The sequence below is a fragment of the Micromonospora sp. DT31 genome, assembly GCF_049841795.1.
GTDB lineage: Bacteria > Actinomycetota > Actinomycetes > Mycobacteriales > Micromonosporaceae > Micromonospora.
In genome coordinates this window covers 1-55871 of record NZ_JBNCKZ010000016.1, presented here as the reverse complement: position 1 = coordinate 55871, position 55871 = coordinate 1, and the positions used below count along the sequence as shown (strand labels likewise).

56 protein-coding genes (1 of these 56 running past the window's edge) are annotated in these 55871 nt (G+C 73.1%); 28 read left to right on the top strand and 28 right to left on the bottom strand.

The window, feature by feature from the left end; translation table 11 throughout:
• The 6 genes from ACLQ2X_RS22700 to ACLQ2X_RS22675 all read left to right on the top strand — a co-directional run.
• Positions 1-144, top strand: partial view of a fluoride efflux transporter FluC gene (locus ACLQ2X_RS22700; protein ID WP_425683098.1) — the 3' portion only. Its footprint begins 255 nt before the window's first position; the window shows 144 of its 399 coding nt (coding positions 256-399); its start codon lies off the left edge, out of view; it ends in the stop codon at positions 142-144.
• Positions 144-539: a fluoride efflux transporter FluC gene (locus ACLQ2X_RS22695; RefSeq protein WP_425683097.1), complete on the top strand. Its 396-nt coding sequence runs from the start codon at positions 144-146 to the stop codon at positions 537-539. The genes ACLQ2X_RS22700 and ACLQ2X_RS22695 overlap by 1 nt, the downstream gene beginning before the upstream one ends.
• A gap of 30 nt (positions 540-569) precedes the next feature.
• Positions 570-965, top strand: coding sequence for a hypothetical protein (locus ACLQ2X_RS22690; protein WP_425683096.1), 396 nt, complete (start codon positions 570-572; stop codon positions 963-965).
• A 17-nt stretch (positions 966-982) separates the two neighbouring features.
• Positions 983-1552, top strand: a complete 570-nt coding sequence (locus tag ACLQ2X_RS22685) for a YciI family protein (RefSeq protein ID WP_425683095.1) — start codon at positions 983-985, stop codon at positions 1550-1552.
• A 35-nt stretch (positions 1553-1587) separates the two neighbouring features.
• Positions 1588-1953 carry a hypothetical protein gene (locus tag ACLQ2X_RS22680; RefSeq protein WP_425683094.1) on the top strand — a complete coding sequence of 122 codons (366 nt, stop codon included), beginning with the start codon at positions 1588-1590 and terminating at the stop codon, positions 1951-1953.
• Between the two features lie 99 nt (positions 1954-2052).
• Positions 2053-2322, top strand: a complete 270-nt coding sequence (locus tag ACLQ2X_RS22675; RefSeq protein WP_425683093.1) for a hypothetical protein — start codon at positions 2053-2055, stop codon at positions 2320-2322.
• Positions 2323-2381: 59 nt separating this feature from the next.
• Here the strand turns inward: ACLQ2X_RS22675 and ACLQ2X_RS22670 are convergent, their stop codons facing one another.
• The 3 genes from ACLQ2X_RS22670 to ACLQ2X_RS22660 all read right to left on the bottom strand — a co-directional run bounded on the left by ACLQ2X_RS22670 (position 2382) and on the right by ACLQ2X_RS22660 (position 3943).
• Positions 2382-2636, bottom strand: coding sequence for a Smr/MutS family protein (locus tag ACLQ2X_RS22670; RefSeq protein ID WP_091666418.1), 255 nt, complete (start codon positions 2634-2636; stop codon positions 2382-2384).
• Between the two features lie 55 nt (positions 2637-2691).
• Positions 2692-3054, bottom strand: coding sequence for a tetratricopeptide repeat protein (locus ACLQ2X_RS22665; RefSeq protein WP_425683092.1), 363 nt, complete (start codon positions 3052-3054; stop codon positions 2692-2694).
• 118 nt (positions 3055-3172) lie between these two features.
• A complete protein-coding gene (locus ACLQ2X_RS22660) occupies positions 3173-3943 on the bottom strand; it encodes an ROK family protein (protein ID WP_425683091.1) in 771 nt (256 codons plus the stop codon).
• An 85-nt stretch (positions 3944-4028) separates the two neighbouring features.
• Here ACLQ2X_RS22660 and ACLQ2X_RS22655 point away from each other — a divergent pair, with 85 nt between their 5' ends.
• The 3 genes from ACLQ2X_RS22655 to ACLQ2X_RS22645 all read left to right on the top strand — a co-directional run bounded on the left by ACLQ2X_RS22655 (position 4029) and on the right by ACLQ2X_RS22645 (position 6893).
• Entirely contained in the window at positions 4029-5666 is a 1638-nt protein-coding gene (locus ACLQ2X_RS22655; RefSeq protein ID WP_425683090.1) for an ABC-F family ATP-binding cassette domain-containing protein, read from the top strand.
• A 38-nt stretch (positions 5667-5704) separates the two neighbouring features.
• Positions 5705-6022 (top strand): hypothetical protein, encoded by a 318-nt coding sequence (locus ACLQ2X_RS22650; protein ID WP_425683089.1) that lies wholly within the window; start codon positions 5705-5707, stop codon positions 6020-6022.
• Positions 6023-6167: 145 nt separating this feature from the next.
• Complete coding sequence (locus tag ACLQ2X_RS22645; RefSeq protein ID WP_425683088.1) at positions 6168-6893, top strand: methyltransferase domain-containing protein; 726 nt, start codon at positions 6168-6170, stop codon at positions 6891-6893.
• Here ACLQ2X_RS22645 and ACLQ2X_RS22640 read toward each other — a convergent pair.
• Positions 6890-7948: a LacI family DNA-binding transcriptional regulator gene (locus ACLQ2X_RS22640; protein ID WP_425683087.1), complete on the bottom strand. Its 1059-nt coding sequence runs from the start codon at positions 7946-7948 to the stop codon at positions 6890-6892. The genes ACLQ2X_RS22645 and ACLQ2X_RS22640 overlap by 4 nt on opposite strands.
• A 151-nt stretch (positions 7949-8099) precedes the next feature.
• On the opposite strand from ACLQ2X_RS22640, the gene ACLQ2X_RS22635 reads away from it, so the two are divergent.
• Genes ACLQ2X_RS22635 through ACLQ2X_RS22620 form a run of 4 tightly spaced genes read left to right on the top strand, consistent with a single transcriptional unit; the run spans position 8100 to position 12783 of the window.
• On the top strand, positions 8100-9611 hold the full coding sequence (locus tag ACLQ2X_RS22635) for an alpha-N-arabinofuranosidase (protein WP_425683086.1): 1512 nt from the start codon (positions 8100-8102) through the stop codon (positions 9609-9611).
• 36 nt (positions 9612-9647) lie between these two features.
• Positions 9648-10979, top strand: coding sequence for an ABC transporter substrate-binding protein (locus ACLQ2X_RS22630; protein WP_425683085.1), 1332 nt, complete (start codon positions 9648-9650; stop codon positions 10977-10979).
• Between the two features lie 6 nt (positions 10980-10985).
• On the top strand, positions 10986-11948 hold the full coding sequence (locus ACLQ2X_RS22625) for a carbohydrate ABC transporter permease (protein ID WP_425683084.1): 963 nt from the start codon (positions 10986-10988) through the stop codon (positions 11946-11948).
• 10 nt (positions 11949-11958) lie between these two features.
• On the top strand, positions 11959-12783 hold the full coding sequence (locus tag ACLQ2X_RS22620; RefSeq protein WP_425683083.1) for a carbohydrate ABC transporter permease: 825 nt from the start codon (positions 11959-11961) through the stop codon (positions 12781-12783).
• Between the two features lie 92 nt (positions 12784-12875).
• Here ACLQ2X_RS22620 and ACLQ2X_RS22615 read toward each other — a convergent pair whose 3' ends face one another.
• On the bottom strand, positions 12876-14354 hold the full coding sequence (locus tag ACLQ2X_RS22615) for an amino acid permease (protein WP_425683082.1): 1479 nt from the start codon (positions 14352-14354) through the stop codon (positions 12876-12878).
• A 209-nt stretch (positions 14355-14563) separates the two neighbouring features.
• Between ACLQ2X_RS22615 and ACLQ2X_RS22610 the strand changes: the two genes are divergently transcribed.
• Together ACLQ2X_RS22610 and ACLQ2X_RS22605 are read left to right on the top strand one after the other, a co-directional pair.
• Positions 14564-16228, top strand: a complete 1665-nt coding sequence (locus tag ACLQ2X_RS22610) for a glycoside hydrolase family 10 protein (protein WP_425683081.1) — start codon at positions 14564-14566, stop codon at positions 16226-16228.
• Positions 16229-16387: 159 nt separating this feature from the next.
• The gene (locus ACLQ2X_RS22605; protein ID WP_425683080.1) at positions 16388-16930 is read left to right on the top strand and encodes a phospholipase; all 543 of its coding nucleotides are present in this window, start codon (positions 16388-16390) and stop codon (positions 16928-16930) included.
• 59 nt (positions 16931-16989) lie between these two features.
• On the opposite strand, the gene ACLQ2X_RS22600 is transcribed toward ACLQ2X_RS22605, so the two are convergent.
• Positions 16990-19794 (bottom strand): ATP-binding protein, encoded by a 2805-nt coding sequence (locus tag ACLQ2X_RS22600; protein WP_425683079.1) that lies wholly within the window; start codon positions 19792-19794, stop codon positions 16990-16992.
• Between the two features lie 155 nt (positions 19795-19949).
• Positions 19950-20165, bottom strand: a complete 216-nt coding sequence (locus tag ACLQ2X_RS22595; RefSeq protein ID WP_425683078.1) for an FmdB family zinc ribbon protein — start codon at positions 20163-20165, stop codon at positions 19950-19952.
• A gap of 55 nt (positions 20166-20220) precedes the next feature.
• On the opposite strand from ACLQ2X_RS22595, the gene ACLQ2X_RS22590 reads away from it, so the two are divergent.
• From ACLQ2X_RS22590 to ACLQ2X_RS22580, 3 genes are all read left to right on the top strand, one after another.
• Positions 20221-21465, top strand: coding sequence for a lytic murein transglycosylase (locus ACLQ2X_RS22590; RefSeq protein WP_425683077.1), 1245 nt, complete (start codon positions 20221-20223; stop codon positions 21463-21465).
• A gap of 67 nt (positions 21466-21532) precedes the next feature.
• Positions 21533-22549: a GNAT family N-acetyltransferase gene (locus tag ACLQ2X_RS22585; RefSeq protein WP_425683145.1), complete on the top strand. Its 1017-nt coding sequence runs from the start codon at positions 21533-21535 to the stop codon at positions 22547-22549.
• Positions 22550-22639: 90 nt separating this feature from the next.
• Positions 22640-25909: a lamin tail domain-containing protein gene (locus ACLQ2X_RS22580; protein ID WP_425683076.1), complete on the top strand. Its 3270-nt coding sequence runs from the start codon at positions 22640-22642 to the stop codon at positions 25907-25909.
• A 32-nt stretch (positions 25910-25941) separates the two neighbouring features.
• On the opposite strand, the gene ACLQ2X_RS22575 is transcribed toward ACLQ2X_RS22580, so the two are convergent.
• From ACLQ2X_RS22575 to ACLQ2X_RS22550, 6 genes are all read right to left on the bottom strand, one after another.
• The gene (locus ACLQ2X_RS22575; RefSeq protein ID WP_425683075.1) at positions 25942-26529 is read right to left on the bottom strand and encodes a helix-turn-helix domain-containing protein; all 588 of its coding nucleotides are present in this window, start codon (positions 26527-26529) and stop codon (positions 25942-25944) included.
• A 440-nt stretch (positions 26530-26969) separates the two neighbouring features.
• Entirely contained in the window at positions 26970-27953 is a 984-nt protein-coding gene (hemB, locus tag ACLQ2X_RS22570) for a porphobilinogen synthase (RefSeq protein ID WP_425683074.1), read from the bottom strand.
• 14 nt (positions 27954-27967) lie between these two features.
• On the bottom strand, positions 27968-29548 hold the full coding sequence (locus ACLQ2X_RS22565) for a uroporphyrinogen-III synthase (protein WP_425683073.1): 1581 nt from the start codon (positions 29546-29548) through the stop codon (positions 27968-27970).
• Positions 29545-30531 (bottom strand): hydroxymethylbilane synthase, encoded by a 987-nt coding sequence (gene hemC, locus ACLQ2X_RS22560; protein ID WP_425683072.1) that lies wholly within the window; start codon positions 30529-30531, stop codon positions 29545-29547. The genes ACLQ2X_RS22565 and hemC overlap by 4 nt, the downstream gene beginning before the upstream one ends.
• Positions 30528-31901, bottom strand: a complete 1374-nt coding sequence (locus ACLQ2X_RS22555; RefSeq protein WP_425683071.1) for a glutamyl-tRNA reductase — start codon at positions 31899-31901, stop codon at positions 30528-30530. The genes hemC and ACLQ2X_RS22555 overlap by 4 nt, the downstream gene beginning before the upstream one ends.
• Complete coding sequence (locus tag ACLQ2X_RS22550) at positions 31898-32668, bottom strand: redox-sensing transcriptional repressor Rex (RefSeq protein WP_425683070.1); 771 nt, start codon at positions 32666-32668, stop codon at positions 31898-31900. Before ACLQ2X_RS22550 ends, ACLQ2X_RS22555 begins: the two co-directional genes overlap by 4 nt.
• Before the next feature lie 388 nt (positions 32669-33056).
• On the opposite strand from ACLQ2X_RS22550, the gene ACLQ2X_RS22545 reads away from it, so the two are divergent.
• Both ACLQ2X_RS22545 and ACLQ2X_RS22540 read left to right on the top strand, forming a co-directional pair.
• The gene (locus ACLQ2X_RS22545; protein WP_425683069.1) at positions 33057-34361 is read left to right on the top strand and encodes a sensor histidine kinase; all 1305 of its coding nucleotides are present in this window, start codon (positions 33057-33059) and stop codon (positions 34359-34361) included.
• 110 nt (positions 34362-34471) lie between these two features.
• On the top strand, positions 34472-35128 hold the full coding sequence (locus ACLQ2X_RS22540) for a response regulator (RefSeq protein ID WP_425683144.1): 657 nt from the start codon (positions 34472-34474) through the stop codon (positions 35126-35128).
• A 39-nt stretch (positions 35129-35167) separates the two neighbouring features.
• On the opposite strand, the gene ACLQ2X_RS22535 is transcribed toward ACLQ2X_RS22540, so the two are convergent.
• Positions 35168-35818, bottom strand: coding sequence for an HAD family hydrolase (locus ACLQ2X_RS22535; protein ID WP_425683068.1), 651 nt, complete (start codon positions 35816-35818; stop codon positions 35168-35170).
• A gap of 14 nt (positions 35819-35832) precedes the next feature.
• Positions 35833-36087 (bottom strand): glutaredoxin family protein, encoded by a 255-nt coding sequence (locus tag ACLQ2X_RS22530; protein ID WP_425683067.1) that lies wholly within the window; start codon positions 36085-36087, stop codon positions 35833-35835.
• Positions 36088-36707: 620 nt separating this feature from the next.
• Here ACLQ2X_RS22530 and ACLQ2X_RS22525 point away from each other — a divergent pair.
• From ACLQ2X_RS22525 to ACLQ2X_RS22515, 3 genes are all read left to right on the top strand, one after another.
• On the top strand, positions 36708-37688 hold the full coding sequence (locus tag ACLQ2X_RS22525; protein WP_425683066.1) for an ECF subfamily RNA polymerase sigma factor, BldN family: 981 nt from the start codon (positions 36708-36710) through the stop codon (positions 37686-37688).
• Positions 37689-37985: 297 nt separating this feature from the next.
• A complete protein-coding gene (locus ACLQ2X_RS22520) occupies positions 37986-38837 on the top strand; it encodes a DUF5667 domain-containing protein (protein WP_425683065.1) in 852 nt (283 codons plus the stop codon).
• Between the two features lie 114 nt (positions 38838-38951).
• Positions 38952-39830, top strand: a complete 879-nt coding sequence (locus ACLQ2X_RS22515; protein WP_425683064.1) for an HAD family hydrolase — start codon at positions 38952-38954, stop codon at positions 39828-39830.
• A gap of 12 nt (positions 39831-39842) precedes the next feature.
• Here ACLQ2X_RS22515 and ACLQ2X_RS22510 read toward each other — a convergent pair whose 3' ends face one another.
• The 10 genes from ACLQ2X_RS22510 to ACLQ2X_RS22465 all read right to left on the bottom strand — a co-directional run bounded on the left by ACLQ2X_RS22510 (position 39843) and on the right by ACLQ2X_RS22465 (position 49510).
• Complete coding sequence (locus ACLQ2X_RS22510) at positions 39843-40736, bottom strand: lysophospholipid acyltransferase family protein (RefSeq protein ID WP_425683143.1); 894 nt, start codon at positions 40734-40736, stop codon at positions 39843-39845.
• Between the two features lie 383 nt (positions 40737-41119).
• Positions 41120-42193 (bottom strand): NAD-dependent epimerase/dehydratase family protein, encoded by a 1074-nt coding sequence (locus ACLQ2X_RS22505; protein WP_425683063.1) that lies wholly within the window; start codon positions 42191-42193, stop codon positions 41120-41122.
• Positions 42194-42313: 120 nt separating this feature from the next.
• Complete coding sequence (locus ACLQ2X_RS22500; RefSeq protein WP_007465623.1) at positions 42314-42415, bottom strand: 30S ribosomal protein bS22; 102 nt, start codon at positions 42413-42415, stop codon at positions 42314-42316.
• 221 nt (positions 42416-42636) lie between these two features.
• Positions 42637-42846, bottom strand: a complete 210-nt coding sequence (locus tag ACLQ2X_RS22495) for a helix-turn-helix domain-containing protein (RefSeq protein ID WP_425683062.1) — start codon at positions 42844-42846, stop codon at positions 42637-42639.
• A gap of 202 nt (positions 42847-43048) precedes the next feature.
• Complete coding sequence (locus ACLQ2X_RS22490; protein WP_425683061.1) at positions 43049-44233, bottom strand: ABC transporter permease; 1185 nt, start codon at positions 44231-44233, stop codon at positions 43049-43051.
• Positions 44230-45084 carry an ABC transporter ATP-binding protein gene (locus ACLQ2X_RS22485; protein WP_425683060.1) on the bottom strand — a complete coding sequence of 285 codons (855 nt, stop codon included), beginning with the start codon at positions 45082-45084 and terminating at the stop codon, positions 44230-44232. Before ACLQ2X_RS22485 ends, ACLQ2X_RS22490 begins: the two co-directional genes overlap by 4 nt.
• Positions 45081-46463 carry an efflux RND transporter periplasmic adaptor subunit gene (locus ACLQ2X_RS22480; protein WP_425683059.1) on the bottom strand — a complete coding sequence of 461 codons (1383 nt, stop codon included), beginning with the start codon at positions 46461-46463 and terminating at the stop codon, positions 45081-45083. The genes ACLQ2X_RS22485 and ACLQ2X_RS22480 overlap by 4 nt, the downstream gene beginning before the upstream one ends.
• Positions 46464-46492: 29 nt before the next feature.
• Positions 46493-48106 carry a hypothetical protein gene (locus tag ACLQ2X_RS22475; RefSeq protein WP_425683058.1) on the bottom strand — a complete coding sequence of 538 codons (1614 nt, stop codon included), beginning with the start codon at positions 48104-48106 and terminating at the stop codon, positions 46493-46495.
• Positions 48103-48723, bottom strand: a complete 621-nt coding sequence (locus ACLQ2X_RS22470) for a TetR-like C-terminal domain-containing protein (RefSeq protein WP_425683057.1) — start codon at positions 48721-48723, stop codon at positions 48103-48105. The genes ACLQ2X_RS22475 and ACLQ2X_RS22470 overlap by 4 nt, the downstream gene beginning before the upstream one ends.
• Entirely contained in the window at positions 48716-49510 is a 795-nt protein-coding gene (locus tag ACLQ2X_RS22465; protein ID WP_425683056.1) for an alpha/beta fold hydrolase, read from the bottom strand. The genes ACLQ2X_RS22470 and ACLQ2X_RS22465 overlap by 8 nt, the downstream gene beginning before the upstream one ends.
• A gap of 79 nt (positions 49511-49589) precedes the next feature.
• Here ACLQ2X_RS22465 and ACLQ2X_RS22460 point away from each other — a divergent pair, with 79 nt between their 5' ends.
• The gene (locus tag ACLQ2X_RS22460; RefSeq protein WP_425683055.1) at positions 49590-49994 is read left to right on the top strand and encodes a VOC family protein; all 405 of its coding nucleotides are present in this window, start codon (positions 49590-49592) and stop codon (positions 49992-49994) included.
• Position 49995: 1 nt separating this feature from the next.
• On the opposite strand, the gene ACLQ2X_RS22455 is transcribed toward ACLQ2X_RS22460, so the two are convergent.
• Positions 49996-50916, bottom strand: coding sequence for a proline dehydrogenase family protein (locus ACLQ2X_RS22455; RefSeq protein ID WP_425683054.1), 921 nt, complete (start codon positions 50914-50916; stop codon positions 49996-49998).
• Between the two features lie 99 nt (positions 50917-51015).
• Between ACLQ2X_RS22455 and ACLQ2X_RS22450 the strand changes: the two genes are divergently transcribed.
• Genes ACLQ2X_RS22450 through ACLQ2X_RS22440 form a run of 3 tightly spaced genes read left to right on the top strand, consistent with a single transcriptional unit; the run spans position 51016 to position 53045 of the window.
• Positions 51016-51291, top strand: a complete 276-nt coding sequence (locus ACLQ2X_RS22450; protein ID WP_425683053.1) for a hypothetical protein — start codon at positions 51016-51018, stop codon at positions 51289-51291.
• Position 51292: 1 nt separating this feature from the next.
• The gene (locus tag ACLQ2X_RS22445) at positions 51293-52459 is read left to right on the top strand and encodes a glutathionylspermidine synthase family protein (protein ID WP_425683052.1); all 1167 of its coding nucleotides are present in this window, start codon (positions 51293-51295) and stop codon (positions 52457-52459) included.
• 19 nt (positions 52460-52478) lie between these two features.
• Positions 52479-53045, top strand: a complete 567-nt coding sequence (locus tag ACLQ2X_RS22440; protein ID WP_425683051.1) for a CGNR zinc finger domain-containing protein — start codon at positions 52479-52481, stop codon at positions 53043-53045.
• A gap of 44 nt (positions 53046-53089) precedes the next feature.
• Here the strand turns inward: ACLQ2X_RS22440 and ACLQ2X_RS22435 are convergent, their stop codons facing one another.
• Together ACLQ2X_RS22435 and ACLQ2X_RS22430 are read right to left on the bottom strand one after the other, a co-directional pair.
• Positions 53090-53896 (bottom strand): sugar phosphate isomerase/epimerase family protein, encoded by an 807-nt coding sequence (locus ACLQ2X_RS22435; protein WP_425683050.1) that lies wholly within the window; start codon positions 53894-53896, stop codon positions 53090-53092.
• Positions 53897-53970: 74 nt separating this feature from the next.
• On the bottom strand, positions 53971-54915 hold the full coding sequence (locus ACLQ2X_RS22430) for a Ppx/GppA phosphatase family protein (RefSeq protein ID WP_425683049.1): 945 nt from the start codon (positions 54913-54915) through the stop codon (positions 53971-53973).
• A gap of 74 nt (positions 54916-54989) precedes the next feature.
• Between ACLQ2X_RS22430 and ACLQ2X_RS22425 the strand changes: the two genes are divergently transcribed.
• The gene (locus ACLQ2X_RS22425; protein WP_425683048.1) at positions 54990-55796 is read left to right on the top strand and encodes a hypothetical protein; all 807 of its coding nucleotides are present in this window, start codon (positions 54990-54992) and stop codon (positions 55794-55796) included.
• The last annotated feature ends 75 nt before the right edge of the window (positions 55797-55871 follow it).

Sequence of the window (55871 nt, the reverse complement as noted above, 5' to 3'; positions counted from 1 at the left end):
TCCGACCAGCTGATCGGTGCGGGCCGCACCGGCCCGGCCGTCATCTACCTCGTCGCGAGCATCGTCGGCGGGGTCGTCGCCGCCGCGCTCGGCGCCCGCCTCGCCGAATCCGCGACGGGCCGCCGCCGGGCCGGGCGTGCGTGATGTGGGTCGGTATCGGGGTGTTCCTGGCCGGCGGGCTCGGCGCGCTGGCCCGCGCCGGGGTCGACGCGGCGGTCAAGCCCTGGTGGGCGGCGCGGGTCTCCGGTTCGAGCAGGGCGTTCCCGGCCAGCACCTTCCTCATCAACGTGTCCGGCGCGTTCGCGCTCGGCATCGTCACCGGCTACGCCGCGAAGAACGTCGGGGCGGGGGCGCAGGACTTCGCCACGGTCGTCGGCGTCGGCTTCATCGCCGCGTACACCACCTTTTCCACCGAGGAGTGGCACACGCTGGGGCTGCTGCGTAAGAGCGCCGCCGTCGAGGCGTTCAACGTGCTCGGCAGCCTCGGCGCGAGCCTGGTCCTGGCCGCGTTCGGCCTCTGGCTCGGCGAGCAGATCTGACCCGTCGCCGGTCTCCCTATCATCGGCGTCGTGGGATACAACGTGGAGCCGTCCGGCCGTCTGCATCTTCCCGAGGGGGACGAGGCAGCCACCCTCGCCGCCGTCCGGGCCGCCTGCGCCGGACGCGACGGCTGGTTCGACCCGGACCAGCCGCCCACACCCGCGACGTTGGCCGACATGGCGTGGGTGGGTGCGGCCACGTTCGTCCGCGACGGAGACTGGATCGAGGTCGGCCAGAGCCGTGACGACTTCAAGTGGTCGGGCCAGGCCACCGCCTTCTACGTCGCGCTGGCCCCGTTCGTGCGCGCGGGAACCGTCCGGTTCGAGGGTGAGACGGGCGAACAGTGGGCCTACACCTACGCCGACGGGCAGATCAGTCAGCGGGGCTACAACGGTGGGGACGGCTCCACGGAACTGCCCGGCTGAAAGGCGACACTGGGATCATGGACTTCTTCTGCTACCACCGGGACCGGCTCGGCTCGGCGGCTCTGCGCCAGGAACTGGTGGAGCACCACTGGTCCTACATGGACCGCTACGCGGAACAGATGACCGCGCGCGGCCCGACCCTCGCCGACGACGGTTCCCCGACCGGCAGCGTGCACATCCTGAGCCTGCCCGACCCCGCCGCCGCGCGGGCGTTCGCCTTCGACGAACCCAACTACCAGGCCGGCGCGTACCGGGACGTCATGCTGCGCCGGTGGGGGAACATGCTGGGCGGCACCATGTGGGACTTCCCCGGCGGTCGCACCGGCGGCAACCGCTACCTGGTGCTCGGCCTCGGCCCGGCGTCGGGCGCGGGCCCGGTGCTGTCGCAGCGGCAGGACGAGCTGGTCGCGTACGGGCCGCTGCTGTCCGACGACGGCGCGACGTGGTTGGGGACGGCGGCGCTGGTGCGGGCGGTCGGGCCGGACGAGGCTCGTGCCGTGCTGGCCGCTGACCGGTACGCCGAGGTGGAGGTGCACAAGTGGGTGTTCGGCGGACGCCCGGAACCGGGTGCCGCCGTCTCGGCGTAGCGGAGCGGGTGAACACCGTTTGTAGGATCGCGAAAGTGATCGACGCGATCCTGTCCGCCGTGGTGCGGCACCGCCGGCCCGTCCTGGCCGCAGGCCTGCTGGTGGCGGGTGCGAATGCCGCCGCCATGGGCTACGCGCCGGACGTGGCGCGGGCGTCGTTCCTCCCCATCCTTCTCCTTGCTCTGACCTTTCTGCTCCTGGCGATCATCAGCATGGGGAGACGGTCCCCCACTCTGGTGGTGCTGCCGCGGAGCACGGCCTTCGCCTCACCGGCCCCGGCGTGGCGGGTTCTCCTCACCCTGGGTCTCCTCGGCCAGTCCTCCGTGACCGTGGGCGCATACCTGCGTTCCACGGAGGCGGGCGTCGCCACCACGTTCGACGTCGTCGTGAGCCTGGCCTGACTCGCGCTGATCGCGCTGCTGACAGCCACGGCCTGGCGCGGGCACAGCGTGTGGCTCAGCCCGGACGGCGTACGCACCACGGGCCTCCTCGGATCGCGCATGATTCCCTGGGAGGCCCGGCCACAGGTCGAGGCGCCGAGCAACGACATGCGGCTGACGATGCGGCTTCCGCTGACGGTCGCGAACCCCACGCTGATGCGGCGACGTGGCCTCGTGGGCCGCCCCGCGCTACCCGCCGACGGCGTCGAGCCCCGATTCCTCGCCTCCGTGATCGACCACTACCTCGCCCACCCGGACCATCGGGCCGCCATCGGCACACCTGACGAATATCGTCGATTGATCGCCCACCTGCGCGAAACGGCTGGCTGAGCCGACTGCCGGCTTCACCTCGACGTCGAGGTCTCCTTCCACCACCAGCTCGGCCGTCGCTACTTCCAGCGGAAGTGCACGAACAGGCGGCCGAAGTTCTTCGAGTCCTTCTCGACCCGGTGGTAGATCGCCTTCACGTCCTTCTGGTCGAGGAAGCGCAGCACCTTCTTCTTGAGCGCGCCCGACCCCTTGCCGGGGATGATCTCCACGAGCGTGGCCTTCTTCGCCACCGCCTCGTCCATGATCCCGCGTAACGCCCGGTCGATGTCGTGGCCCTTGTTGTAGATGTCGTGGAGGTCGAGCTTGAGCTTCACCAGTCCATCCTAGGTATGTCGAGGGGCAGCCCGCCCGGGCTGCCCCTCGAAGCACTCACCGACCGATCCGGCTCTCCACCCGCTTCAGGGCGGTGGCGTAGTCGGTGTTGGTGGAGTGCATCGCCGCCGCGATGCGCAGGTGCCGCAGCGCGTCGGCGGGCCGGTTCATCCGCTCCAGCGTGCGGCCCAGCACGTGGTGCGCGTAGTGGTCGCTCGGGTCCCGGTCGACCAGCTCGCGCAACTGCTCCTCGGCCCGGGTGAGCTGGGCCGACTGGAAGTAGGCGCGGGCCAGCAACTGCCGGACCGAGGAGTTGCCCGGCTCCGCCTCGATGATCGGTTCGAGCAGCCGGGCCGCCCCGGTCGGGTCACCCGCTTCGAAGAACATGGTCGCCCGCCGGTAGTCCGCCAGAAGATCCACTCGACCCACCTCCTCGTGTCGCGCCAGCCTCTCGGGTCCGACGCTGGCACAACACCGGCGCGACCGCGAGTGTTCCTGCGGAGCAGTGACGGCGACGGAGACCCGGGCGCGCCGAAGATCAGGTGGTCGGGTCGTACCTGTCGCCGACCAGGTCCCAGGCGCGGACCCCGCCGATGATTCCCGCCGTGTTCGGGACGACCACGACGTCGTCGCCCATCCGGGCCACCTGGTCGGCACGGATCAGCCGGGAGTTGCCGCCGCCGAGGTAGATCCGGTCCCAGCGGAACACCGGCCGCAGGCCGTCCACCACCTGCCGGATCCGCCGGGACCAGAACGCGTCACCGAGGCGCCGCCGTTCCGGCTCGCCGACGTACGTGTCGTAGGTGGTGTTCCAGCGCACCGGCGCGTGCGACAGCTCCAGGTGCGGGGCGAGCACCCCGCCGTCGAACAGCGCGCTGCCCAGCCCGGTGCCGAGCGTCAGCACCAGCTCGCAACCGGTCCCGGCGACCACGCCCGCGCCGTGCACCTCGGCGTCGTTGAGCACCAGCGCGGGCATGCCGAACGCCTCGGCCAACGAGGTGCGCGCGTCGTACCCGGCCCATTCGGCCACCAGGTCCGGGTCGACGCGGCTGCGCGGCCCGGAGCGGGTCACGTAGTGCGGGGTGGCCACCACCACGCCGTGCCGGATCATGCCGGGCATGCCGACGGTGAGCCGGTCGGCCGCGGGCAGCCGGGCGCCGAGATCCAGCAGCGTCTTGAGGAACAGGGTCGGCGGCAGCGGGTACGGCGTGGGCACGCGCAACGGCCGCGCGCGCATGGTCCCGGCGGCGTCCAGCACGGATGCCTTGATCCCGCCACCGCCGCAGTCGATCGCCAGTGTGGTCACCACGGCTGTGAGTCTCCCTCAGACCGGCGACGCCGGGAGCCCCGCTCACGGTAATCCGGATGCGCGCGCCGGTAGGCTCGGCTACCTGATGAGCGCCACACTGATCGCCAAGGGTCTCACCGCCGGCCACGGTGACCGTCTCCTCTTCGAGGACCTGGAGTTGGTCGTCGCGCCCGGCGACGTGGTCGGCCTGGTCGGGCCGAACGGCGCGGGCAAGTCCACGCTGCTGCGCACGCTCGCCGGCCTGGCGCCGGTGGAGCAGGGGTCGGTGGCGTTGAACCCGCCCACCGCCACGGTCGGCTACCTGCCGCAGGAGCCGGAACGCCGCCCGGGTGAGACGGTCCGCGACTTCCTGGCCCGGCGTACCGGCGTCACCGCCGCGCAAGCCGCGCTGGACGCCGCCACCGAGGCGCTGACCGCCGGGGCGGCCGGTGCCGACGACGCGTACGCGAACGCCCTGGAACGCTGGCTCGACCTCGGCGGCGCGGACCTGGACGAACGGGCCGGGCAGGTCGCCGCCGAGCTGGGTCTCGACGTCGACCTGGACCATCCGACCACCGGCCTGTCCGGCGGTCAGGCCGCCCGCGCCGGGCTCGCGTCGCTGCTGCTCAGCCGGTACGACATCTTCCTGCTCGACGAGCCCACGAACGACCTGGACCTGGCCGGGCTGGACCGGCTGGAACGCTTCGTCACCGGGCTGCGCGCCGGCACCGTGCTGGTCAGCCACGACCGGGAGTTCCTCACGCGCACGGTCAACCGGATCGTCGAGTTGGACCTGCACCAGCAGCAGGTCAACCACTACGGCGGCGGCTACGCGGCCTACCTGGAGGAACGCGCGGTGGCGCGCCGGCACGCCCGCGAGGAGTACGAGGAGTACGCCGACACGAAGGCCGGCCTGGAGCTGCGCGCCCGCACCCAACGGGCCTGGATGGAGAAGGGCGTCAAGAACGCCCGGCGCAAGGCCCCCGACAACGACAAGAACGCCCGCAAGTTCCGCGTCGAGTCGACCGAGAAGCAGGCCGCGAAGGCGAAGCAGACCGCCCGGCTGATCGAACGGCTGGACGTGGTCGAGGAGCCGCGCAAGGAGTGGGAGCTGCGGATGGAGATCGCCGCCGCGCCCCGCGCCGGCGCCGTCGTGGCCTCGCTCCGAGGCGCCGTGGTACGCCGTGGCGGCTTCACCCTCGGCCCGGTGGACCTGCAGATCGACTGGGCCGACCGGGTGGCGATCACCGGGGCGAACGGCTCCGGCAAGAGCACCCTGCTCGCCGCGCTGCTCGGCCGGCTGCCCCTGGACGAGGGCCACGCCGCGCTCGGCCCGGGTGTGGTGGTCGGCGAGGTCGACCAGGCCCGGGGACTGTTCCTCGACGACCAGCCGCTGCTGGACGCGTTCGGCGCCGCCGTACCCGATCTCGCCCCGGCGGACGCACGGACCCTGCTGGCCAAGTTCGGCCTGCGCGCCGACCACGTCCTGCGGCGGGCGGCGACGCTGTCCCCCGGCGAACGGACCCGCGCCGCGTTGGCCCTGTTGCAGGGGCGCGGGGTCAACCTGCTGGTCCTCGACGAGCCGACGAACCACCTCGACCTGACCGCGATCGAGCAGCTGGAGACGGCGTTGGCGAGCTACCCGGGCACGCTGCTGCTGGTTACCCATGATCGGCGGATGCTGGACGCGGTGAGTGTGAACCGGCGGCTGCGCGTCGCGGACGGACGGATCGCCGAGCACTGATCCGTGCTGACCCGCCCGGGCGGGTCCACAATGAGCGCATGCTCAAGTGGGAGTACGCGCTGCTGGTCCGCCGCCGCCAGGCCGCCGCCACCGATGCCGGGTGGGAGGTCGTCTTCATCTGGTACGGCCCGGACGGCTCCATGATCGACGTGACGCCGTACGGCGACACCGCGCTGGCCCACCTGAACCGGGCCGGCGACCAGGGTTGGGAGTTGGTGTCGATGAGCGAGGACCCGTCGCTGCCCGGCAACAACGAGCTGCACCGCTACCACCTGAAGCGCCCGAAGACGGCCGCCGCCCAGCCACGCCAGCGCATGCGCGGCTCCCGCACCACTCGCCGAACCCTCTCCGGTTGACCCTCCCGTCCCCGCGGTGATCAAGGAGTTTGTGTCGGGCCGGTCCGCATTCCTGCCACGAACGCCTTGATCACCCCGGCGGGCGGGGTGGGGTGGACAGGCATATCGGGTCGAAATGGGGGTAACGCGCCGCCGGAGGTGGCGCATGGTGGCGACGGGGCAGGCCGCGCTCTCGGGTGAGCGGCTTCGACAGGCCGACGACTTCCTCGCCGAGGCCTGGGCCGATGTGGCCCGGCACGACGAGCGGCTGCGCGGGGCGACCGTCGAGGTGCGCTTCGACCGGGGCGTGGCGCACCTGACCGGCGAGGTCGCCGACCCGGCGCAGTTACGGCTGGTACGCGACCTGATCGGCCGGTTGTCCGGCGTACTCGGCATCTGGTGCCGGGTGGCGGTGGCCGGGCGCGCGCCGGTGGTGGTGGACCTGGGCTGCGGGGCGACCAAGCAGTGGGCGGGCAACCTGGGGTTGGACATCTATCCGGCGCCGGGGGTGGACGCGGTCGCCAACCTCTCCGGTTCGCTGCCGCTGCGCGACGACTCGGTGGACGTGTTCTTCGCGGTGCACATCGTCGAGCACCTGATCGACTTCCTGCCGCTGTTCGACGAGTGTCACCGGGCGTTGCGGCCGGGCGGGGTGCTGCACGTGATGAGCCCGTGGTGGCGGCACGTCAACGCGGTGGCCGACCCGACCCACGTGCGGCTGCTCGACGTGCAGACGTTCAAGGGCATCTGCGGCCAGCGCCCACCCGGCACCCCGCGCTGGTATCCGCTGCACGTCGGCTGCGACGGCGCGTCCGTCTTCGCCGACCTCACCCCGCTCCCGGCGGACGCCCCACCACCTCCGCCCTCCCACCTGGCCCGCTTCTTCGACTAGCCCCGCCCAGCCCTGGGAGGAACCCCGCCGGGTGACGACGGGGTGGGGGTCAGGGGTGGGGCGGATTCGCGTAGGGCCAGGGAGTGGGGGGCCATCAGCTCGCGGGGTGGGGAGTCGCGGTCGGGACCGAGGCGGGCGGCGAGCAGTTCGACGGCCAGCTGGGCGATGTGTTGCTTGTCCGGCGCGACGGTGCTCAGGGTGGGGATCGAGAAACGCCCGTCCTCGATGTCGTCGAAGCCGGCCACCGCGACGTCCTCGGGCACGCGCAGGCCCATCTCGTGCAGGGCGCGCAGCGCGCCGAGCGCGAGCGTGTCGTTGAAGCAGAAGACGGCGTCGGGGCGTACCCCGGAGGTGAACAGGTGCCGGACGGCGGCGGCGCCGTCGGCGCGGTGCCAGGCCGGCGCGGGCGCCACGAGCCGTTCGTCGTAGGCGATGCCGGCCGCGGCCAGTGCGGCGGTGTAGCCAGCGAGGCGGAGCCGGGCGCTGGCCCCCTCGGGGGTCCGCTGGGAGCCGATGGCGGCGATCCGGCGGCGGCCGAGGCCGGCCAGGTGGGCGGTGATCTCGCGGGCCGCAGCCACGTTGTCGATCATGACGTGGTCGGCGGGGGCGTGGTCGACGCGTTCGCCGAGCAGCACCATGGGCAGGCCGGCCAGGGCGGCGAGATCGTCGGCGGTGAGGGCGAGCGGGCTGAGGATCAGGCCGTCGATCATGTGGTCGCCGATGCCGCCGGCGGCCTTGCGTTCCTGCTCGGGGCCGCCGCCGGTCTGGTCGATCAGCACCGTCCAGTCGTGTTCGGCGGCGGCGGTCACCACGTGCCGGGCCAGTTCGGCGAAGTAGGGGATGTCTAGTTCCGGCACGGCCAGGGCGATCACCCCCGTGCGGCCCTTGCGCAGGTTGCGGGCGGACAGGTTGGGCCGGTAGTTGAGCGCGGCGATGGCCTCCTCGACGCGGGCCCGGGTGTCCGCGCGGACGTGCTGGTAGCCGTTCACGACGTTGGAGACCGTCTTCACCGACACGCCGGCCCGCTCCGCGACGTCCTTGAGCCTGTGCCGCACTGAACTTCCTCCCGGGGTTAACGCTGGCCGCACTGTACCCCGCGGCCGCGGCGCGACGACCTCTTTACAGGGCTGCTTACAACGTTGTAGAAAGCAGGGACAACGGGGTGACCCCGGTCACCGCACCACACGCGAGGAAGAGGTTGGCAACGTGCCGAACGCGCAGCTCACGATCGACCCGGCGTTCCGGGTCGCGCCCGCGGACCGGCGGATCTTCGGTTCCTTCGTCGAACACATGGGACGCTGCGTCTACGGCGGGATCTACGAACCGGGGCACCCGAACGCCGACCCGCGGGGCCTGCGGCGCGACGTGCTGGAGCTGACCCGCGAACTGGGCGTGTCCCTGGTCCGCTACCCGGGCGGCAACTTCGTCTCCAGCTACCGGTGGGAGGACGGCGTCGGCCCCGTCGGCGACCGCCCGCGCCGGCTCGACCTGGCCTGGAAGACGATCGAGACGAACGAGTTCGGGCTGGACGAGTTCATGACCTGGGCCGCCGAGGCCGGCGTCGAGCCGATGATGGCGGTCAACCTCGGCACGCGCGGCGTCACCGAGGCCCTCGACCTGCTGGAGTACACCAACCACCCCGGCGGCACCCAACTGTCCGACCTGCGCCGCAAGCACGGCGCCGAACAGCCGTACGGGGTGCGGCTGTGGTGCCTCGGCAACGAGATGGACGGGCCGTGGCAGGTCGGGCACAAGACCGCCGACGAGTACGGCCGGCTCGCCGCCGAGACCGCGCGCGCCATGAAGATGATCGACCCGTCGATCAGCCTGGTCGCCTGCGGCAGCTCCGGGCGGGGAATGTCCACCTTCGGCGCCTGGGAGGCGACAGTCCTGGCGCACACCTACGAACACGTCGACTACATCTCCGCCCACGCCTACTACGACCCGTCCGACGGCGACCGGGCCAGCATCCTCGCCTCCGCCGTCGACATGGACGCCTTCATCACCGAGGTCGTCGCCACCGCCGACCACGTCGCGGCCCGGCTGCGCCAGACCCGCAAGCTGAAGATCTCCTTCGACGAGTGGAACGTCTGGTACCAGTCGCGCCTGCAGGCCGACCTGGACCGGCGCGGCTGGATGGAGGCGCCGGCGCTGATCGAGGACGACTACACCGCCGTCGACGCGGTGGTTGTCGGCGACCTGCTGATCACCCTGCTCCGGCACGCCGACCGGATCGGCGTGGCCTGCCAGGCGCAACTGGCCAACGTCATCGCCCCGATCCGCACCCGCACCGGCGGCCCCGCCTGGCGGCAGGCCATCTTCCACCCGTTCGCGCTGACCGCCCGGTACGCGCGCGGCACCGTGCTGCGGACCGAACCAACCGGCCCGACCTACCCGACCGCCCGGTACGGCGACGTACCGGCCCTGGACACCGTGGCCGTGCACGACGAGGAGACCGGCGAGCTGGCCGTCTTCGCGGTCAACCGGGGTCCGGACGACCTCCCCCTCGACCTGGACCTGCGCGGCCTGCCCGGTCTGCGCGCCGAAGCGCACACCACCCTGGCGGCCGGCGACGACCCGGACGCCACGAACACCGAGACAGACCCGCAGCGGGTCGCGTCCCGGGACCTCACCACCCCCGCCCTCGACGGCGGCCGCGCCTCGGTGCTGCTGCCCGCCACCTCCTGGAACCTGCTGCGCTTCGTACCCCAGCGGTGACCAGGTCCCATCGCACCCGTCCCCCAAGGAGTACGCATGATCCAGAACGAGATGAGCCGGCGACGCCTGCTCGGCCTCGGCATCGGCCTCGGCGCGGCGGCCACGCTGACCCTGGCCGGCTGCGGCGGCGGCAGCAGCTCGGACAGCTCCGGCGCGTCCGGCAACGGCGGCAAGGACTACACCGGCCCGAAGGTGGACCTGAAGCTGTGGAACGGCTTCACCGGCGGTGACGGCGAGATATTCAAGACGCTGGTCCAGCAGTTCAACGGCGAGCACCAGAACATCGCGGTCAGCGTGGTCACGTACCAGTGGGAGGACTACTACAGCAAGCTCCCCGGCGCGGTCTCCAGCGGCAACGGCCCGGACATCGCCGTCATGCACATGGACCAGCTCGCCACGTTCGCCGCCCGCGGCGTCATCACCGAGCTGGACGACGTGGCCAAGGCCCTGGAGCTGAGCGAGGGCGACTTCGCGCCGACGGTCTGGAAGGGCGGCCTCTACAACGACAAGCGGTACGGCATCCCGCTGGACATGCACCCGCTGGGCTTCTACTACAACAAGGCGGTCATGCGGAAGGCCGGCCTCGACCCGGACAAGCCTCCGACCAACCGGGACGAGTACACCGCCGCGCTGACCGAGCTGAAGAAGTCGGGCGTGCAGGGCTTCTGGGTCAGCCCGTTCCAGTTCACCGGCGGCATGACCTTCTACAGCCTGCTGCACCAGTGGGGCGGCACGCTGTTCGACGCCGAGGTGGCGAAGGCGACGTTCAACTCCGACCCGGCGGTCGAGGCGTGCACCTGGCTGGTCGACCTGATCAAGCAGGGCCACTCCCCGAAGAACGTCGGCCAGGACGCCGACTACCTGGCGTTCAAGAGCGGACGCAACGCCTTCAACTGGAACGGCATCTGGCAGATCAACGACCTGAAGAAGAGCCCGGACGTGCAGTGGGGCGTCGCGCCGCTGCCGCAGATCGGCAGCCAGAAGGCCGCCTGGGCGAACTCGCACAACTTCACCATCGTCAAGCAGCGCACGGCGAACGCGAACAAGGTCGCCGGGGCCAAGGTGTTCATCAACTGGCTGAGCCAGCACTCGCTGGACTGGGCCAAGGGCGGCCAGGTGCCGGCCCGCAAGGCGGTCCGGGAGAGCGGTGAGTTCACCGCGCTGACCGAGGTCAACGCGCTCGCCCCCGAACTGGAGTACGCGGCCTTCCCGCCGTCCGTGCCGGGGCTCAACGAGGCCATCCTCACCTTCTACAGCGCGTTCAACGAGGCGGCGCTGGGCAAGAAGCCGCCGAAGCAGGCGCTCGACGACGGCGTGGCCAAGGCGACCAAGCAGCTTGCGGACAACCGCAAGAAGTACGGGAACTGATCCGCCGTGGCGGACGTGATCGAGGCCGGGGCGGCGCGTGCGGACGCGCCGCCACCGGCGGCGCCCACCCGCCGCCGGGGCGTGACGGAACGCGGCAACCGGGCGACGCCGTACCTGTTCCTCGCGCCGTACCTGATCCTGTTCGGCGTCTTCGGGCTGGCGCCGATCCTGTTCGGAGTCTGGATCAGCCTGCACCAGTGGGACCTGCAACTGCCCAACCGACCGTTCGTCGGGCTGGGCAACTACCGGGACCTGTTCTCCCGCGACTCGGCCATCTACGGCGACTGGTGGTCGAGCGTCCGGGCCACCGGCACCTTCACGCTGCTGTCGGTGCCGTTGCTCGTGGTCATCCCGCTGGGGCTGGCGTTGCTGCTCAACCGCTCGTTCCCCGGCCGGACGTTCTTCCGGGCCGCCTTCTTCGCGCCGTACGTGCTCGGCGTGGCGGTGATCGGCCTGCTCTGGCGCTTCCTGCTGGACGCCAACCTGGGCCTGGTCAACCGGCTGCTCGGCCTGGTCGGGCTCCCCTCGGACACGCCGTGGGTCACCGACGTGCCGTGGGCCTGGGTGTCGCTTGTCGGGGTGACGGTCTGGTGGACCTGCGGCTTCAACGCGGTGATCTACCTGGCCGGTCTGCAGGACATCCCGGCGGAGCTGTACGAGGCGGCGAAGGTCGACGGGGCCGGTGCCCGGGACCGGTTCCGCCACGTCACCGTCCCCGGGCTGCGCCCGGTCATGCTGTTCGTCCTCACCACCACGATCCTCGCCTCGGCGAACGTCTTCGGGCAGGCGTTCCTGATCACCCAGGGGGCGCCCGGCGAGCAGACCCGGACGGTGGTCTGGCGGATCGTCGACGAGGGGCTGCGGGACTACGACGCCGGGCGGGCCGCCGCGATGAGCGTGTTCTTCGCACTGATGCTGGCGGTGGTGAGCGTCGCCAACTTCCGGCTGTTCCGCTACCGGGAAGACTGAGGGGACGACCATGACGCGTACGCGTGCGGTGGTGCGGTACGGACTGCTGCTCCTGCTCACCGCGATCTTCGTGACCCCGCTGGTCTGGATGTTGCTGACGTCGGCGAAGACGTACGACGACGCGCAGCGGGACCCGCCCGGCTGGTTGCCGGACCCGTTCTCCACCTACGGCTACCAGCAGATCGTCGACAACGCGGCGAACCCGGTGCTGCGCTGGTTCGTCAACAGCATGTTGGCGGCCAGCCTGCACACGCTGCTGGTGCTGGTCACCGCGTCGATGGCCGGGTACGCCCTGGCCCGGATGCGGTTCCGCGGCCGCCGGTCGCTGTTCGCGCTGATCGTGGGCACGCTCTTCCTGCCGCCCACCTCGCTGATCATCCCGAACTTCGTCATCGCCGAGCGGCTGAACTGGATCGACACGCTGACGGTGGTGATCGTGCCCGGCGCGGCCAGCGCGTTCGGGGTGTTCTTCCTGCGCCAGTTCTTCCTGTCCATACCCGCCGAGTTGGAGGAGGCGGCGGTGCTGGACGGGGCGAACCACTGGCAGGTCTTCCGGCAGGTGTTGCTGCCGTTGTCGAAGCCGGCGTTGGCCACGCTCGCGGTGCTGTCGTTCCTGACCAACTGGAACGACTTCCTCTGGCCGGTGTACGTGCTGTTCAGCCCGGAGCGGCTGACCCTGCCGGCAGGGCTGGGCCTGCTCCAAGGCACGTACGTGACCGACTATCCGGTGATCATGGCGGGGGCGGTGCTGGCCAGCGTGCCGGCGCTGATCCTTTTCGTGCTCGCCCAGCGGCACGTCATCCAGGGCGTCTCCCGCAGCGGCCTGAAGGGTTGAGAGAAGGAAGGGCCCCCTGTTAACGCCTCCGGTAGAGGAAGGGCCCCTTGTTAACACCGGAGTGTTAACAAGGGGCCCTTCCTTCAACCCCCTCAGGGGGTGGGCGTGGCGGAGTGCTCCTGGTGGGCGAGCCGGTTCTTGCGGTGCCCGTAGCCGAAGTAGATGACCGCGCCGATCGCCATCCAGGCCAGGAACCGCAGCCAGGTCTCCACCGACAGGTTCAGGCTCAGGTAGAGGCAGGCCAGCGCCGTGACGACCGGCAGCACCGGCGAGAACGGCACCTTGAACGGCCGTTCCAGGTCGGGCCGCCGCTTGCGCAGGATCGGCACCGCGAGGGCCACGAGCATGAACGCGCAGAGCGCGCCGATGCTGACCAGGTCGGCCAGCGCGGACAGCGGGAGGAAGCCGGCCAGCAGCGCCACCCCGATGGTCATGATCCCGGCGATCCGGTACGGGGTGCCCCAGCGGGGGTGGACCTTGGCGATGGCGGGTGGGATGAGGCCGTCGCGGGCGATGGCGAAGCCGATCCGGCCCATGGCCACCAAGTCGACCAGGATCACGCTGGTGAGGCCGGCGACGGCGGCGATGGAGACGAGCACGGCGGCCCAGCCGGCGCCGACCGCCCGGAACGCGGAGGCGATCGGGGCGCCCTCGTCGATCTCGGTGTACTTGACCATGCCGACCACGACGAGCGAGACGCCGATGTAGAGCACGGTGGAGATCAGAAGCGTGCCGAGCAGGCCGAGGGGCAGGTCCCGCTTGGGCTTGCGGGTCTCCTCACCGAGGTTCGCCACGGCCTCGAACCCGGTGTACGCGAAGAACACCACGGCGGCGGTGAGCACCCCGGCGAAGCCGAAGACGGAGGGCTCCAGCCCGAACAGGGCCTGGGTCACCGGCTGCTTGATGCCGTCGTCGTCGGCTCCGGCCGGTTCGCTGGCCGGGATGAACGGGCTGAGGTTGGCGGCCTTCACGAAGAACAGCCCGGCGATGACGACGAACGCGCAGATCGCGACCTTCACCAGCACCAGCACGTTGGTGACGCGGGCGGACTCGCGGATGCCGACGACGCCGACCGCGCCGAGCACCAGCACGATGGCGATGGCGCCGAGGTTGACGATGCTGCCTTCCTCGGCGAACCAGGCGCTGGGCAGGCCGAGCAGGTCGGCGAGGTAGCCGGACCAGCCGCGCGCCACCACGGCCGCGCCGAGCGCGAACTCCAGCAGCAGGTCCCAGCCGATGATCCAGGCGACGATCTCCCCCATGGTGGCGTACGCGTAGGTGTAGGCGCTGCCGGCGGTCGGCACGCTGGCGGCCATTTCGGCGTAGCAGAGCGCGGCGAGCAGCGCGACCAGCCCGGCGATGCCGAAGGAGATCACCACGCCGGGGCCGGCGCTGTTCCTCGCCTCGACGCCGGTCAGGGTGAAGATGCCGGTGCCGATCACGATGCCGATGCCGAAACCCATCAGGTCGACGGCGCCGAGCCGACGGCGCAGTCCGGGCCGGCCGTCCTCGCCGTCGCTCTCCCCCTGGGCCAGCACGTCCCGGATCGGTTTGGTCCGCAGGACCGACATGGGATCACCTCCCCACCGGTGCGTCCGCCACGGTGGCGGTCCGCGGCGGGGCTGCTACCCAGTGCTTTGCCGGCCCAATCCCGCCCGGGGTCTTGCGCGGGGAACGGATTGATGAAAGTTTTCTACCGGCGGCATAGGCGACGCGGCGGATGTTGCCGAGCGCCCGCCGCCGACCGTTCCCCCCGGACCCGACGAAGGGACCGCACCGCATGAAGGCAACTCGGCTCGGAGCCGCCGCGCTGGCCGCGACGCTGCTCGGCACGCTGGTCGCCGGCACCCCGGCGCAGGCCGCACCCACCGACACCAGCACCGCCACTTCCCCCACCACCGAATGCGTCACCGACCCGGCCACCCCCAAGCGGCAGTTCCGGGCCATGTGGATCGCGTCGGTGACGAACATCGACTGGCCCAGCAAGGACTCCTGGACCGCCCCGGACCAGGTCGCCAAGCAGAAGGCCGAATACCTGAGCTGGCTCGACCTGGCCCAGCGGCTCAACCACAACGCCGTCGTGGTCCAGGTCCGCCCGACCGCCGACGCGTTCTGGCCCTCGCCGTACGAGCCGTGGTCGGAATACCTCACCGGCGTCCGCGGCCAGGACCCGGGCTGGGACCCGCTGGCCTTCCTGGTCGCCGAGTCGCACAAGCGCAATCTGGAGTTCCACGCCTGGTTCAACCCGTACCGGGTCTCCATGCCGGCACCCGGCGGAGCCGGGGCCGACCTGTCGAAGCTGGCGCCGAACAGCCCGGCCCGGCAGCACCCCGACTGGGTCTTCGCCTACCCACCGGCCGGGGTCGCCGGCAGCCGGCTCTACTACAACCCCGGCATCCCGGAGGTCCGCGAGTTCGTCCAGACCGCGATGATGGACGCGGTCAAGCGGTACGACGTCGACGGCGTGCACTTCGACGACTACTTCTACCCGTACCCGTCCGGCACCTACCAGGTGCCCGACGACGACGCGTTCGACAAGTACAACCGGGGCTTCACCGACCGGGCCGACTGGCGGCGCGACAACATCAACCTGCTGATCCAGGAGATGAACGCCAAGATCAAGGCGGCCAAGCCGTGGGTCAAGTTCGGCGTGAGCCCGTTCGGCATCTGGCGTAACGCGTCGGCCGACCCGAACGGTTCGGACACCACCGGCTCGCAGTCGTACGACATCATCTCCGCCGACACCCGCAAGTGGGTCAAGGAGGAGTGGGTCGACTACATCGTGCCGCAGCTCTACTGGTACATCGGCCAGTATCCGGCCGCCGACTACGCCCGGCTGGTGCCGTGGTGGGCCGAGCAGGTGCGCGGCACCCGGGTCCAGCTCTACATCGGCCAGGCCGACTACAAGAGTGGTGACCCGGCGTACGGATCGTTCTGGATGAACCCGCAGGAGCTGTCCAACCACCTGACGCTGAACCGGTCGTACCCGGAGGTGCTCGGCAACGTGCACTTCTCGGCGGTCCAGGTGCGGGCGAACCGGCTGGGCGCCACCGACATCTACGCGGCCGAGCACTACTCCCGGCCGGCGCTGGTGCCCACCATGACGCACCTGCCGCGTAAGCCGCTGCTGTTCCCGCTGGTCACCAAGGCCCAGCGGGAGGCCGACGGGGTGCGCCTGAGCTGGCGGCAGCCGGCCGACGGCAAGGGCCCGCTCGGCACCGCCGCCTCGTACGCGATCTACCGGTTCGACGGGCACGGCCTGGCCGGGCGCTGCGACTTCGCCGACGCGTCCCACCTGGTCGGCACCGTCCGGGCCACCGACGGCGCCACCCAGTCCTGGCTGGACACGACGGCGACCGCCGGCACCCGGTACACGTACTACGTGACCGCGCTGGACAGACTGGCGAACGAGAGCCCGGCGAGCCTGCCGCGCTTCGTCCGCTGACCCCGCCGGATGTCCCCGGGTCGCGCTGCCGACCCGGGGACATTCGTCTGTTTGGGCGCCTGCCAGCGAGCCGCTTGCCGCACCATCGCCGCAGGTCACCCCATTGATCGACACTTGTCGACAGCCGGACGTCCCGGCCGCCGCCCCACGGAGGTTCCCGTGTCCCGTCGCCTCGCCACCACCCTCGCCGCCGCGACCCTCACCCTGCTCACCCTGCTCGGCCTGGCCACGCCGGCCGCCGCCGCGGTGAGCACCCAACAGAAACTCACCGTCCTGACCGGTTGGACCCAGACCAGCGCCGCCAGCTACCGCGCCTGGAACAGCGCGCGGGCGGACCGGGCCCCCTGGGCCGAATACGGCTTCGACTGGTCCACCGACTACTGCTCGTCCAGCCCGGACAACCCACTCGGGTTCGCCTTCAAGCTCTCCTGCCACCGGCACGACTTCGGCTATCGCAACCACAAGGCGCTGGGTGCCTTCGCGGCCAACAAGTCCCGCCTCGACAGCGCCTTCCACGCCGACCTGAAGCGGGTCTGCGCCACCTACAACGCGGTGGTCCGGCCGGCCTGCAACAGCCTCGCCTGGACCTACTACCAGGCGGTCCGCGCCTTCGGCTCGGTCGCCGCCGTGTCACCGGCGGACATCGACCGGGCCGCCCGGATGAAGGCCGACGCCGAGCGCCGCGCCGCCGCCCGGGTCTGAACCGCCGCCGGGTCGGGCCGCACCCCCACGCGGCCCGGCCCGCGCGGCCGTCGTACCGCTCAGCCCGCCGTGCTGCGCGGCTCGACCGCCGGGGTGGCCGGGCCGAACCACGGCGAGTCGACCCCCAGGTCCGGATGCTCCACGTGCAGCGCCAGCGCCGCGACCTCGTCCAGCCGCAGTCCGGCCCCGGCGCCGTAGGCGGCGTCGAACGCCTCGTCGCCCAGCACCCGGCGCAGGTCCACCTGCCGGGCCGACCAGTACGGGCCGTAGATGCCCGGCGTGGCCCGTAGGTTCGCCCGGGTGGCCTGCGCCGCACCGAACAGCCGGGCCGCGGACAGCGCGTCCCCGGCCAGCGCGCAGCGCACCGCGATCGCGTTGATCGTGTCGCAGGCCCGCCCGAGGTAGCCGTGGCTCATCCGGGACCGCAACGCCACCAGCAGGTGCTCGTGCGCCGCGACCAGGTCGCCCCGGGCCAGCGCCACCATCCCGAGCAGCATGTCCACCGACCGCCCGCCGCGCTCCGCCGGTCGGGCCGCCTCGACCGGACGGGCCGCGGCCAGCAGTTCGGCCGCCTCGTCCAGCGCGCCCCGACGCCACAGCAGCTCGGCCAGGTTGTAGACGGCGAGCAGCGCGTCGCCGACCACGTCCTGCGCGTACGCCCAGTCGATCACCTCGCGGCAGATCCGCTCCGCCTCGGCGAACTGACCCATGTCCACGAGCGGCGCGGCCCGCCCGGCCAGCACCCGGGCCAGCAGACCCAGGTCGCCGGACTGCCGGGCGGCCGCCTCGGCCCGCTGCGAGTAGCGCAGTTCCTCGCCGAACTCGCCGTCCGCGCCCGCGTGCAGCGAGTGCATGTGGTACGCGGCGGCCAGCTCGGCCTCCGGAATGTCCTCGCCGGTCTCGGCGATGCGGCCGTAGAGCCGGAACAGCCACAGCCGACCTTCCCGGGCCAGCCCGCGTTCCCGCCACCACTGGTCCAGGTCGCCGGCCAGGCGCAGGCCGGACCGGGCGCTGCCGCCCGTGGCGCTCCAGCGCAGCGCGGCCCGCAGCTCGCCGGCCAGCGGGTCGAGCGCGTAGAGGGAGAGCGTCAGCGGGCGGCCGTCCGGCCCCAGGTGTGCCCGGTCCAGCGCGTGCCGGCACCAGGCCACGTGGCGGTCCCGCGCGCTCTGTTCCTCACCCGCCTCGATCAGCCGGCGGGCGGCGTACGCCCGGATCGGGTCGAGCATCCGGTAGGTGCTGCCCGACGCGTGCGGCTCGGCCAGCACCATCGACTTGTCCACCAGCACCGACAGCGGGTCCAGCGGGTCCTCGTCGAGCAGCCACTGCACGGTGGGCAGGTCCACCGGGCCGGCGAACACCGCCATCCAGCGCAGCAGCCGGGCCGAGCGCGCGCCGAGCGTCCGGTACGACCAGGTGACCGTGGCCTGGATGGTCATGTGCCGTTCGCTTGCCGACCGTTGCACCGCGCGACTGGCCGGGGTGGGCGGGGCCGCGCCGGTCGCGGCGGCCACCAGGTCCACCGTGTCCTGCTGGTTGCCGCTCCAACCGGCCTCCACCGGCGGCGGTTCCGCGGTCTCCCGGCCGGCGTCCAGCGTGCCCAGCATGTCGTCGAGCCGTTCCGCCAACTGCCCGGCCGAGAGCACCCGCAGCCGCGCGGCGGCCAGTTCGATGGCCAACGGCAGGCCGTCCAGCCGGCGGACCACGCGGCGCAGGTCGGCCTGCTCGGCCGGCTCCGGGGTGCGCCCGCCCCGGGCCACCGCGGTGCGGTCCAGCAGCAGCGCCACCGCGTCGCTCGCCCCGCCGTCCGGCCCCTCGTCCACCGACAGGGACGGAATCCGCCACACCACCTCGCCCGGTACGCCGAACGACTCCCGGCTGGTGGCCAGCACCCGCACGCCCCGGCCGCCGGCCAGCAGCCGACTGATCACCTCGGCCGACGCGGCGGTCTGCGCGTCGCAGGTGTCCAGCAGCACCAGCATCCGGCGCGACGCCGCGTACTCGACGAGGGTGTCGACCATCGGCCGCCCCGGCTCCGGGCGCAGGCCGAGCACGGCGGCGATCTCGAAGGCCACCAGTCCCGGGTCGGTCACCGCGGCGACGTCGACGAACCAGACCCCGTCCGGGTAGTCCTCCACGATCCCGGAGGCCAGCTCCACCGCCAGTCGGGTCTTGCCGGCGCCGCCCGCGCCCAGCACCGTCACCAGCCGGTACGCCTCGACCAGCCGCCCCAGCTCGGCGCGCTCGGCCTGCCGGCCGACGAACGTGGTGACCTGGGTGGGCAGGTTGTGGGCCGTGGCGTCGGCGGTACGCGGGCGCGGGAACTTGCGCTCCAGTCCCGGCGCGACGAGCTGGAACAGCCGTTCCCGGTCGTCGAAGCCGCGCAACCGGTGCAGGCCGAGGTCGAGCAGGGACACGCCGTCCGGCAGCGGGTCGGCGTGTCGGGCGGTGGCGGCGGAGCAGAGCACCTGACCGCCGTGGGCGGCGGCGGCCACCCGGGCGGCCCGGTGCACCTCGGGGCTGGCGTACTCGCCGTCGCGCGGCTCGGCGTAGCCGGTGTGCAGTCCCATCCGGACCCGGGGCGTCGCGTCGGGGTGCGGCCACTCGTGACCGGCCAGCGCGCGCTGCGCGGTCAGGCACGCGTGGACCGCGGCGGCGGCGTCGGGGAAGGCGAGGAAGAACGAGTCGCCCTCGGTGAGCAGCTCCGCCCCGTCGGTGCCGACGAGCGTGTCGCGCAGCAGCCGGCGGTGCTCGCGCAGCACCGGGCGGTAGACCGGTCCGAGCATCCGAGCCAGTCGGGTCGACCCCTCGATGTCGGTGAACACGAAGGTCACCCACCCGCTGGGGAGGTGTTTGTGCGGCGACATACGTCGAACCTCCGCCCGCTGACGTCCGATTCATGCTGCCCTATGACCGCGTCATCACGCATCGTGAGAACGGTTGGGCGGATTACGCCCCAAGGTGCCAAAGGATCACACGGGTGGCAAGACCCGGATCGATTCGCGGGACGAGCGGCGGAAACTCAGCAACCGCAGGCGCCGCCGCAGCAACCACCACCTGTGGGAATCCCACCTGTGGAGGCGGCTCCGCCCCTGCCGGTGAGCGCCACCGTCGAGAGCAACTTCACCGTGTCGGCGTGCCCCTGCGGGCAGGGCGCCGGGCGATCCGCCTCGGCCATCGGACGGTTGACCTCGAAGGTGTCACCGCAGGAGCGGCAACGGAACTCGTACCGGGGCATGTCCTCAGCGTACGGCGGGCCTGACGCCGCACCTCGGATGGGTGATACTCGACTGGTGGTGGACGGCGAAGGACGAGCGACGGCCCGGCCCCTGCGACCCGCCGCGCCGCCCGACGGCAGCGCCCGGCCGATTCCCCGCCCTCGGCGCGCCCCGGCCGGCTCCGGGCCCGGCCCGGTAACCCCGGCCACCCGACCGGCCGAAACCGGCACCGCAGACCCGCGCCCGGCCGAAGCAGACGCGGCCGACACACGCCCGGCCGAAGCAGACGCGGCGGACGGCGGCGGAGCGGCGGACGGCGACGACACCGGAGGCAGCGCGAAGCCGACCACCGACGCGGCGCCGGCGACCGAGGGCCGGCGACGGCGGGTGCCGTTCGCGCACTTAGACCGGATGCGACCGCGCCAGCTCGCCACCGGCGCGGCCCGGGCCACCCGCGCCTGGTCCCGGCGACCCGGCGGACGCGCCGCACTGCCCGCGCTGTCCCTGCTCGCCCTGGTCGCGGCCGCCACCGCAGCCGGCGCGGTGCTCGTACCGGCGACGGCCCGGCAATCCGCCCCGGTCGCCGCCGAGACCACCTCGGCCCCGCCCAGCCAGGCCGTGCCGGAAACCGGCGGCGTGCCGGGAGCACCCCCGTTCCCGGAGCCGACCGGGCTGCCCGGCACCGTCCCACCCACCGCCGCACCCACCGGCGCGGCCGGCGGCCCGGTGCCGCCCACCGGTCGCCCGGCCGACGTGCTGGCCGACTGGGCGCAGCGGGTCAGTCCGGCCACCGGAATCCCCGTGGTGGCGCTCCAGGCCTACGGCTACGCCGAACTGGTGCTGGCCCAGACCAACCGCGGCTGCCAGCTGAGCTGGACCACGCTGGCCGCCATCGGGCACGTGGAATCCGGCCACGGCTCGGCCAACGGCGCCACGCTGCAACCCGACGGCGTGGCCACACCGGAGATCCGCGGACAGCAACTGGACGGCCAGGGTGGCCGGTCCCGGATCGTCGACACCGACCAGGGGCGGCTCGACGGCGACACGACCTTCGACCGGGCGCTCGGCCCGATGCAGTTCATCCCGACCACCTGGGCGGAGATCGGCGCGGACGCCGACGGCGACGGCGTGCGCAACCCGCACGACATCGACGACGCGGCGCTGGCCGCCGCCCAGTACCTGTGCAAGGGCGGCCGGAACATGACCATCCCGGGCGACTGGTGGGGCGCCATCCTCTCCTACAACGATGTGCGTCGGTACGCCCAGGCGGTCTTCGACAAGGCCGACGAGTACGGGCGGCGCAGCGGCAACGTGAGGTGACGGCGTGCGTACATTCGCGGACTGAACCCTTCCCCCTGGCTGCGGTTGGCGGCAAGCTGTACGGGTGATGGTGCGCGAGTGGGACCCCCGGACCGCGTCGTCCGCCGAAGTCGCGTCCCTGCTGGACACGCTGAACGCGGTCCTCACGGTCGATCTGCCGCAGGATCCGCCCTGGCAGGGGCACTCCGTGCGGGAATACCTGTCCGAGGTGATGCCCGGCGAGCGGCGGATCTCCTGGGTCGCCCAGGGCGACCCCGCCCCCGACGGCACGCCCGGCCCGATCGTCGGTCACGTGCACGTGCTGCTGCTCGGCGGCATCGGCGTGCTGGAGGTGGTGGTGCACCCGGCGGCACGACGCCGCGGTCTCGGCCGCGAACTGGTGCGGGTGGCCGCGCGCCGGGTCTGGGACGAGGGCTTCCAGTCGATCGGCGTGGAGGTCGTCGGCGACACCCCGGCGGTGGGGTTCTACGAATCGCTGGGCTTCACCCGCGACTACGTCGAGACCCGCAGCGTGCTCGACCTGCGCACGGTGGACTGGCCGGCGCTGACCGAGATGGCCGCCGGGGTGGACGCCGGCTACCGGGTCGAGTTCTGGCCGGGCGGGCCGCCGGACGAGCTCCTGGAGCCGTACGCCCGGGCCAAGGCCGAGGTGCGCGAGGTGGACGACGGCGAACTGCGGCCCAGCTCCTACGACCCGGAGCGGCTGCGCGACAGCCTCGACACGCTGCACCGGCGGGGCATGAAGCCGTACATCGTGCTGGCGGTGCACGAGCAGACCGGCGAGGTGGCCGGGCTGACCGAGGTGGTGGTGCCGGCGCAGCATCCCACCCGGGCCGACCAGTACGACACCATCGTGGTCCGCGAGCACCGCGGCCACGGCATCGACCGGGCGATCAAGGCACGGATGCTGCTGGAGCTGCGCTCGGCCGAGCCCGACCTGGCCGAGGTGCAGACCTGGAACGCGCAGGCCAACGAGGCGATGCTCAAAGTCAACGCCGAACTGGGCTACCGCCCCGACCGGGACTGGTGCGAGTACGGTGTGGACGTCGCCGAGCTGGTGCACCGCCTGGACAGCCATCGCTGACGGTTCACCCGCCGGCCGTCCGAGGGCTGGACGGCGGACCTGCCCGAGCCTTAACGTGCGTTAGTTCCCGCCCACCATCGTGGAGGCCCCATGCGCCCGCGCCGCACCCTAGCCGCGCTCGCGACCATCGCCGCGGTCACCGCGACGGCCATCGGCGTCGCGCCCTTGCCGGCCAGCGCCGCGCCCACCGACCTGCTCATCTCCGAGTACGTCGAGGGGTCGTCCAACAACAAGGCAGTCGAGCTGTACAACGGTACCGGGGCGCCGATCGACCTGGCCACCGGCGGCTACCAGCTCCAGCTCTCCTTCAACGGGGCGAGCACCTCGACCGACGTGGCCCTGACCGGCACCGTCGCCGCCGGGGACGTGTTCGTCCTCGCCGCCGCGTCGGCCGGCCCGGCGATCCTCGCCCAGGCCGACCAGACGTACGCCGGGTCGCTGTTCAACGGCGACGACGCGCTCGTGCTGCGCCGAGGCACGACGGTCGTCGACTCCCTCGGCCAGGTCGGCGTGGACCCGGGCACCGAGTGGGGCAGCGGGCTCACCAGCACCGCCGACAACACGCTGCGCCGGCTGCCCTCGGTGACCACCGGGGACACCGACCCGACCGACGCGTTCGCACCCGCCGCACAGTGGGCCGGTTTCCCGACCGACACGTTCGACGGGCTGGGCAGCCACACCGTCGGCGACGGGCCGACGGACCAACCACCCACGCTGTCCTGCGGCGGCGCGTTGACGCTGGAGGCGGGGGCCACCGCGACCCGCGAGGTGACCGCCACCGACGCCGACGACACGATCACCGGCCTGGCCGTCACCGCCGTCGCACCGGCGCCGGCGAGCGGGTCGATCAGCCGTACCGCGTTCACCCCGGCGGCCGACAACGGCGGCACGGCCACCGCCACGCTGACCGCTACCGGCCTGCCGGCCGGCGCCTACACCGTCACGGTGACGTCGACGGACGCCGAGGGCGACACCGCCGCCTGCACGCTCACCGTGCAGGCCACGAGCGTGCTGTCGGTCGGCGAGGTGCAGGGCCGCACCGCCGACGACGAGGACGCCCGCACCGACCGGTCGCCGCTCGCGCCGGCCAGCGGCAACGGCACCAGCCCGATGCTGTACGACGTACGCGGCGTCATCACCAGCAAGTCGCTGACCCGCAGCTCGGCCGGGGCCGACCAGTGGGGTTTCTACCTGCAGAGCCGGCTCGGCAGCGAGGACGGCGACCCGCTCACCGCCGACGGCATCTTCGTGTTCATGGGCTCGTTCACCACGTTGATCGGCGGCTACGCCCCGACCGTCGGTGACGAGGTGGTGCTGCGCGCCCGGGTCTCGGAGTACTTCAACCAGACCCAGCTCTCCGGCGCCTCGCTGGTCCGCAAGCTCGACTCCGGGCTCGACGTGGACACCGTCGTGCGGGTGACCGACGCCGTCCCGCCGGCCGAGGCGGCCGCCGCCGACCGGTTCTGGGAACGCCACGAGGGCGAGCGGATGCGGGTCCGGGCCGGCAGCGGCGTCTCCGCGCCCCGGCACATCTTCGCGTCCACCGCCGACTCGGAGATCTACGTGCTGGACCGCGAAGACCCGATCATGAAGCGGTCCGACCCGTACGCCCGGCGGGTGTTCCGGGACGCGCACCCGCTCGACGACATCCCGGGCACGCTGTTCGACAACGGCAACAACCAGCGGATCCTGCTCGGGGCCGGGGGTGTGAAGGCGACCGCCGGTGAGTCCGGCGCGCTGCTGCCGGAGGCCCGTACGTTCGACACGCTGACCGAGGACGCCTACGGCTCCGTCTCGTACGCGTTCAGCAAGTACAGCGTGCAGCCCGAGCAGCTCACCCTGACCGGTGGCGCGGACCCGGCCGCGAACCACCCTCCGCAGCCGGCCGACCGCGGCGCCGAGGTCGCCATCGCCACCTACAACGTGGAGAACCTGTACGACTACCGGGACGACCCGTTCGACGGCTGCGACTTCGCCGGCAACACCGGCTGCCCCGGGGTCAGCCCGCCGTTCGACTACGTGCCGGCCAGCCCGCAGGCGTACGCCGCCAGACTGGCGGTGCAGGCCCGGCAGATCGTCAACTCGCTGCACAGCCCGGATCTGATCCTCGTGCAGGAGGCCGAGGACCAGGACATCTGCTCGGTCGTCGACGGCACGCTGGCCTGTGGCGACGCCGACAACGCCGACGGCGCACCGGACACCGTGCAGGAGTTGGCACTGGCCATCGCCGCGCACGGCGGCCCCGCCTACGCCGCCGCGTACGACCGGACCGGCGCGGACGCCCGGGGTATCGTCTCGGCCTTCCTCTACCGCACCGACCGGCTGACGCTGGCCCAGGCCACCGCGGGCGACCCGCTGCTGGGGTCCGCGCCGACCGTGGCGTACCGCTCGGCGGCGTTGCCGTCGAACGCGGACGTGCAGAACCCGAAGGCGTTCAACGCGGTGCTCCCTGCCGACGTGGACCGCTCCACTGGCGTGGACGGCAGCAACGTCTACACCCGCGCCGCGCAAGTGGCCCGGTTCACGGTGCAGGCCGGCCCCGGCTCCACCGAGCGGTTCACGCTCTGGGCGGTCGCCAACCACTTCTCGTCCGGGCCGGACAGCCGGGTCGGGCAGCGCCGGGAGCAGGCCGCGTACGGCGCGGCGCTGGTCACGGCGGTCGAAGCGGCCGACCCGAACGCCCGGGTGATCTACGGCGGCGACCTGAACGTCTTCCCCCGCCCGGACGACCCGATCGCCACCGCCCAGAACCCGACCCCGTCGGACCAGCTCGCGCCGCTCTACCAGGCGGGGCTGCACAACCTGTGGGACGACCTGGTGGCGGACGCGCCCGCGTCGGCGTACTCGTACACCTTCAGCGGGCAGGCGCAGACGCTTGACAACCTCTTCGTCAACGACCCGATGCACGACGACCTGGTGCAGGTGCGGACCGCGCACCTCAACGCCGACTACCCCACGGACGCGCCGGATCTGGGCGACCGCGCCGCCAGCGACCACGACCCGCAGGTGGCCCGGTTCCGCTCCCGGGCCGCGCTGCGGGTGGCCGACACCTCCGTCGCCGAGGGCGACAAGGGCACCCGGACGATGACGTTCACGGTCACCGTGTCCCGTCCGCTCTCCGAGCCGGCCCTGCTCTGCGCGACCACCTACGGCACGACCGCGCAGGCCGGGTCCGACTACGACCCGTACGTGGGTTGCAAGCTGCTGCCCGCGGGCCAGACGTCGCTGGCGTTCCCGGTCACCGTGCGCGGTGACGGCAAGCGCGAGGCGGACGAGCGGCTCACCCTGTACGTGACCGGGGTACCGGGTCTGCGGCTCGCCGACCCGTCCGGAGCGGGGACCATCCTGAACGACGACTGAGCGGTGGTCGGCCCGGCGGCCCGTCGCTTCGCTCATGGGCGGATCGGCGGGCCGCCGCGGTATCCGCACCGTTGCGGATCGGGCGGCGGCGGCACGTTGCGGTACTTGGCCACCCGCACCTCCCACTGGCTGCGGCGGCGCAACGCGTCGCGGACGTCCCGGTCGCGGTAGAACGTCTCCGGCGGGCGGGCCAGCCCGTACCGGTCGGCCCACCACTCCCCCGGTTCCGGGTCGGTGACGACGTCGAGGTGGGACGGGTACCGCCGCTGGGCACCGTCACGCAGGTCGGCCCGGTCGCGCATCGGCTTGAGCACCGCGCCGGCCTCGTCGACGACCACGACCCGGAACCCGGCCGTGCCCAGGATCCGTGACAGCATGGCCAGGCTGGGGATCAGCGTGCCCGCCTCGATACGCCCGAGCGTGCTCGGATGCACCCGGGCGAACCTTGCCAGCTCACGTTGGCTGGCGTCGGCCCGACGACGAACCGCGCGAACGATCCCCGCCGCCGGGAACGGAATGTCGAAGGGTTCGGTGAGCAGCGCCGTCCCGCCGGACCCCTCGGGCACGACGGAAGCCGCGGCGGTAGCCACTTCGGTCCGGGTGTCGGCGCTGTCTGTCACGCCGCTACGGTCCCGCGTCCCGCCGCAGCCCGGCAACCCCGCTCCCCGCCCCTGTGGAAACCCCGGCATCTGGCGACGTCTCACCCCGAACAGGCACGCTCGCCAAGCCTCCCGACGCACACAGAGAGTGACATCAGGAATGGTCGCATTCCGTTACTACCCGAGCGAGCCTTCCGAGTCACAAGCTACCCCAATGCGGACATTATCTCGCATCCCGTGACCGCAAGGGGGTCGACTCCTGTCGACTTTGCTCTGCAGCCAGGGACGCTATCCTCACAGAAAGTTCCTGGTGCGTCGGTAGCTGCAGAGCAAAGTCGGATCGGAGCGAGAGGGAGTCTGGAGCGGAAAACTACAACCAGTTACCGCAGCGGGTCCTGAGAAGGTCGCGCCGACCGCCGGCAGCCCCACGACGAGAGGGCGGGCCAGGGCGGGCCGACGGATCAGTAGCGCTCGCGCAACAGCTGGGCGGCCTCGACTGCCCAGTAGGTGAGGATGATCTGGGCGCCGGCCCGGCGGATCGAGGTGAGCGTCTCCAGCATCACCCGTTCCCGGTCGATCCAGCCGTTCGCGGCAGCCGCCTCGACCATCGCGTACTCGCCGGAGACCTGGTAGGCGGCCACCGGGACGTCCACTGCGGCCCGGACCGCCGCCACCACGTCGAGATAGGGCAGCGCCGGCTTGACCATCACCATGTCGGCGCCCTCGGCCACGTCCAGCTCGACCTCACGCAGCGACTCCCGCAGGTTCGCCGGGTCCTGCTGGTAGCTGCGCCGGTCACCCTCCAGCGCCGATTCCACCGCGTCGCGGAACGGGCCGTAGAAGGCGGAGGCGTACTTGACGGCGTACGCGAGGACCGAGACGTCCTGGTGCCCGGCGGCGTCCAGGGCCTTGCGGACGACGCCCACCTGGCCGTCCATCATGCCGGACGGCCCCACCACGTGGACCCCGGCGGTGGCCTGGGCGACCGCCATGTCCGCGTACGCGGCGAGCGTGGCGTCGTTGTCCACCCCGCCGTCCGGGGTGAGCAGCCCGCAGTGCCCGTGCGAGGTGAACTCGTCCAGGCAGAGGTCGCTCATCACCACCGTCGCGTCGCCGACCTCGGAGATCACGTCCCGGATCGCCACGTTGAGCACGCCCGCCGGGTCGATGCCACCGGAGCCGGTCTCGTCCCGCGTCGCCGGCACCCCGAACAGCATGATCCCGCCGACCCCGGCCTGGACCGCCTCGGCCGCCGCCTTGCGCAGCGAGTCCCGGGAGTGCTGGAGCACCCCCGGGAGCGAGGCGATCGCCCTCGGCTCGGTCAGCCCCTCCTTGACGAACATCGGCACGACCAGCTCGGCCGGGTCGACGCGGGTCTCGGAGACCAGCCGCCGCACGGCCGCGTTACGGCGCAGCCGCCGGGGCCGGATCTCGGGGTACGGCATGGAAGAGCCTCCTGTCAGCGGAACCTCAGGGCGGTCGGGCCCTGCACCTTCGAACCGCGACGCTGCTTCGCCGGCATGGCGGCGAGCTTCTCCCGCAGCTCGACGGCGTAGGCGGCGAGCGCCTCCACCAGGTCGGGGACCGAAGCGTGCGGCGGCTGCACGTCCACCCGCAGCCCGAACTCGGTCGCGGTCTCCGCCGTCTTGGGCCCGATGACTGCAACAACCGTGCGCGCGTGGGGCTTCCCGGCGATGCCGACCAGGTTGCGCACCGTGGAGGACGAGGTGAACAGCACCGCGTCGAAACCGCCCGACTTGATCGCGTCGCGGATCTCGGCCGGCGGCGGCGCCGCCCGCACGGTCCGGTACGCGGTCACGTCGTCGACCTCCCAGCCCCGCTCGGTGAGCCCGGCGGCCAGGGTCTCGGTGGCGATGTCGGCGCGCGGCAGCAGGACCCGGCCGACCGGGTCGAGGACCTCGTCGTGCGGGGAGAACTCGGCCAGCAGACCCTCCGAGGACTGCTCCCCGGAGGGGATCAGCTCCGGCTGGATGCCGAACGCGCGGACCGCCTCGGCGGTGGCGTCACCGATACAGGCGATCTTGACACCGCCGAAGTGGCGGGCGTCGAGGCCGTGCTCGGCGAACTTCTCCCAGACCGCCCGGACCGCGTTCACCGACGTGAAGATCACCCAGGCGTACCGGCCGTCGACCAGCCCCTTGACCGCCCGCTCCATCTGCGCCGGGGTACGCGGCGGCTCGACCGCGATGGTCGGCACCTCGCACGGGATCGCCCCGTACGCCCGCAGCCGCGCGCTCATCACGCCGGCCTGCTCCTTGGTGCGGGGCACCAGCACCTTCCAGCCGTACAGCGGGCGGTTCTCCCACCAGCTCAGCTTGTCCCGGTCGGTGACGGCCGCGCCGACGGTGAGCACCACCCGGCCGGTGAAGCCGAGCGCCGCCGCGACGAAGGACTCGACGGTCGACGTGGTGGTGTACTGCGTCTCGCCGGTGCCGTCACCGGTCACCCCGACCGGGGTGACGCCGTCGACCCCGGCGGCCAGCAGGCCGTCCCGGACGGCGGCCAGGTCACCGGCGTCCACGGACAGCGCCAGCGAACCCCGGCCCACCGCGGTGGCGAGCGCGTCGAAGTCCAGCGTGGTGACGTCCTCGACGTCGGCGGCGGTGCGCACACCGGGCAGCGGGACGCCCGCGTAGGTCGCCACGCCCTCGGCCTGGCTGACGCCCGGCACCACCTCGAAGTGCGCGGCGGTACGCGCCACCGCCTGCACCTCCTTGACCACCGAGTCGTGGCCGAACGGGTCGCCGGCCACCAGGTGCACGGCGTTCTGTCCGGCCCGGGCCGCGGAGATCAGCACCTTCGCCACGTCCCCCGGCACGCCCTCGGCGGGGCTGAACTCGGCGTCGGACCGGGCCTGCGCGCGGACGTACGTGAGCAGCGACTCGGGGACTCCCCGGTCGTAGACCACCTGGTCCGCCTCGACCAGGGCGTCGAGCGCCCGGCGGGTCAGCAGACCGGGGTCGCCGGGGCCGGCCCCGACGAAGGCGATCTGGCCTACGGGCTTACGGGTGCGGGTCATTCTGTGCTCCCAAGTTGCTGGGTCCCCGGGCCGGCCTGTGCGTCCTGGCCGAGGATCGAGTCGGCGCCGAGTTCGAGGAGTTCGGCGGCGAGTGCCTTACCGATCTCCGCCGCGTCGGCGGGCGTTCCGGTGCGGGACAGTCGGAGGTCACGGGTACCGTCCGGGCTGATCACCGCACCGCGCAGGTAGATCTCATCGATTACGTCGCCCTCAGCGGTGGGCTCGCCCTCGGCGAGGACGGCGTACGCGGCGACGGGTGCGCTGCACCCTGCCTCCAGGGTGGCCAGTAGCGCCCGCTCCGCGGTGACCGCGTCGCGGGACGGCGCGTGGTCGAGCAACGCGAGCAGCTCGATCACGTCCTGGTCGTCGGCCCGGCACTCGACGGCCAGCGCGCCCTGAGCGGGTGCGGGCAGCATGAGCATCGGGTCGAGCGTCTCGGTGATGGCGTCGACACGCCCGATCCGGTGGAGTCCGGCCCGGGCCAGCACGACGGCATCGAGGTCGGCGTCCGGGCCGAGCACCCGGCCGAGCCGGGTGTCGATGTTGCCCCGGATCGGGGTGACCTCCAACTGCATGCCCAGCGCGTGCAGCTGGGCGATCCGGCGCAGCGCGCCGGTGCCGACCCGGGCACCGGGTGGCAGTTCGGCGAGCGTACGGCCGTTCGTGGCCACCAGCGCGTCCCGCGGGTCCTGCCGGGGCGGCACGGCCGCGATGTGCAGGCCGGGCGCCGCCGCGGTGGGCAGGTCCTTGTACGAGTGGACGGCGAAGTCGATCTCACCGGCGGTCAGCGCGTCGCGCAGGGCGGAGACGAACACGCCGACGCCGAGCCGCTGCACCGGGGCGGTGGACCGGTCTCCGGCGGTCACCACCTCGACAAGCTCGACCGGCCGGCCGGTGGCCGCGGTGAGGGCCTCGGCGACGTGGCCGGACTGTGCCATCGCCAGGGCGCTGCCCCGGGTGCCGAGGCGCAGGGGGGTGGTCATCGCACTCCTCCGGTGGGCGGGAGGTCGGCGGCGTCGAACGACGGCCGACCGTCGAGGTCCGTGGTGACCACGTCGGGGACGGTGTCCACCGGGGAGGTCTGCGGTACGTCCAGGTCGAACAGCTCGCGCAGCAGCGCCGCGTACTGGTCTCCGCCGGGTTCGGCGGCGAGCTGGCGCACCCGTACGGTCGGCTGGTGCAGCAGCCGCTGCACGACCCGGTGCACGGTGCGGGCCACCTCGGCGCGCTGGTCGTCGCTGAGGTCGGGGCGGCGCTGGCCGAGCCGGCGCAGCTCGGCGGAGACCACGTCCTCGGCCCGGCCGCGCAGGGCGGCCACGGTCGGCGCCACGTCGGCGCCGCGCAGCCAGCTCAGGAACGCCTGGACCTCGCCGGTCACGATCCGGGCCACCTCGGCGGCGTCGGCGGCGGCCGGCCCGTCGGCGAGGACGGCGGCCATCCGGTCGATGTCGATCACCTCGACGCCGGGTAGCTCGCCGACGCCCGGCTCGACGTCACGGGGGACGGCCAGGTCGAGCAGGACCAGGGGGCCCCGGTCGGCGTCGCGCCGGGCCAGCGCCCGGGTCACCACGTCGTGGGTGAGCACCGGGTCGGTGGCGGCGGTGGCCGCGATCACGACGTCCACGTCGGCGAGCGCGTCGACCAGTTCGGCCATCGGGACAGCATCCGCGCCGTACGACTCGGCGAGCCGCTGCGCGCGGGCGGCGCCCCGGTTGGTGACGGTGAGCGGACCGGCACCCATCCGGGACAGGGTGGCCACGCCCAGCGACCCCATCGCGCCCGCGCCGACCACCATGGCGGGGCGCCCGGCCAGGTCGCCGTCGAGCATGTCGGCGGCGAGGTCGAGGGCGGCGGTGACGACGCTCTGCCCGGCCCGGTCGATGTTGGTCTCGGCGTGCGCGCGCTTGCCGACCCGCAGCGCCTGCTGCATCAGCTCGTGCAGCAGGCGGCCGGCCGAGTCGGCGCTGCCCGCGCAGTGGTAGGCGTCGCGGAGCTGGCCGAGGATCTGCGCCTCGCCGACCACCATCGAGTCCAGCCCGGCGGCCACCCGGAAGACGTGGTCGACGGCGGCGGCGTCGTAGTGCACGTAGAGGTGCGGGGCGAGCGCCGCCGGTTGGCAGCCGGCCTGTTCGGCCAGGATCGCGCAGATGTCGCCGAGTCCGCCGTGGAAGCCGGAGACGGCGGCGTAGACCTCCACGCGGTTGCAGGTGGAGACGAGGACGGCCTCGGCGACGTACGGCTGGGCGATCAGGCGGCCCAGGGTCCGGGTGAGATCGGCGGGCCCGACGGCCAGTTGTTCCAGGGTGGCGACCGGGGCGGTGCGGTAGGACGCGCCGACGACGAGCAGTTTCACGTGCCGATCGCCTCCTGGGTGTCGGTGGCCGCGAGCCCGCCGGGCAGGGCGGTGAGGGCTGATCCGCCGGTGGTGGGAAGCGCGGTCAGCGATGCCTTGCGGTGCTCGTGGAAGGACAGGATCTGCAGCTCGATGGCGAGGTCGACCTTGCGCACGTCGACCCCGTGCGGAACCGAGAGTACGCAGGGCGCGAAGTTGAGGATGCTCGTTACGCCGACCGCGACGAGCTGGTCTGCCACCGCCTGGGCGGCCGGGGCGGGGGTGGCGATCACGCCGATCGAGATGGACTCCTCGGCGACGATCCGGGGCAGCTCGTCGACGTGCCGGACGACCAGCCCGCTGATCTGCTCACCGACCCGGGACCAGTCGGCGTCGAGGAGGGCGGCGATGCGGAACCCGCGGTTGGCGAAACCGTCGTAGCCGGCCAGGGCGTGACCGAGGTTACCCACGCCGACAAGCGCGACGGCCCGGTCCTGGGTGAGCCCGAGCACCGACTCGATCTGGTCGATCAGCAGCGCGACGTCGTAGCCGACGCCGCGGGTGCCGTACGAGCCGAGGTGGGACAGGTCCTTGCGGAGCTTCGCGGAGTTGACCCCGACGGCGTTGGCAAGGCCCTCGCTGGAGACCGTCTCGTGCCCAGCGTCGGCGAGCACGTGCAGCGCACGCAGGTATTCCGGAAGCCGGGACACGGTCGCCTCGGGCAGCTCCGGGAGCGCCGGTACGGCACCGGTGCGGCCGGTCGCGCCTGAGTGACGGTGCTGACTCATGAGACTCCGTGCGGTGCGATCCTCGACCGGCGGCAGGGGCCGATCTTCTCGGGACGCCCACTGGCGACCGCTGTTGCCGGCTGTGCTACTAGGGCGCGTCGGAACTACAGAGTAGGCGCTTGTGAAGGGGTGCACAAATCGCGATCTTGATAGTTCGCGACGTGGCGCCACCTGCTCCTCCATTCCGACAAGATCGATCGACCGCGCCCCTCGGCGGCGCGTGGCGATTATTGCTCAATCCCGACTTCTCTGACCAATCGCGCGCGCCCGACAGCGCTGTGTCACCGGGAAGGAGAGGCGCGTCTCACGTTCGAGTAGGGAGAACCCCACCCCGAATCCGGCAGTGAGCGGGATGGGTCGGCGGGCCACCGGCCCATAGCCTCGAATCATGACCGCTGTACCGCTGAGCACCGCGAACGCTCCCGCCTCCCCCATCCGGGGTCTGCTCCGGCAGCTCGGGCGCGACTCCACCTATGTACTTGTCGGCCTCCCGCTGTCGATAGTCGGCTTCGTGCTCGCCGTGGTGGGGATCTCGCTCACCGCCGGGCTGCTGGTGACCACGCTCGGCCTGCCGGTCCTCGCCGTCACGCTCTACGCGGTCCGTGGGCTGGCCGACCTGGAGCGGCTCCGGCTGGCCCAGCTGCTGGGCCGCCCCCGCGTCCGCCCGATCTACCGCCGCCCCGATCCGCACGCCGGGTTCTGGCGGCGGGTGTTCACCCCGATCCGGGACGCGCAGTCGTGGCTCGACCTGCTGCACGCGATCCTGCACCTGGTGACGGGCGTGACGGCCTTCACGCTGCTGGTGAGCTGGTGGGCCTCCGCCCTGGCCGGCACGCTCTACGTGACCTGGGACTGGGCCATCCCGCGCGGGCCCGAAGACCAGGACCTCAGCCAGCTTCTCGGGATGGGCGACGGCGCCGGCGCGCGGATCGCCCTGAACACCGCGATCGGCGTGTTCGCGCTGCTCACCCTCCCACTGGTGGCCCGGGGCTGCGCCCGGCTCCAGGCCGGCCTGGCGAACTCGCTGCTGACCGGCGTGGCCCAGATGCGACAGCGGATCATCACGCTGGAGGAGCAGAAGCGGGCCGCCGCCTCCGCCGAGGCGTCCGCGCTGCGCCGGCTGGAGCGCGACATCCACGACGGGCCGCAGCAACGCCTGGTCCGGCTGGCGATGGACCTGGGCCGGGCCCGGCACCAGCTCGCCGCCGACCCGGAGGCCGCCCGGCAGACCCTGGACGAGGCGGTCGCGCAGACCCGGGAGACCCTCGACGAGCTGCGCGCCCTGTCCCGGGGCATCGCGCCGCCGATCCTGGTCGACCGGGGACTGCCCAGCGCGCTCGCCGCGCTCGCCGCCCGCTCGCTGGTGCCGACCGAGCTGACCGTCGACGACGACCTGGGCACCGCCGACGGTCGACTCGACGCCGGGCTGGAGAGCACCGCGTACTTCGTGGTGGCCGAGGCGCTGACGAACGTCTCGAAGCACAGCCGGGCCGGCATCTGCCAGGTCGAGGTGACCCGGAAGGTGGGCCGGCTGGAGATCACCGTCACCGACGACGGGATCGGCGGCGCCCACCTGGCCAAGGGGCACGGGCTCAGCGGCATCGCCGACCGGGCCCGGGCGGCGGGCGGCACGCTGGAGGTCGCCAGTCCGACCGGCGGGCCCACCCGGGTCCACGCCGAGTTGCCGAGGTGACCCCGGACGGCCCGGCGCCGGCCTCCACACCGCCCGACCGCGCCGTGGACGCACACCGGCCGCGCGTCGAGCGGTGGGAGCCGGACCCGGACGTGGTAGACACCGGACCCATGCGGGTGGTGATCGCGGACGACGCCGTACTGCTCCGGGAAGGGCTGATCCGGCTGCTGACCGAGCACGGACACGAGGTGGTGGCCGCCGTCGGCGACGGTGTCGCCCTGGTGGAGGCGGTGGTGACCCACCGCCCCGACATCTCGGTGGTGGACGTGCGGATGCCGCCGTCGCACACCGACGAGGGGCTGCGCGCGGCGGTGGAGATCAGGCGCCGGATTCCTGGTACGCCGATCCTGGTGCTCTCCCAGTACGTCGAGGTGTCGTACGCCGACGACCTGCTGGACACCGCGGGCGGGGCCGGCGGCGGAATCGGCTACCTGCTCAAGGACCGGGTGGCCGCGATCGACGAGTTCCTGGACGGGCTGGCCCGGGTGGCCGCCGGGGGCACCGTGCTCGACCCGGAGGTGATCAGTCAACTGCTGGTACGGCGGCGGCGCGACGATCCCCTGGCGGCGCTGACCCCGCGCGAGCGGGAGGTGCTGGCGCTGATGGCCGAGGGCCGGTCGAACACCGCCGTCGCCCGTGCCCTGGTGGTGAGCGACGGGGCGGTCGAGAAGCACGTCCGCAACATCTTCACCAAGCTCGGCCTCCCGCCGGACGCGACGACCCACCACCGTCGGGTCCTGGCCGTCCTGGCCCACCTGCGCGCCTGAGCGGCTCTGCCGAAGGGGGCGGCCCGGCCGCCCCGGCGGTCAGGGAAGGGTGTGTGCCAGGGTCACGGCTTCGGTGAGCGTGTCGGCCGCCGGATGGCCGCTGGCGCGCAGCCGGTCCGGGTCGGACAGGCCGCCGGTGTAGAGCACGCAGCGGGCGCCGACCGAGGCGGCGGCGTCGGCGTCGTCCAGCGAGTCGCCGATCAGCACCACCTCGTGCCCGGCCAACCCCAGCTCGGTCAGGTGCCTCTCCAGCCACTCGGCCTTGTGCCCGCCACCGACTGTCGAACGGAGCCCGTCCACCCGGCGGAAGTGCGGCGTCAACCCGTAGGTCCGCACGGTCGGCACCAGTTCGTCGTGGAACCACATGGACAGCAGCGATTGGCTGCCCGGCCACGCGGCGATCGCCGTGGTGGCGTCGGCGGCCAGCGCGCAGGTGGTCAGCCCGGTCCGGTACGCGTCGTGGAAGACCCGGTCGAGCACGCCGAACGCCTCGGCGTCGATGGCCTGCCCGAGCATCTCGGCGTAGTAGTCGGCGATCGGCCGGCGGAACCGCACCCGGTGCTCGGCCGCGGTGACCGCGGGGCCGCCGGCGCTGGCGAAGGCGACGTTTGTGGCGCGCACCACCAGGTCGAGATCGTCGAGGAGCGTCCCGTTCCAGTCCCACACGAGGTGGCGTCGTGTACCCGTCACCCCCGCACCATAGTTCAGAGCTGTGGGGTGGTCAGGTCCCGCAGGAGCCGGTCCTCCTCGACACGCCAGTAGCCGTGCTCCCGGCCGTCGAGCAGCACCACCGGCAGCCGGTCGCCGTATTCGCGTTCCAGCTCGACGTCGCCGCTCACGTCCTTCTCCACCCACCGGTCGCCGGTGACCGCCACCACCCGGTCGAGCGCCACCTTCGCGTCGTCGCAGAGGTGGCAGCCGGGCCGGGTGATCAGGATGAGCCTCGCGTCACTGGACATCGGTTACCTCCGTGCGGTTCTCGGTGGCTGAGTCTGGCACAGCGGCGTGCGGTGGGGGACGCCCGCGGGCCGGGTGGACCCGTACGTGCCGCGGTGGTCGCGCCACGCCGGGCAGCGTCCCCTGCACGGGACTGCCGCTGACGTAGGGTGGGATTCCCGCTGGCGGGATGAAGATCGTCGCCACCGCGGGCCCGGGACCTGGAACCACCCGAACAGACCGCCGCCGCGACACGCCGAGCGGCCGAAAATATCCACTCCGACCAGGACTTTCCACTCAGGACCAGGCTCCCGAGGGAAAGTCAACCGCGCATGACGGACAACGCGTCCGCCATCTGTGCGACCTGGCGGTAAATACTTCCGCTCTGTGTAACGGACTTGCCACGCGCGGGTGACGTTGGCCTTATCATCACTCGGGTCGGCTCACCCCATTTGCCGTGAGTCGACACCCCTCAGCCCGAGGAGGCCCCCGTGCCTGTGAGCGCATTGGACCAGCACCTCAAGGGGATCTGCCGCCCGTCGGCACATCCCGACCCGGCCGCGCCCGACCGGGTCGTGCCCGGTCGCGCCGCACCGCCGCGGCACCCGGCAGGTGTGCTGTCCACTCGGATCGGGGAGGCACGGTGACCACCTTCGGTTACGCCGAACGTCCGGCCGGCATCACCGGCCCCACCCAGCGGAACCCGCTCAACGAGCGGGCGGACCCGGCCCCACGCGGCACCGACGGCACGCTCGCGGTACGCGGAGAGGGCCGGCGCGTCCGCAGCCGGGCGCACCACGCCAACGAGGCGCCACCGAGACCCGTGGTGCCCGGCGGCAACGCGAAGCCGCCGGCCGGTCGGCTGGCCAACCCGGCCCGCCCCACCATGCCGGCCCAGGCGCGACGCGGCGACCCGGCCCCCGGCGGCGAGCCGTCCGCGGCCGAGACCGCCGTGCTGCCCGCGGTGACCACCGGCGACACCGCGGTCCTGCCGGCCGTACCGGCCATGCCGGCCGTGTCCCCCATCACCGGGTTCCCCAGCCGACCCGACCCGTCCGACCCGGCGACCGAGGTGTGGACACTCGTCGAACGTGCGCAGGCCGGCGAGGCCGAGGCGTTCGGGCTGATCTACGACAGGTACGTCGACACCGTCTTCCGGTTCGTCTACTTCCGGGTCGGCAACCGGCAACTCGCCGAAGACCTCACCTCCGACACGTTCCTGCGGGCGCTCAAGCGGATCGGCAGCTTCACGTGGCAGGGGCGCGACCTGGGTGCCTGGCTGGTCACCATCGCCCGCAACCTGGTCGCCGACCACTTCAAGTCCGGCCGCTACCGCCTGGAGGTGACCACCGGCGACGTCCTCGACGCCGACCGGGAGGACCGCGGGCCGGAGGGCAGCCCGGAGGCCGCGGTGGTGGAGCACATCACGAACGTGGCCCTGCTCAGCGCCGTCAAGCAACTCAACCCGGAGCAGCAGGAGTGCATCGTGCTGCGCTTCCTCCAGGGCTTCTCGGTTGCCGAGACGGCCCGCTGCATGGGCAAGAACGAAGGCGCCATCAAGGCCCTGCAGTACCGGGCGGTGCGGGCCCTGGCCCGGCTGTTGCCCGACGGCTTCCGTTCCTGACCGACCCGCCTCCGCCTCGCCCGTCCCGGCACCGGCGCGCCGGTGCCGGGCGGTGTCGCGTGCCCGACTGGTGCCGTGGCCGTCGTCACTGCCAGTGATTCGCCGCCGGTCCGGCCGTAACCGGCCACCGGCGCGAACCGTTTCTCCGGGTGCGACCAGTGGTTGTCCGGTGCCCCCGGGCCACCCGGCCCAGCGGGTCAGGTCGGCCGCTCCGGTCGGCTCCGCGCCACTCATAGCCACCGGTCGCTGGTGACGACAACGGCCGCCCGGCCGTGACCAGCGAGAGGGGGTGCCGCGGTGGACAGCGACCTCTTCTCCCGTCGGCGGGCCGAGCGCTTCGCGCAACTCCTCGACGAGGCCAACGGCGGACGTCGGCACCACGTCCGGTCCAGGGCGGACGACGAACTCAACGCGCTCGTCGAGGTGCCCCGCCGGCTCGCCGCCGAGCGACCCGACGTCGCGGTGGATCCCGACTTTCGCGCCGGCCTGCGTGCCATGGTCGTGGCCGCCGCCGAGCGTGAGGGCGTCGCCGCGCCGGAGCGGCCCACCGGCGTACGCAATGCCCTGCTGCCCGCGATCACCGGCCGCCGGGCGCGGGCCCGGGGCGCGATCCTGGTCGGCGTGGCCGCCGGTGCGATCGCCCTCTCCGGCATCTCCGCCGCCAGCGAGAACGCGCTGCCCGGCGACGCCCTCTACGGCATGAAGCGCTCCACCGAACGCGCCCAGCTCGCGCTGGCCAGCTCAGACGTCAGCCGCGGACAGCTCTTCCTCGACTTCGCCCGCACCCGGCTCGACGAGGCCTCCTCGGTCCGCGACGACCGGCTCGGTTTCAGCGCCGTCCTCGACGACATGGACTCGGACACCCGCCAGGGCGTACGCCTGCTGACCTCGGTCGCCGCGCAGCGCGCCGACCCGACGGCGCTCGACGCGGTGGACGCGTTCCTCGCCGGCCAACGCCGGGTGGTCAGCGGCCTGCTCGACCGACCCGACCACGCCGACCGGGACCGGACCCGGCGCTCGCTCGCCCTGCTCGACGCGGCCGGCAAACGCGCCGACGCGCTCCGCGAGACGATCGCCTGCGGGCTGCCCGCACCGGCGACCGGTGACGCACTCGGGCCCACACCGGCCAGTTGCCCCGCCGACCGCTGAACGGCGGACGCCGACCGCACCACACTTCTCCCGACGACGACCCGACCGCCATCACCTGCCGGATACGCTCGGCACGGAGCCGCGCACGCGGTCGTCGAGGCAGGGAGGTCGCCCGTGGCCGGGTCCCGGAAGGTGACGGTCAGCACCGACGCCCACGGGCACACCGCGGGTTGGTCGGAGGCACCGTCCGCGCCCGCGACCACGGTCACGCCCGACCCGACAGCCGCCGCCTTCTTCGACGTGGACAACACGATGATGCAGGGCGCGTCGATCTACTGGTTCGCGCGCGGGCTCGCCGCCCGCAACTACTTCACCGCCGCGGACCTGGCCCGGTTCGCCTGGCAGCAGGCCCGGTTCCGGCTGCTCGCCACCGAGCACGCCGGCGACATGTCCCAGGCCAAGGAGGCGGCGCTCGCCTTCGTCCAGGGTTGGCGGGTCGACGACATCGAACGCCTCGCCGAGGAGATCTTCGACGAGCTGATGGCGCCGCGCATCTGGGCCGGCACCCGCCGGCTCGCCCAGCGTCACCTCGACGTGGGCCAGCGGGTGTGGCTGGTCAGCGCGGCCCCGGTGGAGATCGGCCGGGTGATCGCGGTCCGGCTCGGCCTGACCGGCGCGATCGGCACGGTGGCCGAGGTGGTCGACGGGGCGTACACCGGTCGGCTGGTCGGCGACCTGATGCACGGGCCGGCGAAGGCCGAGGCAGTCGCCCAGCTAGCGGCCGTGGAAGCGCTGGACCTGACCCGCTGCGCCGCCTACAGCGACTCCGCCAACGACCTGCCGATGCTGTCGGCGGTCGGGCGCGCGGTGGCGGTCAACCCCGACCCGGCGCTGCTGCGGCAGGCCCGGGATCGGGGCTGGGACGTGCGCGACTTCCGCACCGGGCGGCGGGCCGTACGCATCGCCGTGCCCTCCACCGCCGCCGCCGGGCTGCTCGCTGGTGCCGTCACCGCCGGGATGGCGTTGCACAGGCGCCGCCATCGCAGCGCCTGAGGTCGGCCGGGGTCAGGGACCGAACGGGTCGGGGCGACGTTCCAGCAGCTTGTGGAGGGTCTGCTGGATGGTTTCCCGCACCTGGTCGGCGAGGTTGAACACCACGATCGGGTCGTCCGCCGAGTCCTGCAGGTGCGCGGTCGGGATCGGCGGGCAGAACTCGATGAGCCATTTGCTCGGCAGCGGCACCATGCCCAGCGGCCCCAGCCAGGGGAACGTCGGCGTGACCGGGAAGTAGGGCAGCTTGAGCAGGCGGGCCAGCGGCTTGATGTCGGCGAGCATCGGATAGATCTCCTCGCCGCCGACGATCGCCGCCGGGACGATCGGCGTGCCGGTGCGCAGCGCGGCGGAGACGAACCCGCCCCGACCGAAGCGCTGCAGTTTGTAGCGGTCGGAGTAGAGCTTGCCGACCCCCTTGAAGCCCTCCGGGAACACGCCGACCAGCTCACCGTTGCCGAGCAGCCGTTCCGCGTCCGGGCTGCACGCGACCGTGCCGCCGGTCTTGCGGGCCAGTTCGGAGACGACAGGCATCCGGAAGACCAGGTCGGCGCCGAGCAGCCGCAGGTAGCGGTGCTGCGGGTGCCGGTCGTGCAGCGCGGTGGACAGGATCAGCGCGTCGAGTGCCACGGTGCCGGAGTGGTTGCCCACCACCAGTCCGGCGCCTTCGGCCGGCACGTGCTCCAGGCCGCTGACCTCGGTGCGGAACCAGTCCCGGTAGAGCATCCGGATCACCGGGTGGACGAGCGCGTCGGTCAGGTCCGGGTCGAAGCCGAACTCGTCCACCTCGTAGTCACCGGCGAGCCGCCGCCGCAGGAACGCCAGCCCTCGGGCCACCCGACGGTCCCACTGGTCGGCCGGCCGATCGGTGGGCGCCGGCCGGTTCGGCGTCCGCGCCGCGCCGGCCACCGGGTCACCGGTCCCGCTCGTCGCCGCCTCCGTCGCCACGGCCTCGTCCGCGACCGCCTCCTTGGCGACCGCCTTCTTGGCCACGGCCTTCTTCACGACCGCCTTCTTCGCAATGGCCTTCTTGGCAACGGCCTTCTTCACCACCGCCTTCTTGGCGACGGCTTTCCCGGCGGCCGGCCGACCGGCGGGGGTGGCGCCCGGCTCGTCGGTGGAGGTGTCCGGCTCGTCGGCGGGCGCCGGCGGCGCGCTGGACGGATCGGCGGGCGCCGGCGGGCGGGCGGCCGGCGCGTTCACCTGCCGGTGCCCGTTGCGCCGCGCCGGGTCCGGCCCGGGCACCGGCGGCGGTACGTCGTACCGCCCGTCATGCCGCTCGTCCGGGCTGGTCACGAGCGCTCCCGCACGGTCGACCGGGCCTGGCGGATGCTCTCCAGCACCACCTGCTCGGCCGCGACCAGTTGATCCCGGGTCACCACGGCGCCACCGTGGTGGGCGCGGATGAAGTCCTCGAACGCGGCGGCGGTCGAGCGGGGCGTGAAGTCGTACTCCCGCTCCAGTCGGCTGGTGTCCACCACCCGACCGTGCACGAACAGGTCGACCTGGTCCAAGCCGTAGCGGCCGAAGCCGAGACTGCGGGCGATCGCGGCGACGCCGGCCAGTCCCGGTTCCAGCACCGGCACCGCCACCCGTCCGGCCCGTCGGATCGCCTGCGACAGCGACAACACCCCCGGCCCGGCCACGTTGTAGGTGCCGGGGTGCTCCTCGGCCACCGACCGGTGCAGCACCTCCAGCGCGTCGTCGAAGTGGACGAACTGCAGGCGCGGATCGCGGCCGAAGACGGTGGGCACCACCGGCCGGGAGAAGTAGCGGGTGAGCGTGGTGTCGGCGGCGTACCCGATGAACGGTGCGAAACGCAGCACGGTCGCGGTGACGTCGGGTCGGCGGCGGCGGAACCCGCGGACGTACCCCTCGATGTCGAGGATGTCGCGGCCGAAACCGCCGCGCGGCACCTCACGCGGCTCGGTCTCCTCGGTGAACACGGCCGGGTCGCGGAACGACACCCCGTAGGCGGCGGTCGACGAGCGGACCACGAGCTTGCGCAGCCGCGGCGCGCGCTGGCAGGCGGCGAGCATCTGCATCGTGCCGATGACGTTCTGTTCCTTCATCCCCGCCCGGCCGCCCGCCTGCGGGTCGGGGGCGGTGACAAGCGCCAGGTGCACCACGGCGTCGACGTCGAGGTCGACGAGCAGGCCGCGGAGGGAGTCGAGGTCGACGCGCACCCGCTCGACGTCGGAGAGCAGGTCGGTCAGCTCGGGGTTGGGCGGCGCCGGGTCGACGCCGATGACACGCTCGAAGCGTGGGTCCGCGGCCAGCCGGGCCGCGACGTGGGCCCCGAGGTAGCGGCCGACCCCGGTGACGACGACAACCCCCGGAGCACCGGAGGTGCTACCGGGGGTCATGTCGTGCGCCTTGCGCGGCAGGCGAGACCGAGCCGGGACATCCGCGGCCTGATCACCTGAGCCTCCGAGGGTCGACAGTTGGCAAGTGGTACCGGGTGCCGGGCAGCTGCCCGGCACCGGTCACTTGCCGAGACGGCGACGCTGGACGCGGGTCTTGCGCAGCAGCTTGCGGTGCTTCTTCTTAGCCATGCGCTTGCGGCGCTTCTTGACCACCGAGCCCATACGACAGCCTTTCGATACAACGTGCGGGGCGGACCGGGAGGCACCACCACCGGTGGTGCCGTGACCGCTTGCGGACAACGGGCCGGACCAGCGTGGTGGGCAGGGCACACCAGGGAGCGGTCACGGTCGTGGCCCAGCCTAACCGGAGGACGTCAGCAGGACCAACGCGCCCCCGTCGATGCCCCTTTCGTCGCACTCTGCGAACCGGCCCGTCGGAGGCGTCAGGCGGACTCCTGGAAGGCGCCACGGAGGTACTCGTGCACGGCGTGCTCGGGCACCCGGAACGAGCGACCGACCCGCACGGCGGTCAGCTCACCGCTGTGCACCAGGCGGTAGACAGTCATCTTGGAGACCCGCATGACCGCCGCCACCTCGGCGACGGTCAGGAACCTGACATCCGACAATCGTGCGTCGGACTGCGACCCGGCCATGGCTCACCGACCCATTCCCGTGCCCGGCGCGTGTCGTCGGGCAGGTGCTTCCACCACGACGAGCAACGCGCGTGTAACAAGTACGGTAGCGGGACGGCTGTGACCCGCGCGATCCCTTCTCGCCTTTGATCATGCCGAGATGACCGGCCACCCGGTGTCCACCAGGGCTTTTTCGCCCGGACGGGTGGCACATCCGCTCCGCCTACTCGGCGCGCAACGCGACCACCGGGTCGAGCCGGCCGGCCCGCTGCGCCGGCACCACACCGAAGACGATGCCGACCGCCGCCGAGACGCCGAACGCGAGCGCCAGCGACCACCAGGTGATCGCGGCCGGAATCGGCGAGAACGCCTCGACCAGCAGCGCGGCGCCCACCCCGAGCGCCATCCCGGTCACCCCGCCGATCGAGGTGAGCAGCACCGCCTCCAGCAGGAACTGCACGCCGATGTCCCGCGGCCGGGCGCCGACCGCCTTGCGCAGGCCGATCTCGCGGGTCCGTTCGCGTACCGACACCAGCATGATGTTGGAGACGCCGACACCGCCGACGAGCAGCGAGATGCCGGCGATGGCGGCCAGCACGCCGGTCAGCACGCCCAGGATGTCGCCGAGCACGCCAAGGATCTGCTGCTGGGTGACGGCGCTGAACTCGGTGTCCGGATGCCGGCGGGACAACTCCGCCACGATGCGCTCGCCGAGTTCGTCGATGCGCTCCCGATCCGGCGCCTTGACCGCGATGCCGTCGATGCGCTGGGTGCCCCACAGCCGTTGCGCCGCCGTCACCGGTACGTGCACCTCGTCGTCCCGGTCCACCCCGAGGCTCTGCCCGAGCGGGGCGAAGACGCCGATCACCCGGAACCGCACCCCGGCGAGCGTGAGCTGCTGACCGAGCGGGTCCCGGTCCGGGAACAGCGTCCGAGCCACCGAGGCGCCGAGCACCGCCACCCGACGGCTGGTGTCGACGTCCGCCCCGGTCAGGTAGCGACCCCGGCCCAGCGACCTGGTGAACACCGACGGGGTCGTCTCCAGCACGCCCTGCACGGTGGTGAAGTCGGACCGGTTGCCGGCCCGGGCGGTCGCACCGGAGGCCACCGTCACGGCCACCCGGCCGGGGTCGCCGACCACCCGCGAGACGGCGTCGGCGTCCTTGAGGTCCAGCGGCGAGACCACCGGCGCGGTGCCCACCTCGATCTTCCCCGGCACCACCAGCAGCAGGTTCGAGCCGAGCCCTTCCACCTGCTGCTCGACCTGCTGTTTGGTCCCGGTGCCGATGGCCACCAGGATCACCACCGAAGCCACTCCGATGATCACGCCGAGCATGGTCAGCGCGCTGCGCATCCGGTTGGCCCGCAGCGCGTCCGACGCCACCCGCCACGCCTCGGCCAGCCTCATCCGGCAGCCCCGTCGGCCCGCGGAAGGCGCCCGGTGGCTCCGGCGGCGCCACCGGAGCCACCGGGCGGGTGCCCCGAGCCGCTTCCGGACGCGGACCGGGGCTCCGCGCTGGGAGCGTGGTCCAGTGTCGCAGGTACGCCGGAGCCGTCCGACGGCGGTCGATCATGAAGGCTGTCCAACCGGATCAGCCCGTCCCGCACCGCGATCCGGCGGCGGGCACGGGCGGCCACCTCCTGGTCGTGGGTGACCATCACCAGCGCCACCCCGGACTCGGCGTTCAACCGTTCCAGCAGTTCCAGCACCGCCTCACCGGTGGCCGTGTCCAGGTTGCCGGTGGGTTCGTCGGCGAGCAGCACCGCCGGTTCGGTGACCAGCGCCCGGGCGATCGCCACCCGCTGCTGCTCGCCACCGGAGAGCTGGTTGGGCCGGTGGTGCAGCCGGTGCCCGAGCCCGACCCGGCCCAGCGTCGCCGCCGCCCGTTCCCGCCGCTGCCGGGCCCCGACCCCCCGGTAGACCAGCGGCAACGCCACGTTGTCCACCGCGGACGTGCGGGCCAGCAGGTGGAACGCCTGGAAGACGAAGCCGATCGTCTCGTTGCGCAGGGTCGCCAGCTCCGGGGCGGTGAGCGTGGTCACGTCCCGGCCGCCGATCGCCAGCCGGCCGCCGGTCGGCCGGTCCAGCCCGCCGAGCAGGTGCATCAACGTGGACTTGCCCGAGCCGGAGGGGCCGATCACCGCCACGTACTCGCCCTGCTCGATGGTGAGCGACACCCCACGCAGCGCGGACACCGACACCCCGTCCAACTCGTACGTGCGCCACACGTCGACCGCCTCGATCGCGGGGACGGTCACTTGAGTTCCTGGCCGTCGCTGACCTGGTCGGCGCCGCGCACCACGACCCGGTCACCGGCCCGCACCCCGTCGACGATCTGCACCAGGTCCTGCCCCTGCACGCCGACGGTCACCGGGACCCGGTCGGCCCGGCCGTCGCGCAGCACCCAGACCGCGTCCCGCCCGTCGGCGGAGAAGACCGCCGACGCGGGCACCGCCACCGCGTCGGCGGCCTCCCGGACCCGCAGCCGCACCACCGCGTTCATGCCGGGGCGGGGGGCCGGTGCCGCCTCGCCCTCGCCGAGCCGGCCGGCGCCCAGGTCGAGCCGCACCCGGTAGGTGACGCCGCCGCGGGCCGAACTGGCCGGCAGCACGTCCACCGACCGCACGGTCGCCTCGTACGTCGCGCCGGTCACCGCGTCCAACTCCACCGAGGCCGGCACCCCGGCCCGCACGAGCAACACGTCGGTCTCGTCCACCTCGGCGAGCAGGCCGAGCCGGCCGACGTCCACCACGGTCAGCACGGGTGTGCCGGCGGTGACCCGGGCACCGGGTGGCACCGCGTCGTCCACCCCGGCCGGCGGGCCGGCCGACCCGGCCCCGCCCAGCGCCGACGGGTCCAGACCGGGCACCGCCGCGCCCCCGGCCGCACCGAGCAGCCCGGCCAGATCGGCCGGCGCCGCCGTCCGGGTGCCGCCCGGCTGCACCACGCCGGCAATCGGCGCGCGCAACGTCAACGCGTCCACCGTGGCCTTGGCCAGGTCGTACGCCTGCTGGGCCTGGAGTCGCTGCGCGGTCGACAAGGCGCCGACCGCGCTGTTCAGCCCTGCCACGCCGCGCTGGACCGCGATGACCGCCCGGTCGGCGGCGCGGGCGGCGGACTCGTACTGCCGCTGCGCCGACTCGACCTGGGTCAGCAGCGCGGCCCGCACCTTCGGGTCGCCCACCTTCGCGGCGGCGGAACGGGCGGTGGCGAACGCCTCGTCGGCGGCCCGGTCTGTGCCGCGCCGGCTGCCGCCCAGGTCGCCGGCACCGGCGCCCCGGCCGGCCCGTTTCGCCGCGCGCAGCGCGTCCCGTGCCTGCGCCAGCCGGGTCCGCGCGGACGGTGAGTCGACCACCGCGAGCACCTGCCCGCGGGCGACCCGCTGTCCGGGCTGGACCCGCAGGGCGGCCAGGGTGCCGTCGGCGGGGGCGGTGAGCGTGGCCGCGGCCCGCGCGGTCACCGTGGCCGGCGCGTCGATCACCTCGCTCACCGGCGCGCGGCCGACCTCGGCGACGGTGACCGCGGGGGCCTCGTCGCCGCACGAGGCGGCGGTGGTGCCGGTCAGCGCGACGGCGGCGAGCACGGCGGTGACGAGGCGGGGGCGGCGGGACGAAAGGGTGCGGGCCACCCCGCCCATGGTACGACCCGTCGACAGGTGTCGACGTCTCAGCCGACGGCGGCCCGCACGTAGGCGACGCAGTCGTCGTGCAGCACCGACCACGGGTCGCCGAACACCTCGTCGGCGGCCTGCTCGGGGGACCGGCGGTCGTGCACCACGGCCCGGTAGAAGTCCAGCATCCGCTGTTCGCCGTACCTGTCGACCAGGTGCCGCACCGCCAGGTATCCGACGCCGTACGCGCCGCCGACCCGACCGCCGCTCGCGTCGTCCGCCGGGGCCACCGCGTCCAGTCGCCCGGACCACCCGCCGCGCAGCAGGTCCCGCACCTCGGTCACACCCTCGTAGCGGTCGACCGGCTGGCCGTCCGCGCCCGCGTACTCGGCCAGGCCCTCCACCAGCCACCAGCTCGCCCGGTCCGCGTAGCCCCGGTCGGGCAGCGCTGCCGCGTGGGTGAGTTCGTGCCGGAGCAGATCGTCGACGCCGGCCGGGGTGACGCTCTGGGCGTTGAGCACCACGTCGTGGCGTCCACCCCCGACACCCACCGCGTACCCGGCGGTCCACTTCGGCCGGCCGCCGCCGTACCAGCGCTGCCATTCGGCCTTCCCGGCGAAGTACACCAGGTAGCGGGCCGGCGGGGAACCGCCGACCGCGTACCGGTCCGCCGACCGCGCGGCGGCCTCGGCCTGGGCGAGCAGACCCGGCAGCCGTCCCCGATGGGCGGGCGTGGTCGCCACCACCGCCCGCGCCCCGACCGCCACCGCCAGGTCGCTCACCTCCCACGGCCGCGCACCCGCCGGGTCCGTCCGGGACGGTTCCAGCCCGGTCAGCCGGGGCTCCTCCCCTGCCATCCGCCACCGCGTGCCCCACTGCGTGGTACTCGGCGCGCAGTCCGGCACGACAAAGCAGTAGCCGACCGTCACCGTCAGCCGCCACTCCCCCGGCACTCCGTCGACCGCCGCCGGCACCCCGTCGGCCGCCGGCCGCCATACGGTGACCCGCAGGGCGCGCAACGCCGCGTACCGCCGGGTGAGCGCCGGCCGGGCCGCCGGCTCGGCGACCGCCAGGAACCGGGCCCGGTCACCACCGAGCAACGCGGCGGCCTGGCCGTCGAGTCGCGCGATCATCCGTTCGCCGAGCTGCCGCTGCACCGCCGTGCCCGCGTCGTCCCGGTCCGCCGCCGACCGCCCGGCCGCGTCCGGCGCCAATCCCCGCAGGACGACGCCGGGCACCGCGCCCGCCACCAGTCCCAGCGCCAGTCCCAGCGCCAGGGCCAGCCCGAGCACGGTCCACAGCGGCCAGCGCCGTCGTTTCGTGGCCGTCCCCGGCCGCCCGGCGGCCGCCTCCTGCCCGGCCACGCCGACCGGCAAGCCGGGGACCGGCCGGATCACCGTGGTCACGGCGTCGGACACGAGGTCGGCGCCGACCGCCGGGGCCGGCCCGGGAGGGTGGGGTGCGGCGTCGTCCGCCGGGGCGGCGGGGGTGCGGCCGACCGTGTCGGCCGGCGCGGGGACCGGGGCGGGCACCGGGGCGTCGGCCGGTGCGGGGACCGGGGCGTCGGCCGCGCCGACCGGCGGGGGTCCCGCGTCGGCGGCGTCGGCGGCGGGACGCGGCTCGTCGCCGTCCGCCATCCGGCTGGGAGGCTGCTCGTCGCCGACGGTCACCGGCGAAGGGTACGACCAATCGGGCGTTCCGGGAAAGAGTCCCGCCGCTGTTCCGTGCCCCAGGAACGGTAGGCGCGGTCCAGGCCCGCGACCAGCTCGTCGAAGGAGCGGTCGGTGTCGCGGGGCAGGCCGAACCCGCCGGCCGCCTCCAGGGCGACGAACCCGTGCACGGCCGCCCGGAACATCCGGGTGGCGTCGATCGCGGCGTCGCCGTCGAGGCCGTACCCGTGCAGGATCGCGCGGACCGCGCCGACCGCCCGCTCCCCGGCGGCCAGGTGTGCGGGGTCGTCGGGGTCGGGCGCCCGCTGCGCGGCCGGGTAGCGGCCCGGGTGCCGCCGCGCGTACGCCCGGTAGGCGTCGGCGACGGCACGCAGCGCGTCACCGCCGGCCCGGCCCGCGGCGGCGGCGCTCAGCACGTCGGCGATCTCGGCGGTGGCGAGCACGGCGAGCTTCTGGTGCAGCGCGTCCGCGCCCCGCACGTGCTTGTACAGGCTCGGGAGCGCGACGCCGAGCCGGGCGGCGAGCGCGGCCAGGGTCAGCCGGTCGTGGCCGACCTCGTCGGCGAGTACGGCGGCCTCCCGTACGACGCTCGCCTGGGTCAGGCCGGCCCTAGGCACGGGCGGTCACCGCCAGGAACTCGACCATGTCGGCGGCGCTGGCGTCGGGCTGGTCGGCGTGCGGGTAGTGGCCGGAGTCGGCGATCATGCGCGCCTCGGCGACGGCGAACTGCCGGCGTGCGGCCCGCGCCTCGGCGCCCGGATCGGGGAAGTCCGGGTCCTTCGTGCCCATCAGCACCAGCACCGGCCGGTGGACCTCGCGCGCCCGCGCGGTCCAGTGCGGGTCGACGGGTGCGATCACACCGCGCACCGCGGCCATCCGGCCGCGCAGCTTGACGACCAGCCCCCTGCGGTACGCGGCGTCGTCCGCCGGCCGCCCGCAGGGGAACAGGGTGCGGTGGAAGAGCCCGAACAGCCGTGGGCTGCGCAGTACGACGGCCTGGGCGGCCCGCATCAGCGGGTTCGGCTTCGGCGCGTCGACGAACGGGCTGAGCTGCACGATGCCGCTGACCAGATCCGGCGCCTCGGCGGCGGCGAAGACCACCGCGGCGGCGCTGGACGAGCTGCCGACCAGGGTGGCCGGGCCGCCGCCGAGCGCCCGCACCACGGCGAGCAGGTCGCCGCCGACCTGTTCGGGGGCGTACGTCGGCCAGTGCGGGCTGGAGTCGCCGTGTCCGCGTACGTCGACCGGGGCGACCCGGTAGCCGGCCGTGACCAGCCGGGGCACCAGGTGCCGGAAGGCCGCCCGGTTCTCCCCCATGCCGTGCGCGAGCACCACGAGTGGCCCGGCACCGTGCACCTCGTAGGCGATCGTGCCGCCGCCCCGCTCCACCTGGCTAACTGTCATAGCCAAAAAGCTAATGGAGCTAGCTTTGCTCGTCAAAGGGCTTGACCTCAACCCGACATCAGGTCGCACGATCACCGGCATGCAGATCACCGCCGACACCCACGTACGACTGGCCCGCCCGAGCCGCGACCTGGCCGCCGCCGAACGGTTCTGGGCCGAGGGGGTGGGCCTGGACGTGCTGTTCCGCAGCGAGACCGGTCGGCCGGACGAGCACGACCTGGTGATGCTCGGCCTGCCCGGCGCGGCCTGGCACCTGGAACTGGTCGGCGGCGCGGCGGCCGACGTCGCGCCGAACCCCACCGCGGCGGACCTGTTCGTGCTCTACCTGGAGGGCCCGGCCGACGGCGAACTGGTCCCCAGACTGGAACGGGCCGGCGGGACCAGGGTCACCGCCGGCCCGTACTGGGACAGGTGGGGAATCACGTTCGCCGACCCGGACGGCTACCGCCTGGTGCTGTGCACCCGGTCCTGGTCGAACGGGTGACTCACTTCTTCGACAGCACCGCGCGGCCGAAGAACGCCAGGTTGGCCGGGCGCTCCGCCAACCGGCGCATCAGGTAGCCGTACCACTGGTCGCCGTACGGAACGTAGGTGCGCACCGTGTAACCCTCGCCCACCAGGCGCTTCTGCTCCTCCGGACGGATGCCGTAGAGCATCTGGAACTCGAACCGGGCCGGGTCGCGGTCGAACCAGCGCGCCCGGTCCTCCCCGATCGCGATCAGGCGCGGGTCGTGGGTGGCGAGCATCGGGTAGCCGTCGCCGGACATCAGCACGTTCATGCAGCGCACGTACGACTTGTCCACCTCGCGGGCCGACTGGTACGCCACCGACTCCGGCTCCCGGTACGCGCCCTTGCACAACCGGATCCGCGACCCGGTGTGGGCCAGCTCCCGGCAGTCCGACTCGGTCCGCCGCAGGTACGCCTGGAGCACCGCGCCTGTCGACGGGTGGTCCTTGCGCAGCTTCGCCAGGACGTCCAGCGTCGAGTCGGTGGTGGTGTGGTCCTCCATGTCCAACGTGACGGTGGTGCCGGCCGCGTCGGCGGCCACACAGATCGCCCGCGCGTTGTCGTACGCGAGCTGCTCGTCGAACATCTGACCGAGCGCGGACAGCTTCACGCTGACCTCGGCGGCCGGGGTGAGGCCGGCGTCGGCGAGCCGGCCCAGCAGCCTCAGGTACTCGTCCCGGGTGGAGTTCGCATGCTCCGGGGTGGTGGTGTCCTCGCCCAGATAGTCGAGGGTGACCGCCTGGCCGTCGGTGACGAGCTCGCGGGTGGCGCGCAGCGCGTCGTCGGTGCCGGCGCCGGCGACGAACCGGCGGACGACGTCCCGGGTGAACGGGGCCGTCGCGACGAGCCGCTCCACCTGGGGTGACCGGGAGGCGGCGAGGATGACGGAACGGAGCATGAGCTGAGCGTAACGCTCCCCACCGGACCTCCGCCGGGTGCGTGAGGTGTGCGCCCTGCCGGTCACCCACGGGTGGCAGCCATCAGCTACAACATTGACGTGGAACGACGACACCCCCGCCGACGGCTCCGCTCGGCCTCCGTGCAGCTCGGCGCGCTGACCGCGCTGGCCCTCGCGCTTTCCGGCTGCAACAACGGCTACGACGACGACGATGACGACTGCGCGCTCGGGCCGGCCGGCGGGGGCGCAGACACCGTCGCGGTCGCCCGGTACGTCACCGAGCCGGTCACCGCCACGCGCGGCGACCCGGCCCCGTCCACCGCGCTGCCCGAGCGCGGCGGCTTCGGCTCCCACCTCGCCTCCTGCGGCGGCTGACGTGCGTCGGGAGCCGAGCACACCGCGCACCGACTGGGACGACACCATCCGGGCACAGGGCCTGGTGTACGTCGACACGGAGCTGCCCGACGGCGAGATCATGTCGTACTGGGACGAGACCGCGGCGTACGCGTTCACCCTCGACGAGGTGCTCCGGCTGGAGGAGGCCACCGAGGAACTGCACGAGATGTCGGTGGCCGCCGCCGAGCATGTGGTGGCCCGCCGCCGGTACGCCGAGTTCGGCATCCCCGAGTGGGCCGCCGACGCGGTCGCCCGCTCGCTGCGGGAGGCTCCGCCGACGCTCTACGGCCGGTTCGACCTCTGGTACGACGGCACCTGGCCGCCGAAGATGCTCGAATACAACGCGGACACCCCGACCGCGCTGGTCGAGGCGAGCATCGTGCAGTGGTACTGGCTGGAACACCTGCACCCGGACGCGGACCAGTGGAACAGCCTGCACGAGCGGCTGGTCGGCACATGGGCCAAGATCGGCACCGGGCTGCACAGCCCCCGGGTGCACGTGCTCTGGTCGTCGGAGGAGGAGTCGGGCGAGGACCAGATCACCGCCGGCTACCTGGCCGAGACCGCCCGCCAGGCCGGGCTGGACGTCACGCTCATGCCCATCCAGCAGGTCGGCTGGGACGGTCGGCGGTTCGTCGACGCCGGCGACGCGCCGATCACCACCTGCTTCAAGCTCTACCCGTGGGAGTGGATGCTCGCCGAGCCGTACGGGCGGCCGGCGCTGGACCCGGGCACCCCGACCACCTGGATCGAGCCGGCCTGGAAGCTGCTGCTGTCGAACAAGGCACTGCTGGCCGTGCTCTGGGAGCTGTACCCGGGACACGACTACCTGCTGCCCGCCTACCTGGACTCGCCGCGCGGGATGACCGAGTACGTGGCCAAGCCGCTGCTCGGCCGCGAGGGCGGCTCGGTGCGCATCGTGACCCCCGGCACGGAGATCACCAACCCGGGGATCTACGGCGACGAGGGCTTCTGCTACCAGGAGTTCCGGGCGCTGCCCGAGTTCGCCGGCAACCGGACGGTGCTGGGGAGCTGGACCGTCGACGGCCAGTCGGCCGGGGCCGGGGTACGGGAGAGCGAGAGCCTCATCACGGACGGTTACGCGCGGTTCCTGCCCCACTACATCGACGCGCCACGCCTGCCCTGAGTCGTCTACCGTTGGGGACGTGAACTTCGAGGCGTACGCCCGGACCGGGGTCGAGCTCGTCAACGCCCGGCTGGACGACCTGGACGGCCTGCGGGCAATCTTCTCGGACGAGCAGGCCTGGATGCGCGACGAGGTCGCGGAACGGGACCTGACGATCTTCCGGCGGGCGCAGAAGCGACTCCGGGACGTCTTCGAGTACGGCACGTCGGGTCGGGACGTCGAGGCGGTGGCGGAGCTGAACGCGCTGCTGGAGGCGTTCCCGGTGCAGCCCCGCATCTCCGGGCACGACTCCTCCGACTGGCACATGCACGTGACCAGCCGGGGCGCCTCGGTCTCCTCGGAATACCTGGCCGGCGCGGTCTGGGGCCTGTCGGTCTGGCTCTGCGAGTACGGCAGCCCCCGATTCGGCGTCTGCGCCGACGACCGCTGCGGCAACGTATACCTGGACACCTCGTCCAACTGCTGCCGGCGGTTCTGCTCCGAGCGCTGCGCCACCCGCTCCCACGTGGCGGCGCACCGCGCCCGCAAGCGGGCCGCCGTCGGCGAGCAGCAGGTGCCGGCGCAGCCGCTGTCCCCGGTGAGCTGACCGCGACACACGCCGGCACCGGGTCGAACCCGCCGCCGGACGCGTCAGGCGTCGACGGGTGAGGGCGCGGTCAGGTTGGCCCGGGCGAACTCCAGCGACTCGCGCAGGTCCGCCTCGCGGACCGCACGGCTCTTCGCGCCCCGGGTGGTCACCTCCACCGCGACCGAACCGGTGAAGCCGCGCCCAGCCAGCGACTGGAGCATCGTCGCGCAGGGCTGCCCGCCGCGGCCGGGCACCAGGTGCTCGTCGCGCCCCTCGCCGGTGCCGTCGCCCAGATGCACGTGCGCCAGCCCGGAGCCCATCCGGTCGGCCATCTCCAGCGCGTCGGTGTGCGAGGCCGCGCAGTGCGACAGGTCGAGTGTGTAGGAGGCGTAGCCGATGTCGGTCGGGTCCCAGCCCGGCGCGTACGGGACGAACTGCCGGCCGGCCATCCGCACCGGGTACATGTTCTCCACCCCGAAGTGGATGCCGCCGAACTGGCCGGCGACCGCGTCGAGCCCGTCGGCGAAGTTACGCGCGTAGTCCCGCTGCCAGGTGAACGGCGGGTGGACCACCACGGTGGGGGCCTCAAGCGTCTCGGCCAGTTCGGCGGCCCGGCGCAGCCGCTCCCACGGGTCCGGGCTCCACACCCGCTGGGTGACCAGCAGGCAGGGGGCGTGCACCGACAGCACCGGCACGCCGTAGTGCTCGGCGAGACCACGCAGCGCGCCCGGGTCCTGGCTGACCGGGTCGGTCCAGACCATCACCTCGACGCCGTCGTAGCCGAGCTCCGCGGCGAGCTGGAACGCCGCCGCGGTCCGTTCAGGGAAGACCGAGGACGTGGACAGGAGTACGGGGACTCGGAACGTCACATCTCCGAGGGTAGCCGCACCCGCCAGCGAGCATCGGGACGAGCACCCGCAAAACACCCAGGGTGCCGGACCGGTCACATCGGCGCGAGCTGATCCAGCCGCCGCAGGATGACGCCCTCGCGCAACGCCCACGGGCAGATGTCCAGACAGTCCACGTCGAGCCGGCGCATCACCGCCTCGGCCACCACCGCCCCCGCGAGGAGCTGGTGGGCCCGCTGCGCGCTGACCCCCTCCAACTCGGACAACTGGGCCGGTGGGATGTGCCGGACGAACCCCAGCACCTGCCGCAACCCGGTGCGGGTGAGGCTGCGTCGCGCCCACAACCCCGCCCCGGACGGTGCCGCGCCGGCCAGCCGGGCCAGGGTGCGGAACGTCTTCGAGGTGGCGACCGGACGCTCCCAACCCACCGCCGTCAACTGCTCCACCACCGGGTCGAGCTGCGCGTCCACGTACGCCCGCAGTTCCTCCACCGCCGCCGCCGGCGGCGGCGCCGTGCCGGCCGGGTCGATCGCCAGCCGCTCCCGGCTGAGCCGGCCCGCGCCCAGCGGCAGGGAGATCGCCACGTCGGGGTGCTCGTCGATGCCGGCGGCCAACTCCAGGGAGCCGCCGCCGATGTCCATCGCCAACAGCCGGCCGGCGGACCAACCGAACCACCGCCGCACCGCCAGGAACGTCATCCGCGCCTCGTCCGCGCCGGAGAGCACCTCCAGGCGCACGCCGGTCTCGTCGCGCACCCGGGCCAGCACGTCGGCGGCGTTCGTGGCGTCGCGGACCGCGCTCGTGGCGAACGCCAGCAGATCCTGCGCGCCCAGCCCGTCCGCCGCCGCCCGGGCCATGCCGACCGCCTTGACCAGGCCGTCCGCGCCCTCACCTGTCAACGCGCCGTCCGGGCCGATCTGCTCGGCGAGCCGGAGTAACACCTTCTCCGAGTGCGCCGGCCAGGGATGTGCGCCGTGATGGGCGTCGACCACCAGCAGATGCACCGTGTTCGAGCCGACGTCGAGGACACCCAGTCGCATGGGGATGACCCTAGGGCCAACACGTTTCGTCGGCTCGCCGACCAGGTGGGGTGACCGCGCGTAGGGTGGTCCGGGTGACAGGGCAGATCGAGCTTCACGTGCTGGTGGACGACCCCGAGGACCCGCGCAGCCGCGAGGTCGGGCTGGATTTTCCGCGTGAGTGGATCGAGTTCGTCGACCCGGCCGACCCGAAGCACGTCGTCCGCGCCGACCTGACCTGGCTGCTGTCCCGCTGGACGTGCATCTTCGGCCAGGGCTGCCACGGCATCGTCGCCGGGCGGGCCGCCGACGGGTGCTGCTCGCACGGCGCGTTCTTCACCGACTCCGACGACGAGAAGCGGGTCCGGGCGGCGGTCAAGCGGCTGACTCCGGAGACCTGGCAGCACTTCCGGCGCGGGTTCAAGAACTGGACCGAGAACGACACGGTCGACGGCAAGACGCCGGCCCGGCGCACGGCCACCCGGGCCGTGGACGCACCATGCGTGTTCCTCAACGACGCCGACTTCCCCGCCGGTGGCGGTTGCGCGCTGCACGCGCAGGCGTTGCGCGACGGCGTGCACCCGCTCGAATACAAGCCGGACGTGTGCTGGCAGTTGCCGGTCCGCCGCGACCAGGACTGGCACCAGCGGCCGGACAACACGAAGGTGCTGATCTCCACGCTGGCCGAGTTCGACAGGCGCGGTTGGGGCGCGGGCGGGCACGACCTCGACTGGTGGTGCACCTCCTCCACCGACGCGCACGTCGGCGCGGAGCCGATGTACGTCTCCTACGGCCCGGAGCTGACCGCGCTGATCGGCGCGCCCGCGTACGCGAAGCTGGCCGAGCTGTGCGCCGCCCGGCTGCGCCAGGGTCAGGTCGCCCCGCACCCCGCAAGCGAGTGAAAGGCCGGCACCCCGGGGTTCGGGGTGCCGGCCTTTCGCGTTTGTCTTACGTGTTCCAGTGTTCGGCGACGAGGT

Excerpts from the sequence above, each read along its gene's own strand:
- ACLQ2X_RS22695 (WP_425683097.1), top strand. The coding sequence starts at position 144 with ATGTGGGTCGGTATCGGGGTGTTCCTGGCCGGCGGGCTCGGCGCGCTG.
- ACLQ2X_RS22685 (WP_425683095.1), top strand. The coding sequence starts at position 983 with ATGGACTTCTTCTGCTACCACCGGGACCGGCTCGGCTCGGCGGCTCTG.
- ACLQ2X_RS22675 (WP_425683093.1), top strand. The coding sequence starts at position 2,053 with ATGATTCCCTGGGAGGCCCGGCCACAGGTCGAGGCGCCGAGCAACGAC.
- ACLQ2X_RS22655 (WP_425683090.1), top strand. The coding sequence starts at position 4,029 with ATGAGCGCCACACTGATCGCCAAGGGTCTCACCGCCGGCCACGGTGAC.
- ACLQ2X_RS22650 (WP_425683089.1), top strand. The coding sequence starts at position 5,705 with ATGCTCAAGTGGGAGTACGCGCTGCTGGTCCGCCGCCGCCAGGCCGCC.
- ACLQ2X_RS22645 (WP_425683088.1), top strand. The coding sequence starts at position 6,168 with ATGGTGGCGACGGGGCAGGCCGCGCTCTCGGGTGAGCGGCTTCGACAG.
- ACLQ2X_RS22630 (WP_425683085.1), top strand. The coding sequence starts at position 9,648 with ATGATCCAGAACGAGATGAGCCGGCGACGCCTGCTCGGCCTCGGCATC.
- ACLQ2X_RS22620 (WP_425683083.1), top strand. The coding sequence starts at position 11,959 with ATGACGCGTACGCGTGCGGTGGTGCGGTACGGACTGCTGCTCCTGCTC.
- ACLQ2X_RS22615 (WP_425683082.1), bottom strand. The coding sequence starts at position 14,354 with ATGTCGGTCCTGCGGACCAAACCGATCCGGGACGTGCTGGCCCAGGGG.
- ACLQ2X_RS22610 (WP_425683081.1), top strand. The coding sequence starts at position 14,564 with ATGAAGGCAACTCGGCTCGGAGCCGCCGCGCTGGCCGCGACGCTGCTC.
- ACLQ2X_RS22600 (WP_425683079.1), bottom strand. The coding sequence starts at position 19,794 with ATGTCGCCGCACAAACACCTCCCCAGCGGGTGGGTGACCTTCGTGTTC.
- ACLQ2X_RS22595 (WP_425683078.1), bottom strand. The coding sequence starts at position 20,165 with ATGCCCCGGTACGAGTTCCGTTGCCGCTCCTGCGGTGACACCTTCGAG.
- ACLQ2X_RS22585 (WP_425683145.1), top strand. The coding sequence starts at position 21,533 with ATGGTGCGCGAGTGGGACCCCCGGACCGCGTCGTCCGCCGAAGTCGCG.
- ACLQ2X_RS22580 (WP_425683076.1), top strand. The coding sequence starts at position 22,640 with ATGCGCCCGCGCCGCACCCTAGCCGCGCTCGCGACCATCGCCGCGGTC.
- hemB (WP_425683074.1), bottom strand. The coding sequence starts at position 27,953 with ATGCCGTACCCCGAGATCCGGCCCCGGCGGCTGCGCCGTAACGCGGCC.
- ACLQ2X_RS22565 (WP_425683073.1), bottom strand. The coding sequence starts at position 29,548 with ATGACCCGCACCCGTAAGCCCGTAGGCCAGATCGCCTTCGTCGGGGCC.
- hemC (WP_425683072.1), bottom strand. The coding sequence starts at position 30,531 with ATGACCACCCCCCTGCGCCTCGGCACCCGGGGCAGCGCCCTGGCGATG.
- ACLQ2X_RS22550 (WP_425683070.1), bottom strand. The coding sequence starts at position 32,668 with ATGAGTCAGCACCGTCACTCAGGCGCGACCGGCCGCACCGGTGCCGTA.
- ACLQ2X_RS22545 (WP_425683069.1), top strand. The coding sequence starts at position 33,057 with ATGACCGCTGTACCGCTGAGCACCGCGAACGCTCCCGCCTCCCCCATC.
- ACLQ2X_RS22540 (WP_425683144.1), top strand. The coding sequence starts at position 34,472 with ATGCGGGTGGTGATCGCGGACGACGCCGTACTGCTCCGGGAAGGGCTG.
- ACLQ2X_RS22530 (WP_425683067.1), bottom strand. The coding sequence starts at position 36,087 with ATGTCCAGTGACGCGAGGCTCATCCTGATCACCCGGCCCGGCTGCCAC.
- ACLQ2X_RS22505 (WP_425683063.1), bottom strand. The coding sequence starts at position 42,193 with ATGACCCCCGGTAGCACCTCCGGTGCTCCGGGGGTTGTCGTCGTCACC.
- ACLQ2X_RS22500 (WP_007465623.1), bottom strand. The coding sequence starts at position 42,415 with ATGGGCTCGGTGGTCAAGAAGCGCCGCAAGCGCATGGCTAAGAAGAAG.
- ACLQ2X_RS22495 (WP_425683062.1), bottom strand. The coding sequence starts at position 42,846 with ATGGCCGGGTCGCAGTCCGACGCACGATTGTCGGATGTCAGGTTCCTG.
- ACLQ2X_RS22490 (WP_425683061.1), bottom strand. The coding sequence starts at position 44,233 with ATGAGGCTGGCCGAGGCGTGGCGGGTGGCGTCGGACGCGCTGCGGGCC.
- ACLQ2X_RS22480 (WP_425683059.1), bottom strand. The coding sequence starts at position 46,463 with ATGGGCGGGGTGGCCCGCACCCTTTCGTCCCGCCGCCCCCGCCTCGTC.
- ACLQ2X_RS22465 (WP_425683056.1), bottom strand. The coding sequence starts at position 49,510 with ATGACAGTTAGCCAGGTGGAGCGGGGCGGCGGCACGATCGCCTACGAG.
- ACLQ2X_RS22460 (WP_425683055.1), top strand. The coding sequence starts at position 49,590 with ATGCAGATCACCGCCGACACCCACGTACGACTGGCCCGCCCGAGCCGC.
- ACLQ2X_RS22455 (WP_425683054.1), bottom strand. The coding sequence starts at position 50,916 with ATGCTCCGTTCCGTCATCCTCGCCGCCTCCCGGTCACCCCAGGTGGAG.
- ACLQ2X_RS22430 (WP_425683049.1), bottom strand. The coding sequence starts at position 54,915 with ATGCGACTGGGTGTCCTCGACGTCGGCTCGAACACGGTGCATCTGCTG.